The organism is Burkholderia sp. BCC1996 (assembly GCF_905339955.1).
Lineage (GTDB): Bacteria > Pseudomonadota > Gammaproteobacteria > Burkholderiales > Burkholderiaceae > Burkholderia.
The window spans coordinates 343454-400774 of the sequence record NZ_CAJPHM010000006.1 but is presented as its reverse complement, the minus strand read 5'-3'; the positions used below and the strand labels follow the sequence as shown (position 1 = coordinate 400774).

53 protein-coding genes (1 of these 53 running past the window's edge) are annotated in these 57321 nt (G+C 64.6%); 15 read left to right on the top strand and 38 right to left on the bottom strand.

From position 1 onward, the window contains the following. The 5 genes in view from U4Z64_RS11800 to U4Z64_RS11780 are tightly spaced (at most 43 nt apart) and all read left to right on the top strand, a layout consistent with a single transcriptional unit that may run on beyond the window. Nucleotides 1–384: the end of an oligosaccharide flippase family protein gene (locus tag U4Z64_RS11800; RefSeq protein ID WP_321820043.1), read on the top strand. The gene continues 873 nt to the left of window position 1, outside the view; only the last 384 of its 1257 coding nucleotides appear in the window; its start codon lies off the left edge, out of view; the stop codon is at nt 382–384. After that, on the top strand, nt 381–1205 hold the full coding sequence (locus U4Z64_RS11795) for a glycosyltransferase (protein ID WP_044846274.1): 825 nt from the start codon (nt 381–383) through the stop codon (nt 1203–1205). The genes U4Z64_RS11800 and U4Z64_RS11795 overlap by 4 nt, the downstream gene beginning before the upstream one ends. Before the next feature lie 43 nt (nt 1206–1248). After that, nucleotides 1249–2385, top strand: a complete 1137-nt coding sequence (locus U4Z64_RS11790) for a glycosyltransferase family 4 protein (protein WP_321820042.1) — start codon at nt 1249–1251, stop codon at nt 2383–2385. 14 nt (nt 2386–2399) lie between these two features. Next, nucleotides 2400–3422 carry a UDP-glucose 4-epimerase GalE gene (galE, locus tag U4Z64_RS11785; RefSeq protein ID WP_321820041.1) on the top strand — a complete coding sequence of 341 codons (1023 nt, stop codon included), beginning with the start codon at nt 2400–2402 and terminating at the stop codon, nt 3420–3422. Between the two features lie 27 nt (nt 3423–3449). After that, the gene (locus U4Z64_RS11780; RefSeq protein WP_044846277.1) at nt 3450–4556 is read left to right on the top strand and encodes an MraY family glycosyltransferase; all 1107 of its coding nucleotides are present in this window, start codon (nt 3450–3452) and stop codon (nt 4554–4556) included. A gap of 82 nt (nt 4557–4638) precedes the next feature. On the opposite strand, the gene U4Z64_RS11775 is transcribed toward U4Z64_RS11780, so the two are convergent. From U4Z64_RS11775 to U4Z64_RS11755, 5 genes are all read right to left on the bottom strand, one after another. Then, complete coding sequence (locus tag U4Z64_RS11775; RefSeq protein ID WP_321820040.1) at nt 4639–6522, bottom strand: nucleoside-diphosphate sugar epimerase/dehydratase; 1884 nt, start codon at nt 6520–6522, stop codon at nt 4639–4641. Nucleotides 6523–6534: 12 nt separating this feature from the next. After that, nucleotides 6535–7551, bottom strand: a complete 1017-nt coding sequence (locus U4Z64_RS11770) for a glycosyltransferase family 4 protein (RefSeq protein WP_321820039.1) — start codon at nt 7549–7551, stop codon at nt 6535–6537. Nucleotides 7552–7556: 5 nt separating this feature from the next. Beyond that, entirely contained in the window at nt 7557–8522 is a 966-nt protein-coding gene (locus tag U4Z64_RS11765; RefSeq protein ID WP_321820038.1) for an SDR family oxidoreductase, read from the bottom strand. Next, nucleotides 8519–9352: a glycosyltransferase family 2 protein gene (locus U4Z64_RS11760; RefSeq protein WP_415750566.1), complete on the bottom strand. Its 834-nt coding sequence runs from the start codon at nt 9350–9352 to the stop codon at nt 8519–8521. The genes U4Z64_RS11765 and U4Z64_RS11760 overlap by 4 nt, the downstream gene beginning before the upstream one ends. Before the next feature lie 813 nt (nt 9353–10165). Then, nucleotides 10166–10450 carry a hypothetical protein gene (locus U4Z64_RS11755; protein WP_321820036.1) on the bottom strand — a complete coding sequence of 95 codons (285 nt, stop codon included), beginning with the start codon at nt 10448–10450 and terminating at the stop codon, nt 10166–10168. Nucleotides 10451–10900: 450 nt separating this feature from the next. Between U4Z64_RS11755 and U4Z64_RS11750 the strand changes: the two genes are divergently transcribed. The 3 genes from U4Z64_RS11750 to U4Z64_RS11740 all read left to right on the top strand — a co-directional run bounded on the left by U4Z64_RS11750 (nt 10901) and on the right by U4Z64_RS11740 (nt 15790). After that, nucleotides 10901–12031 carry a hypothetical protein gene (locus tag U4Z64_RS11750; RefSeq protein WP_321820035.1) on the top strand — a complete coding sequence of 377 codons (1131 nt, stop codon included), beginning with the start codon at nt 10901–10903 and terminating at the stop codon, nt 12029–12031. A gap of 358 nt (nt 12032–12389) precedes the next feature. Continuing rightward, nucleotides 12390–14816 carry a glycosyltransferase family protein gene (locus U4Z64_RS11745; RefSeq protein WP_321820034.1) on the top strand — a complete coding sequence of 809 codons (2427 nt, stop codon included), beginning with the start codon at nt 12390–12392 and terminating at the stop codon, nt 14814–14816. Continuing rightward, nucleotides 14813–15790 carry a glycosyltransferase family protein gene (locus U4Z64_RS11740; RefSeq protein ID WP_321820033.1) on the top strand — a complete coding sequence of 326 codons (978 nt, stop codon included), beginning with the start codon at nt 14813–14815 and terminating at the stop codon, nt 15788–15790. The genes U4Z64_RS11745 and U4Z64_RS11740 overlap by 4 nt, the downstream gene beginning before the upstream one ends. Before the next feature lie 139 nt (nt 15791–15929). On the opposite strand, the gene U4Z64_RS11735 is transcribed toward U4Z64_RS11740, so the two are convergent. The 13 genes from U4Z64_RS11735 to rfbB all read right to left on the bottom strand — a co-directional run bounded on the left by U4Z64_RS11735 (nt 15930) and on the right by rfbB (nt 29460). After that, nucleotides 15930–16907 carry a hypothetical protein gene (locus U4Z64_RS11735; protein WP_321820032.1) on the bottom strand — a complete coding sequence of 326 codons (978 nt, stop codon included), beginning with the start codon at nt 16905–16907 and terminating at the stop codon, nt 15930–15932. 7 nt (nt 16908–16914) lie between these two features. Next, the gene (locus U4Z64_RS11730; protein ID WP_321820031.1) at nt 16915–19110 is read right to left on the bottom strand and encodes an FkbM family methyltransferase; all 2196 of its coding nucleotides are present in this window, start codon (nt 19108–19110) and stop codon (nt 16915–16917) included. After that, nucleotides 19107–19964 carry a rhamnan synthesis F family protein gene (locus U4Z64_RS11725; RefSeq protein WP_321820030.1) on the bottom strand — a complete coding sequence of 286 codons (858 nt, stop codon included), beginning with the start codon at nt 19962–19964 and terminating at the stop codon, nt 19107–19109. Before U4Z64_RS11725 ends, U4Z64_RS11730 begins: the two co-directional genes overlap by 4 nt. Next, a complete protein-coding gene (locus U4Z64_RS11720; RefSeq protein WP_321820029.1) occupies nt 19961–21247 on the bottom strand; it encodes an ATP-grasp domain-containing protein in 1287 nt (428 codons plus the stop codon). The genes U4Z64_RS11725 and U4Z64_RS11720 overlap by 4 nt, the downstream gene beginning before the upstream one ends. A 2-nt stretch (nt 21248–21249) precedes the next feature. Further along, nucleotides 21250–21945: a WbqC family protein gene (locus U4Z64_RS11715; protein WP_321820028.1), complete on the bottom strand. Its 696-nt coding sequence runs from the start codon at nt 21943–21945 to the stop codon at nt 21250–21252. After that, nucleotides 21942–23033, bottom strand: a complete 1092-nt coding sequence (locus U4Z64_RS11710; protein WP_321820027.1) for a DegT/DnrJ/EryC1/StrS family aminotransferase — start codon at nt 23031–23033, stop codon at nt 21942–21944. The genes U4Z64_RS11715 and U4Z64_RS11710 overlap by 4 nt, the downstream gene beginning before the upstream one ends. 529 nt (nt 23034–23562) lie before the next feature. After that, entirely contained in the window at nt 23563–24315 is a 753-nt protein-coding gene (locus tag U4Z64_RS11705) for an ABC transporter ATP-binding protein (RefSeq protein ID WP_321820026.1), read from the bottom strand. 10 nt (nt 24316–24325) lie between these two features. Further along, entirely contained in the window at nt 24326–25108 is a 783-nt protein-coding gene (locus U4Z64_RS11700) for an ABC transporter permease (protein ID WP_321820025.1), read from the bottom strand. 53 nt (nt 25109–25161) lie between these two features. Continuing rightward, nucleotides 25162–26070, bottom strand: a complete 909-nt coding sequence (locus U4Z64_RS11695) for a glycosyltransferase family 2 protein (RefSeq protein WP_321820024.1) — start codon at nt 26068–26070, stop codon at nt 25162–25164. After that, nucleotides 26063–26947 carry a dTDP-4-dehydrorhamnose reductase gene (rfbD, locus tag U4Z64_RS11690; RefSeq protein WP_321820023.1) on the bottom strand — a complete coding sequence of 295 codons (885 nt, stop codon included), beginning with the start codon at nt 26945–26947 and terminating at the stop codon, nt 26063–26065. Before rfbD ends, U4Z64_RS11695 begins: the two co-directional genes overlap by 8 nt. A gap of 10 nt (nt 26948–26957) precedes the next feature. After that, nucleotides 26958–27509, bottom strand: coding sequence for a dTDP-4-dehydrorhamnose 3,5-epimerase (gene rfbC, locus U4Z64_RS11685; protein WP_321820022.1), 552 nt, complete (start codon nt 27507–27509; stop codon nt 26958–26960). Further along, the gene (gene rfbA, locus U4Z64_RS11680; protein ID WP_321820021.1) at nt 27494–28387 is read right to left on the bottom strand and encodes a glucose-1-phosphate thymidylyltransferase RfbA; all 894 of its coding nucleotides are present in this window, start codon (nt 28385–28387) and stop codon (nt 27494–27496) included. The genes rfbC and rfbA overlap by 16 nt, the downstream gene beginning before the upstream one ends. 11 nt (nt 28388–28398) lie before the next feature. After that, the gene (gene rfbB / locus U4Z64_RS11675; RefSeq protein ID WP_321820020.1) at nt 28399–29460 is read right to left on the bottom strand and encodes a dTDP-glucose 4,6-dehydratase; all 1062 of its coding nucleotides are present in this window, start codon (nt 29458–29460) and stop codon (nt 28399–28401) included. 342 nt (nt 29461–29802) lie between these two features. Here rfbB and U4Z64_RS11670 point away from each other — a divergent pair, with 342 nt between their 5' ends. Beyond that, nucleotides 29803–30642, top strand: a complete 840-nt coding sequence (locus U4Z64_RS11670; protein ID WP_044846289.1) for a symmetrical bis(5'-nucleosyl)-tetraphosphatase — start codon at nt 29803–29805, stop codon at nt 30640–30642. Between the two features lie 51 nt (nt 30643–30693). Here the strand turns inward: U4Z64_RS11670 and U4Z64_RS11665 are convergent, their stop codons facing one another. The 8 genes from U4Z64_RS11665 to U4Z64_RS11630 form a co-directional block, all read right to left on the bottom strand. Then, complete coding sequence (locus U4Z64_RS11665; RefSeq protein ID WP_321820019.1) at nt 30694–31551, bottom strand: lysophospholipid acyltransferase family protein; 858 nt, start codon at nt 31549–31551, stop codon at nt 30694–30696. Between the two features lie 19 nt (nt 31552–31570). After that, nucleotides 31571–32857: a dihydroorotase gene (locus U4Z64_RS11660; RefSeq protein ID WP_321820018.1), complete on the bottom strand. Its 1287-nt coding sequence runs from the start codon at nt 32855–32857 to the stop codon at nt 31571–31573. Nucleotides 32858–32909: 52 nt separating this feature from the next. Continuing rightward, nucleotides 32910–33941 carry an aspartate carbamoyltransferase catalytic subunit gene (locus U4Z64_RS11655; protein ID WP_044846292.1) on the bottom strand — a complete coding sequence of 344 codons (1032 nt, stop codon included), beginning with the start codon at nt 33939–33941 and terminating at the stop codon, nt 32910–32912. A gap of 74 nt (nt 33942–34015) precedes the next feature. Next, nucleotides 34016–34531: a bifunctional pyr operon transcriptional regulator/uracil phosphoribosyltransferase PyrR gene (gene pyrR, locus U4Z64_RS11650; RefSeq protein WP_059538920.1), complete on the bottom strand. Its 516-nt coding sequence runs from the start codon at nt 34529–34531 to the stop codon at nt 34016–34018. After that, nucleotides 34518–34967: a Holliday junction resolvase RuvX gene (ruvX, locus tag U4Z64_RS11645; RefSeq protein ID WP_059820149.1), complete on the bottom strand. Its 450-nt coding sequence runs from the start codon at nt 34965–34967 to the stop codon at nt 34518–34520. The genes pyrR and ruvX overlap by 14 nt, the downstream gene beginning before the upstream one ends. Further along, nucleotides 34964–35542: a YqgE/AlgH family protein gene (locus U4Z64_RS11640; protein WP_044846295.1), complete on the bottom strand. Its 579-nt coding sequence runs from the start codon at nt 35540–35542 to the stop codon at nt 34964–34966. Before U4Z64_RS11640 ends, ruvX begins: the two co-directional genes overlap by 4 nt. 182 nt (nt 35543–35724) lie before the next feature. After that, entirely contained in the window at nt 35725–37026 is a 1302-nt protein-coding gene (locus U4Z64_RS11635; protein WP_321820017.1) for a hypothetical protein, read from the bottom strand. A gap of 104 nt (nt 37027–37130) precedes the next feature. Further along, complete coding sequence (locus U4Z64_RS11630) at nt 37131–37301, bottom strand: rubredoxin (protein ID WP_004186709.1); 171 nt, start codon at nt 37299–37301, stop codon at nt 37131–37133. Between the two features lie 254 nt (nt 37302–37555). Between U4Z64_RS11630 and U4Z64_RS11625 the strand changes: the two genes are divergently transcribed. Then, nucleotides 37556–38422 carry a hydroxymethylpyrimidine/phosphomethylpyrimidine kinase gene (locus tag U4Z64_RS11625; RefSeq protein ID WP_044846297.1) on the top strand — a complete coding sequence of 289 codons (867 nt, stop codon included), beginning with the start codon at nt 37556–37558 and terminating at the stop codon, nt 38420–38422. 174 nt (nt 38423–38596) lie between these two features. Here U4Z64_RS11625 and U4Z64_RS11620 read toward each other — a convergent pair whose 3' ends face one another. The 12 genes from U4Z64_RS11620 to U4Z64_RS11565 all read right to left on the bottom strand — a co-directional run bounded on the left by U4Z64_RS11620 (nt 38597) and on the right by U4Z64_RS11565 (nt 51226). Then, nucleotides 38597–40054: an IS1182 family transposase gene (locus U4Z64_RS11620; RefSeq protein WP_321820016.1), complete on the bottom strand. Its 1458-nt coding sequence runs from the start codon at nt 40052–40054 to the stop codon at nt 38597–38599. Nucleotides 40055–40188: 134 nt separating this feature from the next. Continuing rightward, complete coding sequence (groL, locus tag U4Z64_RS11615; protein WP_044846298.1) at nt 40189–41829, bottom strand: chaperonin GroEL; 1641 nt, start codon at nt 41827–41829, stop codon at nt 40189–40191. Between the two features lie 46 nt (nt 41830–41875). After that, entirely contained in the window at nt 41876–42169 is a 294-nt protein-coding gene (gene groES, locus U4Z64_RS11610; RefSeq protein ID WP_014897904.1) for a co-chaperone GroES, read from the bottom strand. A gap of 372 nt (nt 42170–42541) precedes the next feature. Further along, nucleotides 42542–43051: an SRPBCC family protein gene (locus U4Z64_RS11605; protein ID WP_321820015.1), complete on the bottom strand. Its 510-nt coding sequence runs from the start codon at nt 43049–43051 to the stop codon at nt 42542–42544. Nucleotides 43052–43084: 33 nt separating this feature from the next. After that, nucleotides 43085–43717 (bottom strand): LolA family protein, encoded by a 633-nt coding sequence (locus U4Z64_RS11600; protein ID WP_124522837.1) that lies wholly within the window; start codon nt 43715–43717, stop codon nt 43085–43087. Then, entirely contained in the window at nt 43714–44127 is a 414-nt protein-coding gene (locus U4Z64_RS11595; RefSeq protein WP_321820014.1) for a quinol oxidase, read from the bottom strand. The genes U4Z64_RS11600 and U4Z64_RS11595 overlap by 4 nt, the downstream gene beginning before the upstream one ends. Before the next feature lie 28 nt (nt 44128–44155). Next, the gene (locus U4Z64_RS11590) at nt 44156–44941 is read right to left on the bottom strand and encodes an anti-sigma factor family protein (protein ID WP_415750564.1); all 786 of its coding nucleotides are present in this window, start codon (nt 44939–44941) and stop codon (nt 44156–44158) included. Beyond that, nucleotides 44941–45456 (bottom strand): sigma-70 family RNA polymerase sigma factor, encoded by a 516-nt coding sequence (locus U4Z64_RS11585; protein WP_044846302.1) that lies wholly within the window; start codon nt 45454–45456, stop codon nt 44941–44943. Before U4Z64_RS11585 ends, U4Z64_RS11590 begins: the two co-directional genes overlap by 1 nt. Before the next feature lie 46 nt (nt 45457–45502). Further along, nucleotides 45503–45862, bottom strand: coding sequence for a hypothetical protein (locus tag U4Z64_RS11580; protein ID WP_321805309.1), 360 nt, complete (start codon nt 45860–45862; stop codon nt 45503–45505). A 276-nt stretch (nt 45863–46138) separates the two neighbouring features. After that, nucleotides 46139–48655 carry a hypothetical protein gene (locus tag U4Z64_RS11575; protein WP_321820012.1) on the bottom strand — a complete coding sequence of 839 codons (2517 nt, stop codon included), beginning with the start codon at nt 48653–48655 and terminating at the stop codon, nt 46139–46141. Between the two features lie 479 nt (nt 48656–49134). Further along, a complete protein-coding gene (locus tag U4Z64_RS11570) occupies nt 49135–50379 on the bottom strand; it encodes an FAD-binding oxidoreductase (RefSeq protein WP_321820011.1) in 1245 nt (414 codons plus the stop codon). 67 nt (nt 50380–50446) lie between these two features. After that, the gene (locus tag U4Z64_RS11565) at nt 50447–51226 is read right to left on the bottom strand and encodes an ABC transporter substrate-binding protein (protein ID WP_321820010.1); all 780 of its coding nucleotides are present in this window, start codon (nt 51224–51226) and stop codon (nt 50447–50449) included. 387 nt (nt 51227–51613) lie between these two features. On the opposite strand from U4Z64_RS11565, the gene U4Z64_RS11560 reads away from it, so the two are divergent. The 5 genes from U4Z64_RS11560 to U4Z64_RS11540 all read left to right on the top strand — a co-directional run bounded on the left by U4Z64_RS11560 (nt 51614) and on the right by U4Z64_RS11540 (nt 56989). Then, nucleotides 51614–52576, top strand: a complete 963-nt coding sequence (locus U4Z64_RS11560) for an ornithine cyclodeaminase family protein (RefSeq protein WP_321820009.1) — start codon at nt 51614–51616, stop codon at nt 52574–52576. Further along, on the top strand, nt 52573–53367 hold the full coding sequence (locus U4Z64_RS11555; protein ID WP_124488731.1) for a transcriptional regulator: 795 nt from the start codon (nt 52573–52575) through the stop codon (nt 53365–53367). Before U4Z64_RS11560 ends, U4Z64_RS11555 begins: the two co-directional genes overlap by 4 nt. A 248-nt stretch (nt 53368–53615) precedes the next feature. After that, entirely contained in the window at nt 53616–54350 is a 735-nt protein-coding gene (locus U4Z64_RS11550; protein ID WP_321820008.1) for a DsbA family oxidoreductase, read from the top strand. A gap of 127 nt (nt 54351–54477) precedes the next feature. After that, nucleotides 54478–55917: a DHA2 family efflux MFS transporter permease subunit gene (locus tag U4Z64_RS11545; protein ID WP_321820007.1), complete on the top strand. Its 1440-nt coding sequence runs from the start codon at nt 54478–54480 to the stop codon at nt 55915–55917. 283 nt (nt 55918–56200) lie between these two features. Continuing rightward, nucleotides 56201–56989 (top strand): sulfite exporter TauE/SafE family protein, encoded by a 789-nt coding sequence (locus U4Z64_RS11540; protein ID WP_321820006.1) that lies wholly within the window; start codon nt 56201–56203, stop codon nt 56987–56989. The last annotated feature ends 332 nt before the right edge of the window (nt 56990–57321 follow it).

Here is a 57321-nt window from a genome sequence, read left to right as displayed (position 1 = left end):
CTGCGCCGCAACATCGTCCGGCTGATCGCGATGACCGCCGGCCTGATGACGGCCGGCGCGCTGGTGCTGGACGCGGCCGCGCCGCTCATCGTCGGCAAGGTGTTCGGCCGCGGTTACGAGGCGTCGGTCGACATCTTCCGCTGGGCCGTCTGGCTGTCCGTGCCGGCCGGCATCGAGGCGATAGGCAATCTTATCGTTCTCAAATATCAAGCAAAATTCGTGTTGCTGGCGAAATGGGTGCTCGCGCTCGCGATCGCCGCGCTCGTCAACGTGTTCGCCATCCCCCGGCTCGGCCTGTACGGCGCGCTCGTCGGGCTGGCGGCCGGCTATCTCGCCGCCGCCGCCGTTAATTTTTATTACATTCGTTTCAAGCTGCGCCCATGACGTCTCCCGATTGCCCGCCCCCGCTCGACGACGTGGCCGTGCTGATGCCGGCCTACAACGGCCACGACGACGTCGTGCGCACCCTCGCGTCGTTTCGCGAGGACGCGCCGGTGCACGTGCTGATCGTCGACGACGGCAGCACGCCGCCGATCGTGGCGCCCGACCTGCCCGGCCTTGCGGTCGAGGTGCTGCGCATGCCGCGCAACGGCGGCATCGAGCGCGCGCTCGAGGCCGGCATCGACGCGCTCGCGGCGCGCGGCTTCCGCTTCGCGGCCCGCATCGACGCCGGCGACCTCGCCGCGCCGCGGCGCCTCGCGAAACAGCGCGCGTATCTCGATGCGCACCCGCGCGTGGCCTGCGTCGGCATGTGGACCCAGGTCGTGTCGCGTGCCGGCGAGCCGCGCTTCATGCTGACCCCGCCCGCCGACCCGCGCACGCTGCGCCGCACGCGCTTCCTGCGCTCGCCGCTCGTGCATCCGTCGGTCATGCTGCGCATCGACGCCGTGCGCGAAGTCGGCAATTACCGCGCGAAGTATCGCGCGGCCGAGGATCTCGATCTTTTTTTACGGTTAATGCAACGCTACGATTGCGCGAACCTGCCCGAGCTCGGCCTCTACTACGAGCTCAACGAGGGCGGGATCAGCGCGACCAAGCGCCGCCGCCAGCTGATATCGACGCTATCGCTGCTGCTGCGGCACTTCAACGTGCTGAACCCGTACGACTGGGCCGGCCTCGCCAAGAACCTGCTGCATTTCGTGACGCCGTACCGTACGCTGCAGCGGATCAAGCAGACGCTGTTCGCCGCGCGGCCGTCCGCGTAGCCCGCCTCCGGCATTTTCGACGCTTTATTTTTTTCTTTTTTTCATGTCCGCTACCTCCTCGCTGCGCATCGCGCTCGTCTGCAACACGGCCTGGGCGATCTACACGTACCGCCACGGGCTGATCCGTGCGCTCGTCGCGCGCGGCGCCGAGGTCATCGTGATCGCGCCGCACGACCGCACGGTGCCGTTGCTCGAGCAGATGGGCTGCCGCTACGTCGCGCTCGCCGTCGCGTCGAAAGGCACGAGCCCGCGCGAGGATCTCGGCACGCTTGCCGCGCTGGTGCGCCATTACCGCGCGCTCGAGCCCGATCTCGTGTTCCATTACACGATCAAGCCGAACATCTACGGGTCGATCGCCGCGTGGCTCGCGCGCGTGCCGTCGATCGCGGTCACGACCGGCCTCGGCTACGTGTTCATCCAGAAAAGCCGTGCGGCGAGCGTCGCGAAGCGCCTGTACCGGTTCGCGTTCCGCTTTCCGCGTGAAGTCTGGTTCCTGAACCGCGACGATCTCGCGACCTTCACCGACGAGCAGCTGCTCGCGCACCCCGAGCGCGCGCGGCTGCTGCACGGCGAAGGCGTCGATCTCGACCAGTTCGCGCCGGTGCCGCTGCCCGCCGGCCGTGGCCCCGTGTTCATCCTGATCGGCCGGCTGCTGTGGGACAAGGGCGTGCGCGAATACGTCGAGGCCGCGCGCGTCGTGCGGGATCGCTACCCGGATGCGCGCTTCCAGCTGCTCGGGCCGCTCGGCGTCGACAATCCGAGCGCGATCGGCCGCGCGGACGTCGACGCGTGGGTCGGCGACGGTGTCGTCGAGTATCTCGGCGAGGCGCACGACGTGCGCCCGCACATCGCGGCGGCCGACTGCGTCGTGCTGCCGTCGTACCGCGAGGGCGTGCCGCGCACGCTGATGGAAGCGTCCGCGATGGGCCGCCCGATCGTCGCGACCGACGTGCCGGGTTGCCGCGACGTCGTCGCCGACGGCGAAACCGGCTTCCTGTGCCGCGTGCGCGACAGTGCGAGCCTCGCGGAGCAGCTGATCCGCATGATCGAACTCGGGACCGCCGGACGCGACGCGATGGGCGCGCGCGGCCGCCGCAAGGTGAGCGCGGAATTCGACGAGCAGCAAGTCGTCGAACGCTACCGGCAGACCATTCATACATTGACCGGCATCACACTCTGAAGGAGCGCATCAGCATGACCGCTAAAGGCACCATCCTCGTTACCGGCGGAGCGGGCTATATCGGCTCGCACACGGCCGTCGAGCTGCTCGACAACGGCTACGATGTCGTGATCGTCGACAACCTCGTCAACAGCAAGGCCGAGTCCGTCCGGCGCATCGAGCGGATTACCGGCAGGACGCCCGCGTTCCACCAGGTCGACGTGTGCGACGAAGCCGCGCTCGCGAAGGTGTTCGACGCGCATCCGATCACGGGCACGATCCATTTCGCGGCGCTCAAGGCGGTCGGCGAATCGGTCGCGAAGCCGCTCGAGTATTACCAGAACAACCTTGGCGGGCTGCTCTCGGTGCTCAAGATCATGCGCGAGCGCAACGTCCGGCAGTTCGTGTTCAGCTCGTCGGCGACCGTGTACGGCGTGCCGGAGCGCTCGCCGATCGACGAATCGTTCCCGTTGTCGGCCACCAACCCGTACGGCCAGTCGAAGCTGATCGCCGAGCAGGTCCTGCGCGATCTCGAGGTATCGGACCCGTCGTGGCGCATCGCGACGCTGCGCTACTTCAACCCGGTCGGCGCGCATGCGAGCGGGCTGATCGGCGAGGATCCGGCCGGCATCCCGAACAACCTGATGCCGTACGTCGCGCAGGTCGCGGTCGGCAAGCTCGAGAAGCTGCGCGTGTTCGGCTCCGACTACCCGACGCCGGACGGCACCGGCGTGCGCGACTACATCCACGTCGTCGATCTCGCGAAGGGGCACATCGCCGCGCTCGACGCGCTCGCGAAGCGCGATGCGAGCTTCGTCGTGAACCTCGGCACGGGCCAGGGCTACAGCGTGCTGCAAGTCGTGCGCGCGTTCGAGAAGGCGTCGGGCCGCCCGGTGCCGTACGAACTCGTCGCGCGCCGCCCGGGCGACATCGCCGAGTGCTATGCGAATCCGCAGGCCGCGGCCGACCTCATCGGCTGGCGCGCGACGCTCGGGATCGACGAGATGTGCGCCGACCACTGGAAATGGCAGGAGGGGAACCCCCGCGGTTTTGTATAATCCGCTGTCCATTTTTCGAGCGATCCCATGCTCAGCTTCGCGTCCGGCTTCATCGTCTCCCTGCTCGTCACGTTGTTCATCGTGCGCTATGCGCATCTGCACGAGAAATTCTCGGTCGACAGCGACCTGGCCGGCGTGCAGAAATTCCACGTACGGCCGGTGCCGCGTGTCGGGGGCATCGGGATCCTCGCCGGGGTCGTCATTGCCGCGCTGCTCGTGTCGCGGCGCTATCCGACGATCGCCGGCAGCATTCTCGGGATCGTCGCGTGCGGGATGCCGGCGTTCCTGTCGGGCCTCGTCGAGGACCTGACCAAGCGCGTGTCGCCGCGCGCGCGGCTGCTCTGCACGATGGGCGCGGCCGCGCTGGCGTTCTGGCTGCTGGGCATCGCGGTCAAGCGGATCAGCGTGCCGCCGCTCGACTTCCTGCTCGGCTACGTGGCCATTTCGGCGTTCATCACGGTGCTCGCGGTCGCGGCGCTGGCCAACGCGATCAACATCATCGACGGCTTCAACGGCCTCGCGTCGATGGTCAGCTTCATGATGTTCGCGTCGCTTGCGTATGTTGCGTTCCACGTCAACGACCCGGTCGTGATGTCGGCGTCGATCATCATGATGGGCGCCGTGCTCGGCTTCTTCCTGTGGAATTTCCCCGCGGGGCTGATCTTCCTCGGCGACGGCGGCGCGTATTTCATCGGCTTCATGCTCGCCGAACTCGCGATCATGCTCGTGATGCGCAATCGCGAAGTGTCGGCGTGGTATCCGGTGCTGCTGTTCATGTATCCGATCTTCGAGACGTGTTTCTCGATCTACCGGAAGAAGTTCATCCGCGGGATGTCGCCGGGGATTCCGGACGGCGTGCATCTTCATATGCTCGTGTACAAGCGGCTGATGCGCTGGGCCGTCGGGACGAAGCATGCGCACGACCTCACGCGGCGCAATTCGCTGACGTCGCCTTATCTTTGGCTGCTGTGCCTCGTTGCGGTGATTCCGGCGACGCTGTTCTGGCGGCACACGGTGCATCTGTTCGTTTTTGTCGTGCTGTTCGCGCTGACGTATGTGTGGCTTTATCTCAGCATCGTCAGGTTCAAGGTGCCGCGGTGGATGGTGGTGAGAAAGGAAAGACGCGGGCAGTGAGTCCAGCACCCAAAACGAAAAAAGCGCCTCGCGGGGCGCTTTTTTCATGCTCGGGGCCAACGTGGGCGGCGTCCGCGAGCGCTCATTCGTTCGATACGGCTCGCACCATCGGCACGCTCTGCAGCACCGGGGCGACGGTCGTCTGATATTCCGGCACCCAGCGCCGCAGATCCCGACGCACCTCGTCGTCGCTCAGCACGCGGTGCTGCATCAGCCACGGCAACAGCTCGTCGAGCAGATGGTCCGGCACTTCCCGCGCACGTGCGATCCGCAGCTTCGGATGCGGCGTGCGCGTGGTCGTCTCGTCGTCCGCGAGCAGTTCCTCGTAGAGTTTCTCGCCCGGACGCAGCCCCGTGAATTCGATCCGGATCTGCCCTTCCGAGAAGCCGTAGAGACGGATCAGATCGCGTGCGAGATCCACGATCTTGACCGGCTCGCCCATGTCGAGAATGAAAATCTCGCCGCCGTGCCCCATGCTCGACGCCTGCAGCACGAGTTGCGACGCTTCCGGAATCGTCATGAAGAACCGCGTGATCTCGGGATGCGTGACCGTCACCGGGCCGCCTTTCGCGATCTGCTGCTGGAACTTCGGGATCACGCTGCCGGCGCTGCCGAGCACGTTGCCGAAACGCACCGTCTCGAACTGCGTGCCTTCGCTCGTCTGCTGCAACGCCTGGCACGCCATCTCGGCGAGCCGCTTGCTCGCGCCCATCACATTGGTCGGATTGACGGCCTTGTCGGTCGAAATCAGCACGAAATGGCGCACGTTGTGGCGGATCGCCGAGCGGGCGACGCGATAGGTGCCCAGCACGTTGTTGCGCAGCGCCTGCCACGCGTTGTGCTCCTCCATCAGCGGCACGTGCTTGTACGCGGCCGCGTGGAAAACGATATGCGGCGCATAGCGCGACATCACCTGGTCGAGCAGCAGCGAATCCTTCGCGTCGCCGATGATCGGTACGACGGGCTGGTCGGGGAAGCGCTCGCGCAGTTCCTCGGTGAGCCGGTACATCGCATATTCGGAGAGATCGAACGCGACCAGTTGCGCCGGCTTGAAGCGTAGGATCTGCCGGCACAGCTCGGAACCGATCGAACCGCCCGCGCCGGTTACCATCACGACGCGGCCGCGCAGCAGCGCCTCGACGTGCGGCGTGTCGATCGTGACGGCATCGCGTCCGAGCAAGTCCTCGAGATCGATATTGCGCACCTGCGACAGGAACCCCTGCCCCGGCATCAGCGCGGTCAGCGACGGCAGCACCATCGCCTTCACGCCGGCGCGCACGCACAGCGTCGCGACGCGGCGCTGTGTTTCGACGGATGCCGACGGAATCGCGATGATCGCGTATTCGACCTTCATCGCATCGGTCCAGTGCTTCAGGTCGTTGAACGAGCCGAGCACCTTGTAGCCGTAGATCTCGCGCCCCTGCTTGGTCGGATCGTCGTCGAGGAGGCCCACCAGACGCCATTCCCCCGAACGCGACAGTTCGCGCGCGAGGCTCGCGCCGGCCGTGCCGGCGCCGAGCACGAGCACCGGCTTGCCCTGCCCGACCAGCCCGCCGTACAGGTAGAACTCCTTCGTTGCGCGGTACAGCGCACGAGCGCCGCCCATCGCGAGGAACAGCATCAGCGGCGACACGAGCAACACCGAGCGCGGGATGATCGGCGACGGCTGGAACATCACGGCGCCGATCATCACGATCACGCCGCCGCCAATCACCGCCTTCGAAATCCGAACCAGGTCCGGAAGGCTCGCGAACACCCACAGGCCGCGATACAGGCCGAACACGTGGAACATCAGCGCGTAGACCGGCAGCACCCAGACGAGCGCCGTCAGCGCGCCGCCCATGAAATCGGACGGAACGCTGCCGTTGAATCGGACAAGATAGGCGAACAACCACGCGGCGGTGACCGCCGTCAGGTCAAACAGGAAAGCGCTCAGCGAAAGCCATGATGCTTTGGATCGCAACATCGGCAGGAAACCTCAAGAGTTATTTTCGGCGGCCGACTGAAACCGGCGCCAGCGCATGTCGATTACCAGTCCGATACATGCCAGGACGCCGTACCACGCGAAGAACGACAGCCACTGCTGCAGTTCCGGGCGGCCCTTTGCCCACACGGCGACGATTATGCCTGCGAGCATGATGAGGTACCAATAAAGAGCGGTCCGGCGGTGACCTACGCCCGCTCGGACCATTCTTTGATAATAATGCTCCCGGTGCGCTTGCCAGAACTTTTCGCCACGTAACAGTCGTCTCAAAAGTGTTACAGATGCGTCGGCGATAAAGGGAGCGAACACCAGCGCCGGGAACCAGATCGGCCAGACGCCGGCCCGCCAGCCCCAATAGCCGAGCGCACCGGCCAGGAATCCGAGCGGAATCGAGCCAGCATCGCCGAGAAAGAGTCTGGCCGGGTGGAAATTCAGCAGCAGAAAGCCGAGCGCGGCGCCGGCGACGGCCGAGCCGGCCACGGCCAGATCCGGTGACGGCATCGGGCCAGTCAGCGCCGCGACCGCATATGCGCCGAAGCCGAACAGCGCCATGCCGCCCGCGAGGCCGTCGGCGCCGTCCATGAAGTTGTACAGGTTCGTCAGCCAGACCATCGCGAAACCGATGCCGGCCAGCAGCCACCACGGTGCGTCGGCCGGGAACACGGCGATCAGCGCGACGACCGCCGCGAGATGCGCCGAGAACCGCACGCGGGCGGGCAGCCCGCGCCGGTCGTCGATCTGCGACACCGCGGCGAGTCCGGCGGCGGCGATGGCGATCAGCCACAAGTGCGGCGCCAGCGCGAGCAGCGCAACGACGCAAACCGGGACGATGCCCCATCCGCCGACGCGTGGCGTCGGCAATGTATGGAGCGAACGGTCGTTCGGAATGTCGGTGGCAAGGCGCCACGCGAGGCCGGTCGCGAGCAGCATGCGCAGGATGGCCGTGGACGCGATGGCTGCGGCCAGCGCCACCGCGGCCGCTTCGGGCCACGTGGATATCGGGAGAAACATGGCGATTATTGTTGTGTGTCGCGCGAACGATACCATGCGGCCGTCGCTTCGAGGCCTTGTCTTGTCGTATAAGGCGGATGCCAGTCGAGCACGCGCGTGATCCGACCCGTATCGAGCTGGAGGCTGCCGGTCAGGCGGTCGATCGCCGCGCGGCGGCCGGTCAGTGCGCCGAGCGCCCGCAGCACGGCGGACGGGACGGCAATCAGCCGCGCCGGCTTGCCGAGCGCGTCGCCGACCAGGCGCAACAGGCCCGTGACCGACGGCGCGTCGTCGTCGGCGACGTGGAAGCATTCTCCGGCCGCGCGCGGATCGATCGCGCATCGCAGCAGTGCGTCGGCCAGGTTGTCGACGTAGACGATGCTGCGGCGTGCCGGGATGGAACCGAGCGGCAGCGGCATCCCGCGCGCAACCGCGTCCATCATGCGCAGGAAGTTCGCACGCACCGCCGGACCGTAAACCAGCGGCGGCCGAACGACCACGACGTCGAGCCCGTTCGACGCACCGAACTGTGCCAGCTGCCGCTCCGCGCGCAGCTTCGAGCGGCCGTAGGCATCCTGCGGGTCGGGACTCGCCGCTTCCGACAGCGGTACCCCGCCGTCGCTCTCGCCGACCGCCTTGATGCTGCTCGCGTAAACGATGCGGCGCACGCCATGCTGGCGCGCGGCTTTAGCGAGACGCAAGGTACCGGCGACGTTGGTCGCGTCGAATGCGGCGTCGGGGTCTGGCGACTCGTCGCGCATCACGTGCACGCGTGCCGCGAGATGAATGACGCAGTCGGCGGCAAGATCCGTTGGCCATCCCTCGTCGAGGCCATCGAAATCGGTTGCGTCGTGCACCCATTCACGCACGCCTTCGATGGTTGCGCCCGGACGCCTCACCAGGGCGGTCACGGTATGTCCGGCCTCCAGCGCGCGGCGGCATACCGCACGGCCGACGAAGCCGTTCGCACCGGTCACGACGAGATGACTCACCACAGCCTCCAGCCGAAACGGTTGTAGAACTTGAACGCGGATGCCGCGAACATGCGGATGTGCGCGAAGCCCTTGCGGGACGCGCCCCCCCCGTGATGGATCACGCGGACCGACGGCACATACGCGACGCGCGCGACATCGTGCGTGCGCAGGCTGAGATCGTAGTCCTCGAAGTAGAGGAAATAGCGCGGGTCGAAACCGCCCAGTTTCTTCAGCACTTCCGTGCGGAACAGCATGAAGCAGCCGCTGACGATGGGTGGATCCCAGACGATGTCGTGATCGTTGATCACGTCGCGCATTTCGTAGTGGGCGAGGCGGCCGGAAAACCACCGGCGCAAGCGCGCGGGCAGGAAGCCGCGAACGAGCAGATCGAACAGCGCAGGAAAACGTCGGCAAAGATACTGGACATCACCGAGATCGTCACCGATCCACGGTGTCAGCAACCCAACTGCCGGATGCTTGTCCATAAAATCGAGTGCTCGATCGAGCGCGTCAGGCGCTGCGTCGATATCGGGATTGAGTATCAGGTGAAAGTCGCCCTGTGCCGTTTCGATCGACAAATTATGACCACGTGCGTAGCCGACATTGCCATGACCGGTCAACACGGTACATTCGACGTCCGCTCTGTCAAATGCATTCCAGGCCGCCGCCAATTTCACCGCTTCATTTCCGTTGTCGACGAGACAAACCTTCACGACCAGTCCGGGGCGGGATTCTCGCAGCCTTCGACAGGCAGCAAGCAGGCTCGAGAAAGTCTGTGCAAGCATTGCCTCATCAGAGCGATAAGTTACGACAGAAACCGAAAGTACTGCGTCTGCAGACGTCGACAAATAGCTGGGACGAGGCTTAGGGAAAGGAGATACCACGTTTTCACGAAATCAAGGAAGGCATCGTCAAGTGTGCCACATTCCTCCGCACCCGCGACCAGACTTGTGTCATTTTCACGATTGTGTCGCCCCGGACGCGTAACGAGCTAGCTGGTATGTCGGCAGCGCTCGCCCCACCGCCTCACACTTAGACGTCACCACGGAATATCGTGACGTCCGAATGTGAACCGACGGATCGCTCCGACCTGAACTTCCTGGTCTTGCGAACCGATTCGTCCAGCGGCTTGCAAAAGTAGACCATCAAGTTCGCGGCCCGGCCTTCATAGGCGCTACCATAGCCAGAAACTAGCAATGTACGCTCGGTGTACTGACCAGGAACCGAACCAGCGCTTGATAATCCGCCTGGCTACACCGATGAATCAATACCTTGAAACACAGCACTGCTTCCCGACAAAACGATGGTTCACGCCGACGCATCCGGCCGACATACCGGAATCTCCAATCCGGACGCACTCCTCTCGCGATCTCGATCACGTGCCGAGACGTATCGAGGCCCAGGTACCGATTCAGGCTCAGCGGCTTGACCACCTTGAAATCACCATATCCGACGTCCAGCACACTACTTGCCGGCGTCTCGGCGCCCTGCTCGACAGGCAGTACAAGCTTGTATTCACGTTTCTCGCCTCTCGATCCGATCCCCGCTCCGGGAAGCGGCTATATCGCAATTTCCAGAACATCGTGCTTTCGAAACCTTGCCCGACCTACCTGCCAGCTCGACGGCCCGGATTCGGCGATCGCCAAGGAGGTGCCGACGGATCAAGCTTGTCCACCTCGTTGAGGTTGGAATCGTGATAGCGCAACAGCACGACGTCCTTCGCAGCATCGAGGTAGCGACGGCCGCCATTCGAAATGGATGTAGCAGTTGACGCTCGACACATCATAACGATAAGGAATATCGGCCATGTTGACTGCAAGCCACATGGATGCCTGGTCGGCATGAATCTTCTTGTCGACCTGCTCCGACAGATGCTTCGGAATGCCGAAGAAGAAGCCATTGAAGGTTCCGGCAAGCGTCAGATCCCTCGATGCGTCGACACGCATAGACTACGGCAGCGACTTCATGCCGGCCGCACCAGCGCCCCTCGAGCATCGTGACCGGCGGATTGGGAAGATCGACAGACTTCGCAATAACATGAATCGCACTCAGGAACTGGCGGACGTCGCCTAGCGCGGACTGGTAACACATCGTAATGAACTGTCGATCAACTCGTCGAGTTCCAATACATTCATCAATCGCCTGTTTATACAATGGCCCTTTGTCAGGTAATCCGGACCACGCATCCTGTCAGAACGTCGCTGCATATCTCGCATGACCGAACTGCCTGCCTCCGGGCAACGTCGGCACGCTCAACGGAAAAAGTAGCACTCACACCCTATTTAAACCCGATTTCCCCCATGCCCAATACTGCGTCAATCGGCTCATCCGTCCCACCTACCTTGATCGTGGTGCTTGGCATGCATCGGAGCGGAACAAGTGTGTTGACGCGAGCGATGGAAACGCTCGGCGCCGCTCTCGGCTCGAAACTGTTACCGGCAGAAACGGGTAATAACGACAAGGGATTCTTCGAGGACGTCGATATCAATCGGATCAACATTGAGGTCATGCACGCCGCAGGCTTCGATTGGGACGCTATGACCCCGATCGACCTGAGCCGCATCGACGAGCATCACCTGGACGAACTTCGGCTCAGGGCAGCTACCGTGCTGCGCGAGAAATGCGACAGCAAGATCTTCGCGTTGAAAGATCCGCGCATTTCCCGCCTGCTGCCGTTCTGGCAGCCGATTTTCGCCAGCCTGCAGTCCCGTGTCGTCTACGCAATCGCCGTGCGCAATCCGATCAGCGTCGCACGCTCGTTGGCCAAGCGCAACGGCTTCGCCGAGGAAAAAGCCCATACGCTCTGGCTTGCCCACACGGTCTCCGCGCTCGAAGCAACCGTTGGCCTCACGCGCACCCTTGTCAGCTACGATTTACTGATGAACGCACCTCGCCCGGAGCTGGAACGCGTTTCGTCGGAACTCGGTCTGCCACTAATCGATTCCGAGGTCGAGTCGTTCGAACGGACGTTTCTCGACGACAACCTACGACACACGCGATTCGACCCTCAGGATCTCCACCCTCTTCAGACGCTGCCACGGCAAGCGAAAGCGCTGTTTTCCGCGCTCGACGAAGCAGTTCGCAACAGGCTCCCGCCCGAAAACGTGACGCTCGGCACCGCGATCGCCAACGCGCGTACCTACCTCGACGACATCGAGCCACTCCTGCGATACGAATGGCAACTCGACCGACGCGCACACTCCGCACAGCAATCGGCCCGCGCGTGTAACGAAGCCCTCCAGGAGCAGATCCGTGCCACCGAGTCGCTCGCGTCAACTATCGAATCGCTCAGCAGCGCAATTCGCGCCGGCGAACAACAACAACAGACATTATCGGAAACGTTGCAAAGCATCCGGACACAATTCGAGGTCGCCCGTCAGACATTGGCGGCTTCGGAGATAGAAACGGCGACATTGCGCGCCAAATTCGAAAGCCTGCTCAAGTCGCAGGCGGAAATACTGACGTCAACCAGTTGGCGCGTGACATCGCCCTTGCGTGCAGTCAGACGCTTGCTGACGCGAATCTGATAGGCACGCGACGTCAGGCAGGCGGGGAGCGACTCAGTCGGGGACGCAGACAACGCGCCGATACCGGAACACGCGCGCGCGGACTGGCCGACAAGACCATTTGCGAATCGTTACGCAACTAGCATCGCTGTCACAATTGCCGCACGATCGCGCCTGCGTCCTCGCGGGGAATCGCGAATGTCAGGCCAGGCCGGCCTCCGCGCCCGGAATTTTCGTGATGGCCATCCGTCCCTCGCGAGGAACACGATAAAAGGCGTAAGGTAAAATACGGCTCTTCACCGATGTGCGTCATCCGGTGGACGATCCCGCCCCACGGAAGTACTAGGCGTTACCTAACGCTACCGCCTGAGAGTATCGAATGAATCCGGCCATGTTCCGCATCCTCCTGCTTGACACGAAATATCGCAACCCGAACCATTACATCTGCCTTGCGGTGCTCGGTGCACTCAAGCGCCATCCGGAAGTGGAATTCGTTGCAAAGGCCGATCCCATTGACGCCATGTCGATCGCCCATGCAAATCGCTGCAACCTGTTCATTGCGTTCGATGGCGAGGAACTGAACGCAACGCTGTGCGCGCAGCTCGCGCGCGCATGCGGGCGGGCCGTGCTGTGGGTGACAGAAGATCCTTACGAGATCAACGTCAACGTCCGGAACGCGGAGATCTTCCATCTCGTGTTCACCAACGACTCGTCGAGCGTCAACGCGTACGGTACCAAAGGCAACCATCTGCCGCTCGCAGGCTCAACGGAATTTCATTCGCTCCCCGTCTGCCCGGAAGATCAGCCGCTGCGATACGAGCTATTTTTCGCGGGTACGGCCTGGCCGAATCGAAGCGCCTTTCTCAGGTCTGTCCTCAAGCGCTTTCCGTCCGACTGGAAGTGCAAGATCGCATTGCCGACCAACCAGTTCCTGCCGCCGCACGGCGTCGATATGCCGGAAAGTGCGCTGTCGTGGCGTACATCTCCGGTCGATTTCGCGAGATTCGTCAATCGCAGCGCGATCACGCTCATGCTGCCCCGCGTTTTCTCCGCATCGGGCGGTCGAGAGTTTGCCGAAACACCGCCGCCCCGGCTGTTCGAGGCCGCGTTGGCCGGTGGCGCCCAGATGATTCACGAATCTCTGGCGGAGGTCGATCGGTCGTTCGTACCCAATGACGAAGTCATTATGTTTTCGTCGGAACAAGACTTCCTGGAAAAAGCGACACGACTCATCAACGATCGACCGTATCGCAACGCGATCGCCGAGGCGGCCAGAAAGCGAGCCCTTGAGCAACATACGTACGACTGCCGAATCCGCAAGCTTCTCGATCGCACAGCCAGCCTCCCGGCCGCGCAGATCGAACCCATACGCGAAAAGACGCGCACATTGCTGTTTGTCACGCACAATCTGATGAGTCGCGGCAACTTCGGCGGAGTGGAAGTCTATCTCGACCGCCTGAGACAAGCGCTGGGCAGTGAGTGGAAAATCCTGTTCTATGCACCCGACATGAAGGGGCAGAAATCGACTCACGTGCTGTCGGAGAACCACGACGAGATTGCGCATTTCGAGTTCGCGAGCGGCTATTCGCCCGCGCTGCTGACTTGCGGCGAACGTGAACGCGCGTTCCGCGAAGTGCTTCAGCGACACGGTGTCGACCTCGTCCACTTTCACCACTTCATCGGCCACGTGCCGTCGCTGGTTCATGTGGCGAAAGAGTTCGGCGTGCCGACCGCCTTTACCGCACACGACTATTTCGGCGCCTGCCACGAATTCAACCTGCTTTCGCATCAGGGTAGGTACTGCGGCGCACCGGATATCTCGATCTCGCAGTGCGACGTGTGTCTCTGGCACAAGCAGCACATCGTCAGCGGATCGCAGGCGACCCGTCGCGCGTTCTGGAACGATGTCCTTCGTCACCTGGACATGATCGTCTTCAATACCGCTTTCAGCCGGAACGTGTTCGAGCGGATCTATCCGTCCGTGCGCCAGCACCCGCACGTCCGCGTTCTGCCGGTGCCGGTCCCGGATGGGGAGGTCGCCCGCCGGCAATCCATGACGAAACCCCTGAAAGTCGCTTTTCTCGGCAACGTGACGACGCAGAAAGGAGGCGACGTGCTCGCACGTTCGCTGCCGCTGTTAGCGAATGCGCCTGTCGAGTTTCACATTTTCGGCAGAATCGATCCAAAGTATGCGTGGCTGTCAAAACGGGACAAGCATCCGAACATCGTCGTTCACGGCCCTTACACACCGGACCAATTGCCAGACGAGCTTCGTCAGTGTCAAGTGTCGCTGCACATCTCTATCTGGCCGGAGACGTATTGCCTGACGCTGTCCGAAGCATGGCAACTCGGGCTCGTGCCGATCGTCACGGATATCGGCGCACTGGGTGAGCGCGTCGCGCATGGAGTGAACGGCCTGAAGATTCCACCCGACAGCGAAGGTGCGCTCATCGATACGATCCATATGCTCGTCGATGCACCTGACGTGCTCGAAACGTTGCGGACCGGCGTAACGGAGCAGGCGTATGCGCAGGTGACGGAGCATGCCGACCGACTCCGCAGCGAATATGCGTCCCTGCTGTCCGATACGTCGCGCCGTATTGACCCCGACCTGAAGCTGACCCACACACCGATTCAGGAACTCGGCGTCGTTCTTTCCTCTCCGAGCTGGCAAATCGGCACGGAGCAACCGATCATCGGCCATTCGTATGTCGCCAAGGCCAAACGTCTGCGTCGCTTCTACCAAGCAAACGGACTTCGGTCGACGCTACACATCCTTGCCAACCGCATCAGAGCAGCGCGATGAACCACGCAATCAATGTACTCGTATCCGGCGCATCGCCCGATTCGATCAACAATAACGCCACGCTGCGCAACTATGTGTGCAACGGATTCAAGGCGCTGGACTCCGTCGGACGAGTTCGTGAATGCTCGCTGGAAAGTGCGGCGGCCGTCGCCCGCACCGAATCGTCCGATCTGATCGTCGTGTTCGGATCAGCCATGCCTTCGGTCAGCTACTACCTGGACCTCAAGGAAGCAGCACTCGACTCTGGCGCATGCGTCGTCTTCTGGCTACATGACGACCCTTACGAATTCGACTACTCGCAGAAGATCATTCCGCTCGCCGACATCATCTTCTCGAATGATCGATGGAGCGCCACGCACTACAATCATCCGAACGTACATCATTTGCCGCTAGCCGCCGATCCGGATGCGCACTTTCATACGCGTGCCCAGTCGATGGCCCGAGACGTGTTCTTCTGCGGCGTCGGCTTCCCGAACCGGATCCAGCTGCTGCGCGACTGCGCCAGTTCACTGCAGGGATTCAAGGTGGAAGTAACGGGGGCCGAATGGCCCGGCGACCTGCCGTTCGCAACGAACCGGCGCATTCCCAACAGCGAGCTCCCCGCTCTCTATTCGAGTTCGCTGATCACGCTGAACATGGGGCGCCGCCTCGACCTCGGCAACGAGCGCTTCAAACTCGATGCATCGACCCCTGGGCCTCGCACGTTCGAGGCCGCCGCTGCCGGCACCGTGCAATGTATGTTCGTGGAAGGGTTGGAAATCGACGACTACTACAGTGAAGCGAAAGGGGAAATACTGCTTTTCGACACACCCGCCGAGCTGCGCCAGCACATAGAAATGCTGCGGGATGACGGGAAACGCGCGACGGAGATGGCGCTCGCTGCTCAACGACGTACCCGCAACGATCACACGTACAGGAACCGGGCCGAACGCATCTTGGCCTGCGTAAGCGAGCTTGACAGATCTCGCGGCTAGCCGACATCGGGCGCATAAACGCAAATGCCGCCCCGCTCGACTAATTTGCGCTTCCCCGCCATTGTAGAGTCGGATATCGATCCTTTGGGCGTCCAGTCGCGCCGCGGTAGCAGTCAACGCACCGCGGTTCGCAGCGGCTTCAAGCGATTTTGATTCGAGCGACGATTTCATCCATGTCTGCACGGCCGTATCGATGATCGATCGGCAGATGCAAGCAGTTTTTCGCAAGGTGCCGCTCGAAAGGCGTCGCCCGCGAATCGTCCGAAATCCCGGCCCAATACCGAGGCACAAAGACTCCCTCCGCAATGAGGAAGCTCCGGACACGCTCCCCGTCCTCGCGCAAATGCGGGTAGCACAGCGGCACGAAATGCTTGTCAGAAAGCGCCTGATCGATTACCGGCGCCAGTTCGTTCGCGGCGCCGATCGCGTCATGCAGGTATTCAAAGTTCTCCCGCCGCTGCCGCGCGAAACCCTCGTAATCCAGACCGCCCAGCAGCGCCTGCGAAAGCGCCGACATGCCGCGCACGGGCGAACCCGAGAGCGCATGCTCGGCACGCTGAAACCCTGCATACCCCGCAGGAGCGCCGACATCGAGTCGCTGCAGCAGGTAGGCGCTTTCCTCCCACGATACGTATGCTGGCGGTACCTCGAGAGCAAGATCACTGTACAGGTACGCGCCGTCAGGCACCCCGAAAAACTTCCGGGCGCTGTACAGGGTATGCATGCCGTCGACCGCGGGACTGAAGAACGCGTGAACGTTATCGACGATCGAGTTTTCGGGAAGCCGGGCCGCCGACGCCGACTTCAAGCCAAACAGGTTGATGAAGTAATAGATCGAGTCGGCCGTATCGACCTCCGGAAGAATCGGCTCGAGATTCCCGTCGATTCCATAGAAGCGCATCTCAACATCGGTATGCACCTCCAGTGCCTCGGCCACATCCGGACAATTGAAGCGCGGCAGCAACAGCGTCAACGGTCGGTCAACGGCCTCCCGCAACGCCTTGCAGACACTGATAAGCGCACTGCGCGCCGTGTTGTACCGGCGCCCTTCCTCATGAAAGTGGCGCCCTTGCCGTACATCAAGTCCAAGGTAACCGCCGATCTCTAGCTTTTTCACGATCGAGTCAAGCCTGCTGTTCAGAAGGCGGCGAGCCGGCGTTGGAGTCCCGACGATTCGCCGTAATCGTATATACCTGGTTGGCCGCAGAATCGAGCCGCGCATTTACCGAGAAACCAGCCCCTTGCAACGACGCGATCAGTTGCGCCGGATCGCGGAAATGGCTTTCCACAATAAACTGATCGATTTTCGACAGCAGGCCCGCGGCTTCCAGATTCTCGACAATCGCAAATTCGGAGCCCTGCGTATCGCATTTGACGAGAATCTTCTTGCCCGGATTTTCCTCCAGGATAGTGGCCAGTTCCGTCGACGCCGGCACCACCTCGACTTCGATCTTGTCGTGCGTGCGACGCCCGAGGCTCGTCGACTGACGCAGGTACGGAAGCAGGACCTCGTTATCGGTCGAGAACGCCGTCGACCAGTCCGGGATGAATTCCAGCGTCTTGAGATCGAAGCTGTCGGACAACCCGATCTGTTTCAGGACGATCGGCGTGGCCGATACGTTGTACTCGAAGTTTTTCCGCGCAAGCCGCGCTGTCGGATTGGCCGGCTCAAACGCATACGACTTCACGATATTGCCGAATCGTTTCGTCAGGTAGATGCTGACCAGACCGAAGTTGCAGCCGACATCGACCAGGACGTATTCGCTCGCCGGATCAATATCGAAGTCGTAGTCGCGGCGAACATAGACCTCATACAGCACACTGTAGAACTCTCCGCCAAGGTGTCTGAGGAACGCACCGTCCGGCGTAATCACCCCTCTCGCATCCGCTTCGAGATCCAAGAAACGGAAGTCATGACGGAGCTCGAGCTCGCGCTTGATATTCAGATCGTTTTCAGCCACATCAAGGACGGAGCCAGGTCGATAATCGACCTCACCGTCGAACAGGCTCGAGAGTTCGCCGAGACTCCGTTGATTCGAGTATTCGCTTGCCACGAGCGAATGCAGTTCCGCCGCCTGGGTCGCGTACGCATCCGGCGACGCAGCCAGTTCGCGAATGGCTGCCGGCAGTTGCTCGAGCAACTCGGTCCACCCGAGATAGAGCGTTTTCGCTCCATGAAAGCGCTCGGGGAAGAACGTCGAGTTATAGATGGCGAACGAAACGCCGCCACCCAGTACCGGTTCGATGAAATAACCGTCCAGCCCTTCGCCGAAGGTTAGCGAGAACATCGCGCGCGAAGCCAGGTCGAGATACTGGTCCACCGACATGTTCTGCACGGTCACGAACTTGAACTCCGGCAACGCGGCTTCGAGCGTCTTGACGACCTGTTCACGCGTGATTCCATACGGATCACCTTCGATCGGATCGGGTGACAGCATGATCAGGCGTTCCTTCTCTTGCTGTGCCTTTACTGCGACCGGCGGCAGGAACGGCGTCAACTGCTTGAACGGCACGCCGTAACGCGACGACGAACGCTGCGTGCAATATCGCGTATGTGCCGTTGTCACGATGACATTCGGCGACAGCGGGAAGAGCGCACCCTGAAGATCACTCGGGCTCGGCATCAGATCGTCGTTCTGGTTCATAACGACGATCGTCAGCTTCCGTCGCGTGAGCAGCCATTCACGCTCGGCGGCGGTCAGCTTCGCTGCGAATTCGATGCTGAAGACCTCGGGCAGGAAGAGCCATACGTTCTCTGCCTTCGACGCTTCCAGGATGTATGGGAATTCGATCTGTGGAGCGGCTGCCTGGAAAAACGAATGCTTCACTGCGTCGATGCCAAGCGGAACGCCCGACACCACCACCCGGGTCGTATCCGAATCCGCAAAGAGCGCACGAGCATTCGCGACGAACCGATTGATCGACAGCATGCCGCCACCGACAACATCCCGGGCGACGTTGAAAAATACGATCAGGCGCTCGGCCGGTGCGACCGCGGCGGAGAGTTCGCGCTGCCGGCGATCGTATTCGATGAACGTCTGCGGACTTTGCGAGAAGCGATCAGCGAACACATCCAGAGTATGGACATCCGCCAGCTCGACATGCCGCGCCCGCAGCCGGTCGAGAGTGAAGCTCCTGCTGGGCGCCCGCCCTTCGGCCCAACCATATCGAATGAAATGCGTGAAGGGGTCGATCTTCGCCACCCGAACATCAGCATTCTGCTCGAGATACCATTGCTCGTCGAAAATATCGCGCAATGCTTCGTAACGGCGCGCATTGACGGTAGTCTTTAGTTTCGAAATGACGTGATTCAGCTTCATTGCGCGCCCCTGGTCACCCGATCCTTGCCAATCCGCGTCTTCAACAGCGATGCAACCGCGGGAGACATATTCTTGATCAGCCGATTTATTCTCGCATCCAAAAAATCGATCTGATAATAGAACTGGGAAAACAATTTCTTCTTGATATAGGGCAACCCAAGGTCGACCAATTCAAACGCGTCCATCGTGTAAATCGATGAATGCTTGAATACCTTGTCAATGAACACCTGATACTCGACCGCATGCCGAAAGACCGATCGACTGAAGCCACGTTCGTATCGATAGCAAACCTGCAGCCGGTCCGCCTCAGGCTTCACGGTTTCGAAAAGATTCTGAACGAAGGGCTGAAGGAAGAGCTCCCGTCGGAAGATCCAGAAAGAGCTCGGAAACATCGCCGACTCAACCTGCACGTCCTGATTGACCAGATAATCCGACAGTTGGACAACTGGACCGTTGTAGTGCTCGTCCAGAAGCAGCATCGCCCCGAAACGCGCGCGCGACCGCTCGAAGGCGGCAAAATACGGTTCGAGATCTCCGACCAGGATCGACGAGTTGTTCACGATGACGATCTCGTCATAGCACGACAGTTCGTCCAGCCCCACCTTCGAGATCAAGCGTTTCCAGGAACCGAAATCATATTCCTCGTGCTTCTCGAAACCGGCAAACCGGACGTGCGGCCGCACGCGGGCAAGCTCTGTCTCAGGGAAGTCTGCTGCATCGACGAAGTAGAAAACGTCTCCCAACGCCGCCAGCTTCTGCAGGTGATATAGATCGAAGTCGTCGACCTTGTTATCCGGGTAATACGCCGCAAACAGGAAACAGCGGCTCGACCTTTCTGCAACTACGTCGTTCATTTGATCCATTTCTGAAGCACTTCTGTCGTGTCGACATCGAATACCGGAATGCCGTGCGCAGCCTGAACGGCACACCGCTCGGCATACGCATTGTCGATAAAGACGGCTCGCCCCGGCCGGATGAAATCAGCCTTCGGTTCGCCATTCTTCAGGTGCACAATCTCCGCAAACAGGTCCTCGGAGATGGCATTGTTCTTGAGCGATGTCTCCAGATCGTATTCGTGCCGTGTCATCAAGACGATCTTCTTACCATCGTTCCTCATCTGATACAGCAGCCGGACGATGTCGACATTCACGCCGCTCGGGCACGTGATCGTGTCGTCGTAGTCGACATAGGCCGTGTCGTACTCGTAATTGATGTCGTACCGGTTGGTGAGCGTGCGATCCATGCGCACGCGATACGGATTTTCCTGAACCGCCACATCCCGCCCCATCGCGGCGTAGACGCTCAGCAGCGGCAGGTTCACGCCACGCGCCCGCGTCAGGTTCTGCGAACCCGCACATCGAGCCGAAATCTCGAGAAGTTTCCATTCACCCGATACGCTCCGCTTCAACTGGAGATACCACATCCCGAGAAACTCAAGGCGATCGTTAATGGTCGACGCGATCTTCATGATCTCGTCGCTGGCCTCGATTGCCGTACCTGCAATCGAAATGCCACCGAGCGTACGCTCGCGCGTTCTCGGAAAAACACCGAGCAGCCGGCGGTGTCGGTCGGTAAAGCAATCGACCGTCAGTTCGTCGCCCGGCAAATACTCGCAGACGACTTCGTTGTCCCAGTGGATCCGTGCCACCGCCGCTTCGCCCGCCTTGATCAACCGGGCACCGACAGACCCTTGGCCACGCGCGGGCTTGACGAAGACGGGAGCATCCCCGACATCGCCCAGACTTTCGAACACGCGCGGTGTAAACGTGCAATCGGCAAAAAGCAAATACGCGACCTTCTTGTCCCTGCATGCGGCAGCCGTGTTTTCGCTCGGGATCAGGCACTTCCGAGCGATCTGCCCCCGCATCTGAACCATGTATTCGACGACGGTGTCGTGGGTCGGGATGATCAGATCTATGTCCCACGCTTCGAGCAACGCATTGAATTTGGGCAGAAACTCTGCAGCCCCGATATTCGGCAGCGTGTTGTTGTAGTTGGAAAAAATGTGATGACCGAAACGCTCGACCGAGCAGGCCCCGAACAATTTGATGTTCACCTGCGAGGAAAGCGCCGCGTGCACCTCCGCGGAGTTGATCTCCCCTGCCGGGAAAACCAAGACGTTATAAGGCCGGGACATAGTTATGCTCTGCGCGAAATAAGGTACGAACAAATGCTCTGCGGTGCACACCACATCAGAACATCGATGATCGAAAGACTCGGAACGAAATCGAACCCGGATACCGGGTAGGTCAGATCCAATACAGGCGTAAAGCTCAGCTCAAGGCCCTGCCGAGAAAACACCTCGGGGTCGTAGAGTTCGCGCCCCCCCGGAAGATTCACATACTGCGTGGCCCCGACCGCCTTGCAGACGCCGATGACCTTCTGAACCGCGTCCTGATCGCGCGCGTACTCGAGCTCGCTCGATCGAGTAAAGCGGCAGTCGAGTCCGAGGTAGGCTGCCGAGCGCTTGATTGAATTCGCGGCGGCGTTTGCCAGATGATCGTCACTCGACTCGAACGTTTCGTTTACCAGAGCAACGACATCCTTGTAGTAGGGAGCACGTCGATACGCCTGCAGTAAGCTGTTCGTCCTGGCGAGATCTCCGGCCTTGTTACTCAGCCTGATTTCCTTGACAGGCGTTCCCAGCGGAGCGCCCTGCACGGATACTCGAACGTACTCCCACTCCTTGTTCGGTGCCAGAATCCGGTTCCGGTTGTACCAAGAGTTCTTCGAGAAAGCCGCATCGTCGTAGAACACGAAAAGATCCGACGACACGACAAGGTCAAAGTAACCGAGGTACGGAAAGAAATACGGCTGCATCAAGGCTGTTTTCACGACTGCTTTGCCCGCGCTTCTTTCAGGAGTTGGACGATACATTGTGCGATACGTGTCGCATCGTGACTGTACAGTTCGCCGTAGAACGGCAAGCACAGGACTTCCTGCGCAGCCTGGACTGCATTCGGCAACTCGCGGCTATCGTGTGCGTCCCGATAGCATTCGAAATCGGTCACCAAGGGATAAAAATACTTGCGCGCGAAGATGTGCTCCATCTTCAGGCCTTCGTAGACCAAATCCCGGAAACCGCGAATCCTGACTGGAAAATACTGGTAGGAGCCGACCACGTTGTCCGGCAACGGCACGATCTCGATTTCGGGCTCATCGCCCAAAATCTCATGGTAGATTGCCGCTACCTTCTTGCGCGCGGCAATCTGCTCGTCGACCAGTCGAAGATTGAGGTCGCCGAAGAGCGCGTGCAGTTCGCTCATCTTGCCGTTCATCCCGACCGCGGCAACGACCTCTTCGCTTCTGATTCCGAAATTTCGGAAATCCTTGGCGGCCTGCGCAAGCTCGGCGTTCGCCAGGGATAGCGCTCCGCCTTCGATCGAATTGAACAGCTTCGTTGCATGGAATGAATAGGCCGTCACATCGCCGAAGCTGCCGATGTCACGACCATCAACTTTCACGCCGAACGCGTGCGCGGCATCATAGACCAGCTTCAGGTCGTGCGTCTTTGCGAGTTTCTCGAGTGCGTAGACATCGCACGGGTAGCCGTACACATGGACGGCAAGCACGCAACGCGTCTTCTCGGTGATCTTCGCCTCGATCGCGTTGACGTCGATAGTCATGTACGTCGGATCGATATCGACGAATACGGGTACGAGACCCATCAGCGAAATAACGTGGCTGGTCGCCGCGAATGTGAAGGGTGTCGTAATGACCTCGGCCCCCTTCGGCAAATCTAGACTTGCCAGCGCAGCCAGCAGCGCGGAGGTACCGTTGTTGAACAGCACGAACTCGGCGCCACCCAGACGGGCATGCAGGTCCTTCTCCAGCCGCTGATGCAGCGGCCCGGCGTTCGTTACCACCCCTCGCTCGTAAATTTCCTTGATTCCGGAAATCAACTGATCAATGTCAGGCAACATTGGCTTGGTTACATAGATATTATTCGACGTCATATCCTGGCAAATAATACGTGTTGTTTCGTGATGCTTCCATGTAAGCCAGCGAACGTTCGGTATGCCGATCTCTTGCTTGCGGCTCGGAAGAGTGAGTGAATATGCTCGATCGCGCCCCACACTCCAAGCGTGCTTGACGGAGACGGGGATCGCCCCCGGGTTCTGGGGATCTGAACGACATGAGGTGTCGGGAGAGCGTCAGAATTTTGGAAATATTTCGTAATACTGCCAACTTTACTTGGCAAAGTCTGCCGTAAACGAAGTGCTGACGCCATATCTTTCGCAAATTTCTCCTGTTCAGGCAAGATCCGGAAACATTGCTTGCGCATCGCGCTCCATTCGATCGCAATCTGCGAGAACAACGCAAAGTTGGCACGCTCGGCCGGCCTCTTCAGGTAAGCCGGGAAAGAATCTCGGTAGCCGCTCCTCAATCCGGAAACCTCCGAGAATCTTTCGCCATTCATCAGTCTTGCGATCCAACCGCGCCGGCCCACGACTATCCGGCGACTTTCTTCTCGTACGCGGAAACCACCTCTTCGACGGGGCCAAACGCCTGCACCCGTCCGCGCTCCATCCAGAGCGCCTTATTGCAGACCTTGCGAATTTCCGCGTTCGAGTGCATTGCAAGCACAACGATTTCAGCCCGGCTGTGCAGATCGGCCAATCGGGTTTCGGCTTTGTGCATGAACGATGAGTCTCCAACTCCCATCACTTCGTCGAGCAACAGAATCTCGGCATCGACTGCGGTCGACACGGCGAATGCGAGCCGCACTCGCATCCCGTTGGAGTACGTACGAATCGGCAGGTCAAGATAATCGCCCAACTCGCAAAATTCGGCGATTTCCCGCTCCTTCGCTCGAATTTCCTCGTCCGACATCCCGAGCAGCAAGCCACGCAACCGGATGTTCTGCATTCCGGTCGAGTTCTCGTCCATGCCCAAGCTGATATCCAGCAGCGGCACCACCTTTCCTACACGTGTCAGCGCGCCAGCCGTGGGAGGATAGATGCCGGCCATTGCACGGAGCAGTGTCGACTTTCCTGCGCCGTTGTGGCCGATCAGCCCGACCCGGTCGCCGCGTTCGAAACGCACATTCACGTCGTCGAGCGCACGCACGACAATCACGCCGTCGCTACCTTCAGCGATTCGGTTGCGCCGGCCCATGCGAAGCACCTGCTTCTTCAGGGAGCGCCCCTGGACGTCGTAAATCGGCAGGTCGAGGGTTACGTTCTTCAGTTCGATGTATGCCATATCCTGTTCCTCACACCCAGTACGGAATACGCTTCAGGAAGCGTCCGGTCAGCAGCAGCGCGAGCGGCCATCCGATGACTGCCATGCCGATCGCGACTGTCCAGGTCAGCGTGCTCGGCATCTGTCCGATCAGCGGACCGCGCACGACAGCGATCAGATAGGTGAGCGGGTTCCATTCGACGATGAACGAAAAACGGTTCAGAGACTCCGGACGGAAAATGATCGGGGTGACGTAGAACGCGACTTGGAGCAACGCTGCGATGATCTGCGGCAGATCACGGAAGCGAGCGGACAACAACCCGGCAAGCATCCCGATCCACAATGCGTTCAGTATGTAGATCAACAGGCCGGGGATGAAGAGAGGCAGGATCTCCCATTCCTTCACGCCAAAGATCGCCAGCAACACAATGATGATGACGAAGTTATGTGCGAGCACGATCAGATTTCGCCACACTACCTGCAGCATGTAGATCAGTTTCGGCGTGGCCATCTGGCGGATGTACGACGCGCTATTGATGTACGCAATGCTTCCTTCCTGGATGATCTGTGAAAACAAGCCCCAAAGAACGATGCTGGATGCCAGGAAAGGCAGGTATTCGTTCAGCTTCTGCCCGAACAGCGTGCCGTATACGACACCCAGCGACGTGATCATCACGCCCATGCTGATCGTGAGCCAGAACGGTCCCAAACGCGAACGCGCATACCGTTGCCGGATTTCGAGCCAGCCGAGCAGTGTCCACAATCGCCACGACGCGATGCTTTGTTTGAGGTCAGCGAGTGATTGAGTCAACATGCAAGCCTTCAAGTATGAATAAATGCAATTCGAGAAGCGACGGCGGCACGGTATCAAAGCGCCCCGGTACGACCAATGAACCCGTGCCAGATGCCCAGAAACGACAACCGCAGATGCATCAAGCGGGGACGCATGAACAGGCCGTAGATCGCGAGCCGGAACGGCATTTTCACGAGCTCCGTCGATTTCCAGCTCCAGGGCACGTAATCCCGTTTGATCAGCGCTACAGCGTTGCGAAACAGATAGTAGTGACGCACCGGGCCGTGCCCCGGATAATTCCTGCCAAATACGCGCACAGGTTCGCCGCCGAGTTCATGCGCCAGCCTCAGAGCCGGTGCGCCCAATACCGCATACCCCTTCGCGCGCGCACGAACGCACCACTCCAGATCTACGAAGTCGATAAACAACGACTCATCCATCGGGCCGACGTCATGCCAGACGGCGAGATTCACGCATGAACCCGACGTGATCAGAAAGTCGACACCGATCGATTGCGTACCGGTCGGTTCGATCCGCTTCAACTTCAGAAATCCGAAACGGACAAAAGGTGCGACACCGCCCAGACGGCCATCTTCATATGCGGGCCCGACAACTGCCACGCGTGCATTACGGGCACGCTCGGCCGCGAGCGTTCGCGGAAGCTCCGTCAACAACTGCGCAGCAGGCCGGCTATCCTGATCGAGCAGGATCGCGCTTGTGCAACCCGCTTCGACCAGACGCCCGATGCCTTGGTTGAGCGCTGTCGCGATACCCAGGTTGGCGCCGTTCGCCACATAATCGACCTGCGGGTCGAGACCCAACGTCGCTGCACCAGATACTTGCTCTGTATTATCAACGACCACGCACGGCCACACCTGCGCAAGCCGGTTCGCGTGCAACACGCACGCGCGGTCAGGACGGTAGAAGACGACGACGATGCCCGCTCGTTCTCCGGTTGCGGCATGTCCGATGGCGTTACTCACTCAGACAAAGCCGCAGCGCATCATCCCAGGCGGGCATCCGCAAACCGAACGTCTTGGTCAGCTTGTCGAGCGCCATTCGCGAATTGGACGGGCGCTTCGCAGGCACCGGATAGTCACTCGCCGGAATCGGCACGACCTTCGGCGCTTTCTCGCCCATCGCGGCCGCAAAAATGGCTTCAGCGAAACCATGCCACGAGGTCGCACCGGCCGCCGTAAGGTGGTAGACGCCGGAGCGCTTCGCCCACCATTCAGAATCCTGGGCTGCCAAGCCCTGAGCCACAAGATGTGACGTAGCCGCGGCAATCGTCCTGGACCAAGTAGGTGCACCGACCTGATCCGCCACGACGCGCAGTTCCGGCCGCTCGCAGCCAAGCTTAAGCATCGTCAGTAGAAAATTCTTGCCACGCCGGCCGTATACCCAGCTCGTGCGCAGGATCAGATGCGCGCACCCGGTCGCGGCAATCGCCTGCTCGCCCTCGAGCTTCGTCAGCCCGTACACATTCTGAGGATTCGTCGGGTCGGCCTCCACATACGCGTCCGCCTTGGTGCCATCGAACACGTAGTCGGTCGAATAGTGAATCAGCGTCGCACCGCTGCGCGCCGCCTCTTCCGCAAAGACTCGCGGGACGTCGGCATTCAGCCTGCGTGCCGCCGCAACGTCGGATTCCGCCTTGTCGACGGCCGTATAGGCGGCCGGATTCACGATGATCGACGGCTTCAGTTCCCGCACCAGCGTACGCAGGCGATCGAGATCGGACAGATCGAGCATCGACCGGTCGCACGACACGACACGGCCGAGGCCCTGCAGTGCGCCCAGCAGCTCGAATCCGACCTGGCCATTGACACCCGTGACGAGGATCGTTGGTTCCTGATTCATGTTGGCGGTTTCAGGCATAAACGTCGGCGTCGCTCAATCGCTTGCCCGCGGCATCCTTCGCGGCCAGCAGCGGCTCGAAATCGATTGGCCATTCAATGCCGATCTCCGGATCGTTCCAGACGATGCTCCGCTCATACTCCGGGAACCAATAATCGGTGGTCTTGTAGAGAAACTGCGCCGACTCCGACAACACGACAAACCCATGCGCGAAGCCGGGGGGCACCCACACCTGCCGATGGTTGTCGGCCGACAGATGGACACCGACCCACTTTCCGAAATTGGGAGAGCTCTTGCGAATATCGACCGCGACGTCGAAGACTTCGCCTTCGACTACGCGCACCAGCTTGCCCTGGGCATGCTGGATTTGATAGTGCAGACCGCGCATCACACCCTTCGACGAACGCGAGTGATTGTCCTGCACGAACTCAACACCCGGCTCCACTTGCTCGGCAAACTCCCGTGCATTGAAGGTCTCGAGGAAAAACCCGCGCGCGTCGCCGAACACTTTCGGCTCGATGATCTTGACTTCGGGCAGCGCCGTCGCCGTTACTTGGATGGCCATGCGACTTGATCCGTGAGAATGTTCTTGAGGTACTGCCCGTACGCGTTTTTCGAGAGCGGCTGTGCCAGCTTCAGCACTTGCTCCGCGTCGATCCAGTTGCGGCGGTAGGCAATCTCTTCCGGGCACGCGACCACGAGACCCTGCCGCTTCTGCAGCGTCGCGATGAAGCTGGCCGCCTCGATCAGCGAATCGTGCGTGCCGGTATCGAGCCACGCATAGCCGCGCCCCATGATCTCGACGTTGAGCGCACCGTCCTTCAGATACCGCGAATTGACATCGGTGATTTCCAGCTCGCCACGCGGCGACGGCTTGATGTCGGCCGCGATGTCGCACACCCGGTTGTCGTAGAAGTACAGGCCGGTCACCGCGTAGTTCGAACGCGGCTGCGCCGGTTTCTCTTCGATCGACAGCGCGCGGAACGACTTGTCGAACTCGACGACACCATAACGCTCTGGATCGTGCACGTGATACGCGAACACAGTCGCGCCGGCTTCCTGCGCGTTCGCACGCTCGAGCTGCTTCGCGAGATCGTGGCCGTAGAAGATGTTGTCGCCGAGAATCAGCGCCGACGGATCGTTGCCGACGAATTCCTTGCCGATGATGAACGCCTGCGCGAGGCCATCGGGCGACGGCTGCACCGCATACTGGATGTTCATCCCCCACTGGCTGCCGTCGCCGAGCATCGACTCGAAGCGCGGCGTGTCCTGCGGCGTCGAGATGATCAGCACATCGCGAATGCCGGCGACCATCAACGTCGACAGCGGGTAGTAGATCATCGGCTTGTCGTACACCGGCAGCAGTTGCTTCGAGACGACGTGCGTGATCGGATACAGCCGCGTGCCCGAACCGCCCGCGAGGATGATGCCTTTACGTGCCATCGCGTGTCTCCTCAAGCGCGCTTCGCGTAGTTGGTTTCGACCCACTTGCGGTACTCGCCCGACGCGACTTCGTCGACCCACACCTGGTTGTCGAGATACCAGTCGACAGTCTTTGCCAAGCCCGTTTCGAACGTTTCCGCCGGCTTCCAGCCAAGTTCACGCTCGAGCTTGCGCGCATCGATCGCATAGCGGCGATCGTGGCCCGGGCGATCCGTCACGTAAGTAATCTGGTCGCGATACGAACCGGCCGCCTTCGGGCGCGCCTTGTCGAGCAGATCGCACAGCGTATGCACGACCTCGAGGTTCTTCTTCTCGTTCCAGCCGCCGACGTTGTACGTCTCGCCCGGCACGCCGCGCGCCAGCACTTCGCGGATCGCGCTGCAGTGGTCGCCCACATAGAGCCAGTCGCGCACGTTCTGGCCGTCGCCGTACACGGGCAGCGGCTTGCCGGCGAGCGCGTTCGCGATCATCAGCGGGATCAGCTTCTCGGGGAACTGGTACGGGCCGTAGTTGTTCGAACAGTTGGTCGTCAACGTCGGCAGGCCGTACGTGTGGTGGTAAGCGCGCACCAGATGATCCGAGCCGGCCTTGGTCGCGGAATACGGGCTGTTCGGTGCGTACGGCGTCGTCTCGGAGAATTGCGGGTCGGTCGCGGACAGCGAGCCGAACACTTCGTCGGTCGATACGTGCAGGAAGCGGAACGCCGCCTTGTCAGCGTCGTTCAGGCCGTTCCAGTATTGGCGGGCGGCTTCCAGCAGCGTGAACGTGCCAACGACGTTGGTCTGTACGAAATCGGCCGGGCCGTGGATCGAGCGGTCGACGTGGCTTTCTGCGGCGAAGTGCAGCACGGCGCGCGGCTTGTGCTCGGCGAACAGTGCGTCGAGCGCGGTACGATCGCAGATGTCGACGCGTGCGAACACATGTTTCGGATTGCCGTCCAGTGACTGCAGCGTACGGAGGTTGCCGGCATAGGTCAGCTTGTCGACATTGAGCACGGCCTCGTCGGAATCGCGCAGCCAGTCGAGTACAAAGTTGGCACCGATAAAGCCCGCGCCGCCCGTAACCAGAATCATGAGACTCCCTCAGTAGTAATGCGCGGCGGACGCCTCCAGGCGGTCGCCACGTCAAAATTCGAAGCACTTGGCGATGGTCGCCAGATCAGACCGGGGAATTTTAACCGGTCGACATGTCCGCCAAAGTCATGAAATGCTAATTTTGTTCGGGAAAACGACAATTATAGGGAGCCGCGCGGCGCAAAAGCCATGCTGCTAACAACTTGATACAGCGCTTCGCACCCTTGCCGGCAACGGAATTTCCCACCAAATCAAGCGCATTTCCGAGAACATTGACCAAAAAATCACGCTGAATTCCGATTACTTTTCTTTTTTCCGGGAAACCCGCAGGATCCGCCTCTCATGACCCGCACCCCCATCGCCATCGGCGACATCCAAGGCTGTCATTCAGCTTTCCAGTCGCTGTCCGAAAAGCTTTCAGCCCCCGCCGACACCCCGCTCTGGATCGCCGGCGACATCGTCAACCGCGGCCCCGACTCCCTCGCCGCGCTGCGCGCGCTGGTCGACCTCGGCCCGCGCGCGACCGTCGTGCTCGGCAACCACGACCTCCATCTGCTGGCGGTGTCAGCCGGCATCCGCACCGAACGCCCGGGCGACACGATCGGCGAAATCCTCGACGCCCCCGACGCCGACGCACTGCTGGACTGGGTCCGCCACCGCCCATTCGCGCACTTCGAAAACGACATGCTGCTCGTGCACGCGGGCGTACTGCCGCAATGGGACACATCGCTCGCGCTCGAACTCGCTGACGAACTCCAGCGCGCACTGCGCGCCCCCGACTGGCGCGACACGCTTCAAGGCCTGTACGGCAACGAACCGAATCAATGGAGTCCGAACCTGAAAAAACGCGACCGCATGCGCGTCGCGTTCAACGCGTTCACGCGCTTGCGGTTCTGCACGCCCGATGGCGCGATGGAGTTCAAGACGAACGGCGGCCCCGACAGCGCGCCACCGGGCTACCTGCCGTGGTTCGACGTGCCGGCGCGCCGCACCGAAAACGTAACGGTGGTGTTCGGTCACTGGGCCGCGCTCGGCCTGATGCTGCGCGACAACGTCGTCGCGCTCGATTCGGGGTGCGTATGGGGAAATCAGCTGTCGGCCGTGCGACTGACGGCCGACCCGGCACAGCGTACGGTCACGCAGGTGCAGTGCGACGCGTGCCGCACGCCGGGCGGCGAGTGACACGCTGACAAACCGGCACGCGCGGCACTGCGCGCGAACGCATCCGCGCGCTCAGCCTTCGCGCCCCGGCACCGGCTCCTCGGCCGCCGCCTCACCCGCCGCACCGCCACCGAGCTCGGTCGCCGGATACGCATGCTTCTGCAGTTCCGCGAGCGACTCGGCTGACGGCTTGCCGACCTTCTCCTGCAACGTCGCCAGCGCGGCGGCGATCGCATCGCGGGCCGCCGCCGACGTCGTGCGCCGATCACCGCCCGGCGCGATCGGCTCGCACACGTAGAGATGCGCGACGAGCGGGCCGCCGCGCAACACCATGTCGAGCGACATCCCGAGCGACAGTTCGCCCGTGTAGGCCGGCGCGACCGACTGCCGCCGCTGCGCGTCCTCGTACATCAGGCAGACCGGCTGCACCGCGCAGCCGGCCGACACCGCGGCCTGGAACAGGTTCGCATGGAACGGCAGCAGCGCCTGCCCGTCCGACGTGGTGCCTTCCGGAAACACGCACATCAGCCCGCCGCCGCGCAGGCGCTCGGCCATCTCGTGCATGATCCGCATCGCCTCGGTACGCTTCTCGCGCTGCAGGAACACGGTATCGAGCTTCTCGGCGAGCCAGCCGACGACCGGCCACTGCCGCACCTCGGCCTTCGACACGAACGGCGTCGGCCGCCATGCGTTGATCGCGTAGATGTCGAGCCACGACACGTGATTGCCGACCACGAGCGCGCTCGCGTCGAGCCGCGCGCCGTCGTTGTGGACGACGAGGCGCATCCCGCAGATCCGCAGCATCTTGAGCGACCAGCGGCGCGTCATTTCGGCGCGGCGCGCGGGCGTGACATGCGAAAAGCGCAGCGCGACGATCGCCATGCCGCGCAGCAGGTGAAAGACGAGACGCAGCTTGCGAAAAGCGGTCATGGCGAAGATCCGGCTGGGTTCAGTGACGCTCGAACGCGACCTGCCCCGCCACGAGCGTCGCACGCACGCAGGCCGGCAGTTCGTAGCCGAGGAACGGCGAGTTGTGGCCCTGGCTCTTCAGCACGCGCGGCTCGACGCGCCAGTGCGCGCGCGGGTCGAACACGCACAGGTCGGCCGCGCCGCCTTCGGCCAGGCGGCCCGCCGGCAACTGCAGCACGTCGGCCGGCGCGGCCGTGATGCGGCGCAGCGCCTGCGCGAGCGGCGTGCCGGTTTCATCGGCCCACTTCACCGTCAGCGACAACAACAGTTCGAGCCCCGTCGCTCCGGGTGTCGCCTCGGCGAACGGCAGCAACTTCTCGTCGTCGTCGACCGGCGTGTGATCGGAGCAGATCGCATCGATCGTGCCGTCGGCGAGCGCCGCGCGGATCGCTTCGCGATCGCGCTCGCCGCGCAGTGGCGGGTCCAGCCGGAACTGCGAATCGAAGTAGCCGATGTCGACGTCGATCAGGTGCAGGTGGTTCACGCCGACGTCGCACGTCACGGGCAGCCCCTCGGCCTTCGCTTCACGCACGAGCGCAAGGCCGGCCGCCGACGACAGGCGCGCAAGGTGCACGCGCGCGCCCGTCACGCGCATCAGTTCGAAGATCGTGTGCAGCGCGATCGTCTCGGCCGCGACCGGCACGCCGGCCAGCCCGAGCCGCGACGCGAGCGCGCCGCTCGCGGCGACGCCGCCGCGGCCGATGAACGCGTCGAGCGGACGCAGCCACGTCGTGTAACCGTAGGTGCTCGCGTATTGCAGCGCGCGCAGCAGCACCTGCGTGTCGCGCACCGGCACGTTCGCATGCGTGAAGCCGACGCAGCCCGATTCGGTCAGCGCGACCATCTCGGTGATCACTTCGCCCTTGAGGCCGACGGTGAGCGCGCCGAGCGGATGGACGTTCGCCTGGTGCAGGTTGCGGGCACGGAACTTGAGCATCTCGACGAGGCCCGGCTCGTCGAGCACGGGGTCGGTGTCCGGCGGGCACACGAGGGTCGTCACGCCGCCCGCGACGGCCGCGGCCATCTCGGACGCGAGCGTCGCCTTGTGCTCGTAGCCGGGCTCGCGCAGCCGCGCGCACAGGTCGACGAGACCGGGCGCGACGATCAGGCCCGACGCGTCGATCGTCTTGTCCGCGTCGAAACCGGCCGGCGCCGTACCTGCTGCCGCGAGCGCGGCGATCTTGCCGTCCGCGACGAATACGTCGGCCTGCCGCTCGGTGCCGGCGACCGGGTCGATCAGCGTGCCGCCTTTGATATGAATCTTCATGCGCTGTCTGTAAATGCGTTGATTGCGTGAATAAGGATGCGCGAAAGCGGGCTCAGTCGCTGTTGCCGGCGACGATGCCCATCACCGCCATCCGCACGGCGATGCCGAACGTGACCTGGTTGAGGATCACCGACTGCGGGCCGTCGGCGACCTGCGAGTCGATCTCGACGCCGCGGTTCATCGGGCCCGGGTGCATCACGATCGCGTCGGGCGCGGCGAGCGCGAGGCGCTCGGGCGTCAGGCCCCAGGTCTTGAAATATTCCTGCGCGGACGGCAGCAACGCGCCGCTCATCCGCTCGTTCTGCAGGCGCAGCATGATGATCACGTCGACGCCCTTCAGGCCTTCGTCGAGGTTGTGGAACACCTTCACGCCCATTTGCTCGAGGCCGCCCGGCAGCAGCGTGCGCGGGCCGATCGCGCGCACTTCCGGCACGCCGAGCGTAGTGAGCGCGTGGATGTCCGAGCGCGCGACGCGCGAATGCAGGATGTCGCCGACGATCGCCACGCGCAGCTTCGTGAAGTCGCGCTTGTAGTGACGGATCGTGTACATGTCGAGCAGGCCCTGCGTCGGGTGCGCGTGCCGGCCGTCGCCCGCGTTGATCACGTGCACGTGCGGCGCGCAGTGCTCGGCGATCAGGTACGGCGCGCCGCTCGACGCATGGCGCACGACGAACAGGTCGGCATGCATCGCCGACAGGTTGTTGATCGTGTCGAGCAGCGACTCGCCCTTGCTCGTCGACGACGCGTTGATGTTCAGGTTCAGCACGTCGGCCGACAGGCGCGTCGCGGCGATCTCGAAGGTCGTGCGCGTGCGCGTCGAGTTCTCGAAGAACAGGTTGAACACCGACTTGCCGCGCAGGAGCGGCACCTTCTTCACCTCGCGGTCCGTCACGCTGACGAACTGCTCGGCCGTGTCGAGGATGTGGTTGACGATCGAGCGCGGCAGGCCCTCGATCGACAGCAGGTGTTTCAACTCGCCGTTTTTCGTGAGCTGCGGGTTGCCCTTCAGGAAACCGTAGCGGAACCGCTCGGGGCTCGCGGCCGCGGCGGGATTGCCGGTGCGGCCAGTGGTGTCGGTGGTCATGGTGTGCGTGATTCCAACTATGCAAACGGGCCGCGGTACGAACCGGCGGCCCGGGATACGGTTGCGCGGTTCGCTCAGGCGCCGTGCGCCTCGATGCGCAGCGTGAGCTGCGCGGCTTCGTCGCGCGCGAGCACGAGCGTCGCATCGGCCGGCACATCGAGGGTGCCGCCCGCGAAACGCGCGGCGACCGGCAGTTCGCGGCCGCCGCGATCGGCGAGCACCGCAAGCTCGACCGCGGCCGGACGGCCGTAGTCGAACAGTTCGTTGAGCGCGGCGCGCACGGTGCGGCCGGTGTACAGCACGTCGTCGACGAGCACGATGCGCGCGCCGTCGACCTCGAACGGCAGCGACGTGGGGCTCGCCTGGCTGTGCAGCCCCTTCTTCGCGTAGTCGTCGCGATGCAGCGCGACGTTCACGACGCCGAATCCCGGCGCGCCGAGATCGCGCGCGAGGCGCTCGGCGAGCCAGGCGCCGCCGCTGTGAATGCCGGCGAGCCGCGGGCCGCCCGGCTCGGCGAAGGCCGTGCCGTATGCGTCGCGGATCTGGTCGAGCAGGACGCGGTAGAGCGCGTCGGCATCAATGGTGCTCATGGTCGGACAATTGATCGAGATACTGTTGAAGGATCACGCGCGCGGCCTCGGCATCGAGCATCTCGGCGCGTGCGCGCCCGCGCACGTTGCGCTCGCGGAGCCCGGCCTCGGCCTCGACCGACGAATAGCGTTCGTCGACCCACGTGACGGGCAGCCCGAAGCGGCCGTTCAGCTGGTTGCCGAAACGCTTCGCCTGCTGCGTCATGTCGTGCGGCGTGCCGTCCGGATGCATCGGCAGGCCGACGACGAGCGCGTCCGGCCGCCATTCGGCCAGCAGTTCGCCGACCGCCTTGAAGCGGTGCTCGCGGTTCAGGTTGGGAATCACGACGAGGGCGCGAGCCGAGCGCGTCAGCGCATTGCCGATCGCGACGCCGATCCGCTTCTCGCCGTAATCGAACGCCAGGAGCGTCGCATCGCGCGCGCTCGCGCCGCTCATGCGTGCCCTGCTTCGCCGGACAGCATCGACGAGCTGACGCCGAGCAGGCCAAGTGCGGCTTCGAAACGCTCCTCGGCCGGCGTGTCGAACACGATGCGCGGATCGGCGGCGACCGTCAGCCAGCCGTTGCGGGAAATTTCTTCCTCGAGCTGCCCGGCGCCCCAGCCGGCGTGGCCGAGCGTCAGCAGGAAGCGCTTCGGGCCGGTGCCCGTCGCGACCGCCTCGAGCACGTCCTTCGACGTCGTCATCTCGAGCCCGCCCTCGACCGACATGGACGAGTTGTAGTTCGCGCCCTCGACCGGCTCGTGCAGCACGAAGCCGCGCTCGGTCTGGACCGGGCCGCCGAAGTACACGGGAATGTGCAGCAGCGGCTCGATGTCGAGCTTCAGGTCGATGCGGCTGAACAGCGATTCGAGGTCGATGTCGGTGGGCCGATTGATGACGAGGCCGAGCGCACCGCGCTCGCTGTGATCGCAAAGATAGACCACCGTTCCCGAAAACGTCGGATCCGCCATGTTCGGCATGGCGATCAGGAACTGGTTGGTGAGATTGATGCGATCGGAAGGCTTTGACATGGTTTGAATTTTAGCAAAGACGCCGCGGCCTGACCGGGCCGCGATCAACAAGCAACGCCGCACGACGCTGGCAACGACGCGCGCGGATCACATGGCACTCTAACACGCGCGCGGGCGCTGTCGGCAGCGTGTTGCCGGCCCGCGCGGCAAGGGCTGCCGCCGCGGTCGCGCCCCGTTGCGCATCAGGTCCGGGCGAGCGCCGCGCCGAGCGCCTCGGACGCCGCGGTCAGGTCCGGCGGCGCCACCCCCGCGGCGATCTTCAGCAGCGCGCCGCGCAGCAGGTCGGATGCCCGGCCGTGCGCGTCGAGCCCGCCGTCGGCGAGCGGCAGGCCGTGTGCGGCACGGCGCCACGCGAGCCCGAGCGTGTCGGCCAGCAGCGCCGCGTGACCAAGCCCGAGCGCGCATGCGGCCGTACCGACCCGGTAGGCGGCCGCGGATGCGCGCCATGCGGCCCCCGCATCGGCCGCACCTGCATCAACGGCCAGATCGGCCATCGACGCGTCGGCCGTCTGCAGGAAATCCTCATACGCGTGCGCATTGACGGTCACGACGCCGAGCATGCGGGTGGGCGCCGCCGCGACTGCCTCATGCTCGGCCTGCGCCGCGCCGGCTTCCCACAGCGCCTCGGACGCGGGCGTGCCGGCGACGTGCCAGTCGACGGTCAGTCCATAGTCGTGCAGCACGTCGACGAGCGCGACGTCTTCCGCGGCCGCGCCGAACAGCGCGAAATCGCGCCACAGCAACGCAACCGTCTCGCGCACGAGCGCCGGCGGCGCGCTGCGCCTGCCCTGCGCGTGCTCGCCGAGCAGCAGGTTGGTCCGTGCGAGGAAACGCTTCAGTTCGGGCGCGGCACACGCGCGCAGCGCGCGCAGGCATGCGGCGGCGAGCCGCCAGAAGTCGTACGGCGCGTCGTCGGCCAGCGCGGTCAGGGTCGTGTCGAGCTCGTCGAGCGCCGCGTCCGGCGTGCCGTGCGGCGCGCGCAGCACGCCGAGCAGCGCCTGCTCGTAACGGGCCCGCGCGCGGCTCGCGAATGCGTCGGGCAACGCGCGCAGCGTCGCCGGCGGCGTCGCGCGCCCGACGAGTGCCAGCGCGTCGAGCGGCACGCTCGCGTGGAGGTCCGTCGAGCCTTGCGCACGCAGCGCACGGAAATGGTCGAACAGGACTGGCGAGCAGGCCAGCTCGCGCAGATTGTGGCGCCCGACCGCCGCGCTGAAATCGCGCAACGCGAGGCGCCAGGCGGCGCAAGCCGGCTCAGCGGCGACGAGCGGCGCCGCGGCGGCGAGTTGCCCCGCGAATCGGGCGGCCGGCAGCCAGCCGGCCTCCGCCAGCACGGCGGCAGCGGCCGACAGCGGCGCGGCCGCGTCGTCGCGACGCTCGAATGCGTCGGCGGCCGCCGCGAGCCACGCGTCGGCCGCGCGCACGGCCCCGCCGCGCGGGTTGGGTAATGCGTCAGGGTGGGGAACGTTCGCCGGATCGGCCGTCATGGACACGCGCGCCTGTCATCGTCAAGTCGCTCGCGCCGGCCTCGGCGCGCAAGCACCGGGCAACCGCGAGGCCGCAGCCGGGTGTCCGTTGGCCAAGGGTCCGGTCAGATCTGGACCATCTCGAAGTCTTCCTTGCGAGCGCCGCATTCGGGGCACGTCCAGTTGATCGGGACGTCTTCCCAGCGCGTGCCCGGGGCGATGCCCTCTTCGGGCAGCCCGGCTTCTTCGTCATAAATCCAGCCACAAATCAGGCACATCCAGCTCTTGTATTCCATCTTAAGCCGCGTCGGGAAAAGTCGGTAAATTCGGGAGCCATGATGGTACCGTGTCGGGGCCGGACTGCCTAGCAATCGCGCTGGAGTACGGCGACTACGTTGCGCTGCGCTAAAAAATCCGTCGTGCGGGCCGGATTCCGCCGCATAATGGCTGGAAAGTGCGGCCTGCCGGGCAACACAGGGCCCAAACGCCCACTTCGCCTCGCCGTCCGCAGTTCCGTCGCTTCCCCGTTTTTTTCTTGCCCCATTTTTACATGTCCAGCAACGCCCCTCCGATCGTCCTCACCTTCGGCCTGTCCGATCCCACCGGCGGCTCCGGCCTCCAAGCCGATCTGATGACCCTGGCGAGCATGGGCTGCCACGGCGTGTCCGTCCTGACGGGCTATACCGTGCGCGACTCGGCCGCCTGCGACGAAGTGACCGGTCTCGATCCCGATGTCGTCGCCGCCCAGGCGCGCATGCTGCTCGAGGACATGCCGGTCGCCGCGTTCAAGATCGGCGCGGCGACGCGCGCGGAAGTCGTGAGCGCGATCGCCGAAGTGGTCGCCGACTACGACGGCGTGCCGCTCGTGCTCGCGCCGGACTTTACGCTCGACGACGAGCACGTGCTCGCCGCCGACGACCTGCGCGAATCGATCGCCGACCTGCTCGCGCCGCAGACGACGCTGCTGGTCGCCGACCACGCGACGCTGATCGCGCTCGCGCAGCCGGACGGCGATGCCGAGGCGCCGAATCTCGACGCGGCCGTGTCGCACCTGCTGTCGCAGGGCTGCGAGTACATCCTGTCGTCGGAGACGGGCTCGCACCGGCTCGTCAACACGCTGTACGGCGAGGAAGGCCAGCTTCGCGAAGACATGTGGGATCGCTCGCCGCACCGGTTGATGGGCATCACCGATACGCTCGGCGCGGCGATCGCGGCACTGCTCGCGAATGGCCAGGAGCCGCCCGAAGCGGTGCGCGAGGCGCAGGAATACCTGTACCAGGCCGTGCGCGACGCGTTCCGGCCCGGCATGGGCGCGTACCTGCCCGACCGGTTCTTCTGGGCACGCAGCAACGATGAGGAAGGCGGGCGCCCGGTGACGGAAAGCAGCAAAACCTCGCCGCGGATCGCCCGGCATTGAACCCGCACGGCGGCCCTGCGCCGCCGTTGCACGCGGCTCACCCTCGCGCCGGGGCGGCATGTCCGCCCCTTTTTACGCGCACATAAAAAAAGACCCGCATCGCTGCGGGTCTTCAGACTGCTGACGAACCCCACGTTTTTCGGAGCGCGGGGTTTTGTCTTTCTGGGATCAGGATTACGGGCTCGCCGCGAGCGGGCAGTCGAAGCTGCAGCGCAAACCGCTCACCAGACGCAGCAGCATGCGCACGAAGTGCCAATCGGGACCCGCTGGCCCCTTTTTCCGCTTCCGCGCCAGCAGCATCGCAATCTTCTTGATGTTCTGTGCCGCCGCGGCCAGCAAGCACTGCTCGGCCACCTTGCGTAGCCCACGCATACGGGCATAACGGTGCCCATGCAGTTGCTTGGCATCGGCGAAGCTACGCTCCACCGTCTCCTTGCGCCGCGCGTAAATGCGTTGGCCCCATTCGGTCAAGCGCCGCGCGTCCACCTTCTCCTTGGCGCGCTCCCACACGTGGCGCGTCACCACCTTCACCGCGTTCGCACTGTTCGTGCACTGCGCCCGTACCGGGCAGCGCCCGCAGATCTGCGCATTGGATTTGTATTCCCGATAGCCGACCCGATTGGTCGTGCTGTACGGCAGCGCCTGTCCTTGCGGGCATACGTATTCGTTGCGATACGCGTCGTACTTGAACTGCCGTTTGTAGAACATACCCGGCTTGTGGTTCGGCGTGCGATAGCCCATCACCCCGGCAATCCCTCGCTCCTCCAGCCCCTGGCATACCGCCGGCGTGAAGTAGCCCGCATCCAGCCCCACCGCCTCGACCTTGAACTCAAAGCGCTCGCGCTGGCGATCCAGCCGATCCAGATACGGCTGGCTGTCGTGCACCGAGGCCGGCGTCACATGCGTATCGGTGATGATCGCGTGCCGGGCATCCACCGTGCGGTGGTCCAGATAGAAGAACCCTTTGGGCTTGTCGTCCCGCACCATGTAACCGCTGTTCGGATCGGTTCGGCTGATCTTGGTGTCCTTGCTCGGTGGCGGTTCGTCGTCGTCGCGATTCAGCGGCTTCTTGCCATGCGCGGCCCGGTCCGCGTCCACCGCCGCATTCAGCGCCTCCGTGTACGCCGCAGGCGTCTGCTCCAGCTTCACGACATCGAACTTGCCCTTGTTCGCGTTCGCCTTCAGGTGCGTACTGTCCGTGTACAGCACTCGACCATCGACCAACCCGCGCTTCATCGCCTGCCGCACAATCTCGTCGAAGATCTCCTGATACACCGCCGTGTCCGTGAAGCGTCGGCGGCGATTCTGCGAGAACGTTGACGCATCCGGCACCTTGTCGGTCAACCGAAACCGGGCGAACCAGCGGTAGGCAACGTTGACCTGAACCTCGCGCATCAGTTGCCGCTCGCTGCGCACCCCGAACAGGTAGCCAATGAACAGCAGCTTGAACATCACCACGGGATCGAGCGCCGGCCGCCCGTTGTCCGCGCAATACAGATGCGCCACCTTCGCGCGGATGAACTCGAAATCCACCGCCGCGTCAATCTGGCGCAGCAGGTGGTCCTTCGGCACGAGTTCCTCGAGCGTCACCATCTCGAGTTCGTGCTGCGTGGGCATGGGCGTCTTCAGCATCACGTCATTAAAAAACAAACCCCCGCACTTGGCGAGGGTTTGTCAGCAGTCTGAAGACCCGCATCGCTGCGGGTCTTTTTCTTTGGCTGGAGCGCGCATCGCTGCGCGCCCCGGACACCATCGACCGAAGTCGATTACATGTCCATGCCCATGCCGCCCATGCCGCCCGGCATGCCGCCCGGCATCGGTGCATCTTCCTTCGGCAGTTCTGCGACAGCTGCGTCCGTCGTCAGCAGCAGGCCAGCAACCGAAGCTGCGTTCTGCAGTGCGGTGCGCGTGACCTTGGTCGGGTCGACGACGCCGGCTTCAACCATGTCGACGTACTCGCCCGTTGCTGCGTTGTAGCCGTAGTTGCCCGTGCCTGCAGCCACTGCCGCCACCACGACGCTCGCTTCTTCGCCGCCGTTCGTGACGATCTGGCGCAGCGGCTCTTCCATTGCGCGCAGCACGATCTTGATGCCGGCGTTCTGGTCGGCGTTCGCGCCGGTCAGGCCTGCGATCGCGGTGCGAGCGCGGATCAGCGCAACGCCGCCGCCTGCCACGATGCCTTCTTCCACAGCTGCGCGCGTTGCGTGCAGTGCGTCTTCGACACGTGCCTTCTTTTCCTTCATTTCGACTTCGGTCGCTGCACCGACCTTGATCACTGCCACGCCGCCGGCCAGCTTGGCCACGCGCTCTTGCAGCTTTTCACGGTCGTAGTCCGACGTCGCTTCTTCGATTTGCGTGCGAACTTGCTTGACGCGCGCTTCGATGTTCACGGCTTCGCCTGCGCCGTCGATGATCGTCGTGTTTTCCTTGCCCACTTCGATGCGCTTCGCCTGGCCCAGTTCTGCCAGCGTTGCCTTCTCGAGCGTCAGGCCGGTTTCTTCCGCGACGACTTGACCGCCGGTCAGGATCGCGATGTCTTCCAGCATCGCCTTGCGACGATCGCCGAAGCCCGGCGCCTTGACCGCAACGGTCTTCAGGATGCCGCGGATGTTGTTGACGACCAGCGTTGCGAGCGCTTCGCCTTCGACGTCTTCAGCGATGATCAGCAGCGGACGGCCAGCCTTCGCGACTTGCTCGAGCACCGGCAGCAGATCACGGATGTTCGACACCTTCTTGTCGTGCAGCAGCACGAACGGGTTGTCGAGGACGGCGACTTGCTTGTCCGGGTTGTTGATGAAGTACGGCGACAGGTAGCCGCGGTCGAACTGCATGCCTTCGACGACGTCGAGTTCGTCAGCCAGCGACTTGCCGTCTTCGACGGTGATCACGCCTTCCTTGCCGACCTTGTCCATCGCTTCAGCGATGCGATCGCCGATCGACGTGTCGCTGTTCGCCGAGATCGAGCCGACCTGTGCGATTTCCTTGTTCGTCGTGCACGGCTTGCTGATCTTCTTCAGCTCTTCGACAGCCGCTGCGACTGCCTTGTCGATGCCGCGCTTCAGGTCCATCGGGTTCATGCCCGATGCGACGTACTTCATGCCTTCGCGAACGATCGATTGCGCGAGGACGGTTGCCGTCGTCGTGCCGTCGCCTGCGTTGTCGCTGGTCTTGGAAGCCACTTCCTTGACCATTTGCGCGCCCATGTTCTGGAGCTTGTCCTTCAGCTCGATTTCCTTCGCGACCGACACACCGTCCTTGGTGACCGTCGGGCCGCCGAAGCTGCGCTCGAGCACGACGTTGCGGCCCTTCGGACCCAGCGTGACCTTGACTGCGTTGGCGAGAATGTTCACGCCTTCGACCATCTTCGAACGGGCGGAATCGCCGAATACGACGTCTTTAGCTGCCATCTTCTAACTCCTTGAATTCTTGGGAATATGTACCGTCGGTGGACGCTTACTGCGCGTTGACCACGGCCATGATGTCTTCTTCGCGCATGACCAGCAGTTCCTGGCCGTCGACCTTGACGGTCTGACCAGCGTACTTGCCGAACAGCACGCGATCGCCGACCTTCACGTCGAGCGCGATCGCCGCGCCCTTGTCGTCACGCTTGCCCGGGCCGACCGCGAGGATCTCGCCTTGATCCGGCTTCTCAGCAGCAGCTTCGGGGATCACGATGCCCGAGGCGGTCTTGGTTTCCTGATCCAGGCGCTTGACGATCACGCGATCGTGCAAAGGACGAAGGTTCATATTCACTCCTCTCTTGACTGAGATTGAAGAACGCTTAGGGAATCTGCCCGGCGGGTCGCCCGGCAGAGAATTGTTAGCACTCTCGTGCAGCGAGTGCTAATTATATGGACGGGTTTTGACAAATTCAAGAAGGGGAGCCGGAGGTTTTTTCGTGCGGGGCGGAACGGCGGAAAAACGGGGATAAATCAAAAAAAGCCATTCAAAACAGTCACATACACATCAACCTCGCACACCGGGAGCGGACGGGATACGGGATATCCCGACCATCGCCCCAATTTGACACGGGGCAGGCACCGAGTTCCCGCGGTCGTCCGGTATCGCATGAAAAGGGCCGCTCGGACGCCAACGAGGCCGGGACAGAACGCGAGATCGTCACATGTCCGGACAGCCGGCGACCGGCTGGAACGTCCGGCCGTCGGTCTCGACCGTCGCGCCCAGCCGGCGCGCGAGCCCTTTTGCGCCTTCGCGCATCACGACGTCGTGATTCCAGGCGAACAGCGGGCGCGCGACCGGCTCCAGCCAGTTCATCCAGCGCTCGCGCGTGCGGATGTGCCAGTCGTAGCGCACGACGGTGCGCGTGCCGTCGCCGGCGAACGACCAGCGGCCGTCGCCTTCGATCGCGCCGCTCGCGCGGCCTTCGAGCACATGCAGCCGCTCGACGCGCAGCACGCGCATGTCGAAGGTCAGCCGGTACGGCAACGCGCCTTTCCACGTGTAACGCTGCAGCGCGCCGACGCCGCGCGCATCGCCGGGTTCGATCTCGACGGTCCGCACGGCGCTCTTCCACCAGTCGGGCCAGCGATCGACCTGGTAGATCGCGTCCCAGACCGCCGCGAGCGACGCGTCCACGCGCCACGTCGTCGAAAACCGGTATTCCGCCATGCTGCCTCCGGCAGGAGTCGTCGGGATCAGGAATCAGGGGGAGAAAAAGCGGGCGGGAAACGCGACGTCGATCTCGACGTCGTCGAGCGTGACCGTCTCGAGCGGCGCGCCGTCGTCGTCCGCGAAGCTGACCACCTTCAGCGGAAAGCCGTCCTCGGTGTCCAGCCACAGACGATAGCGATGCACGCCGTCGACCACGTGCGCGGGTGCGCCCGTCACCGACACGCGCAGCGTGGTGCGGCCGCCGACGGTTTCCTGGCCCTCCGTCACCGTCGCACCGCCCTGCTGCAGCGCATGCACGTTGCGCAGCAGCACGCCGACGTCCGACCGGTCGACGCGATGGCCGCTGCGATTGCGCAGGAGCGGATTGGACGGCGACAGCGTCAGCGCGGGCAGCGCATGCTCGCCGAACGGGCGCAGCCGGACCTTGCCGTCGCCGGGATCGTACGCGAGAACCGCGCCGTGATGCGGCGACACGAAGTCCATCCGGACGAAGCCGGGTTTCAGGTACGCATAGTGGAATTCGGCGTGCTCGCCGCTTCGCGCCGACGAGCGGATCGTCGCGCGGTACGAGTGGACCTGGTCGAAATGCGTCTGCGCGACGGTCACGGGGTCGGCTGTCATGCTCGCTCCTATCAGGCTCGCGGCCAGCAACGCGGCGATCATGGCGCCGCCTCGACGTCGAGCACACCTTCCATTCCGCGCTCGCGATGGCTGCGCAAGAACAGCAGCCGATGCGTGCAATAGTAGGCGAAGCGGCCGGGCGCCGTCGGCGTGAAGCGCAACGTGCGCGGCGTCGTGCCGAGTTCGGTGCGCACCGCGATGCCGGCCTGCGGCGCGTCGATCGCGAAACTGTGCGGCACGACGCCCGGTTCGGCCGATACGGTCAGTTCCACCGGCACGTGCGCGCGGACAATCACGTGGTTCGGGCGAAAGAAATAGCTGCCGCCGACGATCGCCACCCGCTGCACGCCGTCGGCGTCGACCGGCACGCGCACCGGGGCATCGCCGTCCGCCCGCGCGAGCCCGGCGCATGCCGCGAGCGCCACCGCCACCATCGCCACCTTCGCGTTCATCATTGGCTCCCTGCGGATGCCGCGTGCATCACCCCTTCCACGCGTCGGTCGGCCCGCCGAGCGCGCCGCATGCGTCGATCGCGAGTTCGCGCAGGCGTCGTTCGTCGGCGCGCCCGGAGAGCGCAAAACCCATGCCGCGATCCGACCAGAAATACGTATGGCGGCCGTCGGCCGACATCGCCTGGGGCGCGAAACGCCGCGCGTCGTAGGCCGTCATGTAGAGCGTCACGCGCTTGCCGTCCGCGCGCTGGTACATGAATTGCGCCGCCGGCCCCGCGTCGCCCGGCAGCAGCCGGCCGCCCAGCAATGCATAGCCGTATTCGTCGAGCGACGGCGCGCGCACGGGCCGCCCGAGACGCGCAGACAGCCACGCGGCAAGGCGCGCCGGATCGCGTGCGTCGACCTCGACCGGGTGCTCCCGCTCGGCCGCGTACACGGCGTAAGCGACGTCCGCGCGTGCGGCGAATGCCGGCTCGGCGCCGAACGTCGTCCAGCCCGCGTGCAGCGCGATGCCGATCACCAGCCCGGCCGCCAGCCCCGCGAACGCATAGGCAAGGCCACGCCAGCGCGGCGCGCGCCGCTGCACGAACAGCGCGGGTGCGGCAGCCGGCAGCGGGAACAGCGCGTGCAACGCATCGCGCTGCGCGCCGTAATGCGCGAACCGGTCGGCCTCCCGCGGATCGGACCGCAGCCGCTCGAGCACCTCGCGGCGCTCCTGCCCGGACAGCTCGCCGTCGAGCAGCGCCGACAGCAGCTGGGCCGACACTGCATCGTCCCGATCGTTCGAAGGTTTGCGCGGATCGTCGTCGTCCATCATGTCTTCCCGATCACCCGTAACGCGGCCGCGCCGTGCGCCGGCGGCTCGCCGGACAACAGCGCACGCATCTGTTCACGCGCCCGTGACAGCCGCGACATCACCGTCCCCACCGGCACGCCGAGCACCTGTGCGGCGTCGCGGTAACTCAGCTCCTCGAGCGCGACCAGCAGCAGCACCTCGCGCTGCTCGACCGGCAGCCGGTACAGCGCGCGCTGCACGTCGCGCAGCAGCAGGCCGCCGATCTCGTCGTTCGGCGCGGCCATCGTCTGCCATGGCGCGGTCGCATCGTCGACCGCGATCTCGCGCCGCGCGCGCAACTGGTCGATGAAGCGGTGGCGCAACAGCGTCAGCAGCCACGCGCGCAGGTTGCCGCCGTCACGCGGCGGCCGGTTCAGCGCGCGCTCGAGCGTGTCCTGCACGAGATCGTCCGCCCAGGCCCGATCGCCCGTCAGCGCGCGCGCATACCGGGTGAGATGCGGCAGCCACACCAGCAGGTCCGATTCGTAGCTCATCCGGATGCCTTGCGCGTCGCCGCGCCGTCAGTCCGTCAGTCCGTTCTCAGGGGCGCGCAACGTGCCACATGCCGCCGACGCCGTCGCCGCCCGCGTCACCGGCCTTGCGGTCCATCTTCCAGCGGTATAGCGGACGGCCGCGGTACGCCCATTGCTTCTTGCCGTCGTCGCGCGTGACGAGGCTCAGTGCGCCCGACGCCTTGTCGTATCCGTCGGCGAGCGCCGGCGGCCAGTTGGCCGCGCAGGTGCCGGTGCACGTGCTCTTGCCCGGCGCGTCGTGATCGAACACGTACAGCGTCATGTGATCTTCGTCGACCAGTTTCCCGTCGCCGGCCTGCGGCGGCTCGGCGGCCGCGGGCCGCGCGATCGCGGCGGTCAGCGCGATGGCGAACAGCATCGTCTTCATTCCCGTTCTCCTTGGCATGGCATCGCGGCACGGCGGCGCCGGACGGGACGTCGACTACGTCATGACCATTATCCCGCTGTCCGGCTGCGCCGCGACTCGGTAAGTAAACGGACGAATCCGGCCGGTTATTCCATTCCGCCCCGCAATTCAGTGCCATTCCTCCCGTGAGACAGACCGGGAACCCCAAAAAAACGCGGCATGACATTGCTGTCATGCCGCGTTGTGCGACCCGTTGCGCGCGGCAGGCGATGAACCGTCGCCGCGCGCGCCGGCCGGTTACCTCGGCAATGCGCCCGTCACCGCCTGCAGCAGCGTCGACACCGGTGCGAGCGGGTTGTTCGCCGAGTTGTTGCCCGAGTGCGGAGTGACCGACAGGCTCGGCGTGGAACCCAGCGCCGTGCCCAGCGTCGTGCCGGCCGCATTGACGACCGTCGCCGTCGCGTTGCCGCCCGTCGACAGCAGCGAACCGGCTGCCCCCGCCGTGCTGCCCGCCGCGCTCGCGCCCGAGCCGAGCAGGCTGCCGCCCGCTGCAGCCGTCGAACCGGCCGCGCCCGACAACGCGCCGGCCGCCTGCCCGAGGGCCGCCGGACCGTTCGCCAGGGCCCCCGTCACCGAACCGAGCGCACCGGTCAGCGCGGCGGCCGGGTTGCTGCCGCCGGTCAGGCCGCTGACGAGGTTCGTGATCGGCGCGATCGGGCTGCTGCCGCCTGCGCCCGACAGCGTGCCGACGACCTGGTTCACGACGCCCTGCACCGGCGCCAGCGGGTTCGTGCCGCCGAGGCTGCCGAGTGCGCCCGTCACCGAACTGACCGCGTTGCTCAGTGCGCCGGCCGGGTTGCTGCCGCCGAGCGTACCGACCACCTGGTTCACGACGCCCTGTACCGGGGCCAGCGGGTTCGTGCCGCCGAGGTTGCCGAGTGCGCCCGTGACCGAGCTGACCGCGTTGCTCAGTGCGCCGGCCGGGTTGCTGCCGCCGAGCGTGCCGACGACCTGGTTCACGACGCCCTGTACCGGCGCCAGCGGGTTCGTGCCGCCGAGGTTGCCGAGTGCGCCCGTGACCGAGTTGACCGCGTTGCCCAGTGCGCCGGCCGGGTTGCCGCCCGTCGGCAGCGCGTTTTGCAGGCCGCTGACGAGGTTCGTGATCGGCGCGATCGGGCTGCCGCCGCCGGCGCCCGATAGCGTGCCGACGACCTGGTTCACGACGCCTTGTACCGGAGCCAGCGGGTTCGTGCCGCCAAGGCTGCCGAGCGCGCCCGTCACCGAGTTCACAGCGTCCGTCAGTGCGCTGGCCGGGTTGCCATTGCCGAGCGTGCCGGCGAGTTGCGTGACGGCGCCTTGCACCGGTGCCAGCGGGCTCGACGCGCCACCGATGTTGCCGAGCGTACCCGCAATCGTATTGACCGCGTTGCTCAGCGCACCAGCCGGATTGCCGCTGCCCAGCGTGCCCGTGACCTGGTCGACGACGTTCTGGATCGGCGCCAGCGGGTTCGTGCCGCCGACGTTGCCGAGCGCACCCGTCACCGTGCCGAGGGCGCCGGTCAGTGCGCCGGCCGGGTTGCCGCCGCCGACGTTGCCGAGCGCACCCGTCACCGTGCCGAGAGCGCCGGTCAGTGCGCCGGCCGGGTTGCCGCCGCCGACGTTGCCGAGTGCACCCGTCACCGTGCCGAGAGCGCCGGTCAGTGCGCCGGCCGGGTTGCCGCCGCCGACGCTGCCGAGCGCACCTGTCACCGTGCCGAGAGCGCCGGTCAGTGCGCCGGCCGGGTTGCCGCCGCCGACGTTGCCGAGCGCACCCGTCACCGTGCCGAGAGCGCCGGTCAGTGAGCCGGCCGGGTTGCCGCCGCCAAGCGCACCCGTTACTTGATTCACCACGCCCTGAACCGGCGCCAGCGGATTCGCGCCGCCGCCGACGTTGCCCAGTGCGCCCGTCACCGTACCGATTCCGTTACTCAGCGTACCCGTCGCCGTATTGAGCGCGCCGGTCAGTGCAGCAGCGGGGTTGCCGCCACCGAGCGCTCCCGTCACTTGATTGACGACACCTTGAACCGGCGCCAGTGGGTTCGACCCACCACCGACGTTACCCAACGCACCCGTGACCGTACCGAGGGCGCCGGTCAGCGCGCCGGCCGGGTTGCCACCACCGAGCGCCCCCGTCACTTGATTGACGACACCTTGAACCGGTGCCAGCGGATTCGACCCGCCACCGACGTTACCCAACGCACCCGTGACCGTACCGAGGGCGCCGGTCAGCGCGCCGGCCGGGTTGCCACCACCGAGCGCCCCCGTCACTTGATTGACGACACCTTGAACCGGCGCCAGTGGGTTCGCACCGCCGCCAATGTTACCCAGCCCGCCCGTCACCGTGCCGACCGCATTGCTCAACGTCCCCGTCGCCGTATTCAGCGCGCCGCTCAACGCACCGGCCGGGTTGCCGCCACCGAGCGCTCCCGTCACCTGGTTCACCACGCCTTGTACCGGCGCGAGGGGCGTCACCGCGCCGCCACCGCCGCCGAGCGCGCCCTGCAGCGCGTTCACCGCGCCCGACAGCGCCTGCGCCGGGTTGCCCAGCGACGTCTGAATCGCGCCGGCCCCACCCGTCGCAACGGTGACCGAACCCAGCGGCGACGTGCCGGTCGCGGCCAACCCGATCGATACGCTGTTGGTCGGCGGATTCACGACGACTTGCGGAATCGGCAGCGCATCGAGCGGCCCGGCGACAGCCGAACCGGAAACCAGTACCCCGAACACCGTCGTGACCGACAGCGCCACACCCGTCAATTTAAAGTTTTGTCTCATCCTTACCCCATCTCGTTGGCACTACGTTGATAAAGCATGGGGATGGATTGCACGAAGTGTGCCATCCAGATAAAACGGATTGATTCGTTGGCCTATTGCAAGCCAATAACGGTTTTATATGGATTTCCGGGTAAATAAACGGGTCGCGCAGCCGCAATCATCTGACGATAAATGTGTCGGGCGCTCGGATGTAACGTAACGTTTGCGAGGCCGGAAGTAACGTGTTCCGGTACATCCCGGGTCACATCGGAACGTCCGTTGCGAAACGTCGCCGGATGGCCCGGACGGACCGCCTGCTTCGCATTTCATCTTCATGAAAATGTATTAATAAATCGCGTGTTTTCTGCTTTGCTTATTTCGCGATTTCTTTCCGGTCAATTGCGCAGATCATTTCCGGCTGCAAGACTTCACACAATACGGACAGCCGAATGAAAAACTGTGACGGCCGCACACGCGGCGGCCGTCGTATCGCAACGGGTTCAGCCGAAGCGCGCGGGCCGGTACGGATGGGGATCGATGAAGGTCGGCGCGCCCGTCATCATCTCGGCGAGCAGACGCCCGGTCGCGGGGCCGAGCGTGAGCCCGTGGTGACAGTGGCCGAACGCGAACCACAGATGACGATGGCGCGGCGCAGGCCCGATCACGGGCCGCATGTCGGGCGTGCACGGCCGCATCCCGAGCCACGGCGCCGGATCGAGCCGCTCGCCGATGCCGAACGCGTCGCGCGCCAGCGGCTCGGCACGCGCGAGCTGCACGCCGGTCGGCGGCGCGCCGCGCAACGCGATCTCGACGCCGGTCGTGAGCCGCAGGCGGCCGCCTTCCATCGGCGCGACGACGAAACCCTCCTCGGTATCGCACACGGGCACGTTCAGCGGCACGCGGGTCGGCCGGTAATGCATGTGATAGCCGCGCTTCGCGCGCAGCGGAATCCGGTAGCCGAGCGGCGCGAACACGTGATCGGACCACGGCCCGAGCGCAACCACGGCCGAACGGGCCGCAATCGGCCCATGCTCGGTATCGACCTGCCAGCCGTCGCGCACCTGCGCGAGCGTCGTCGCGTCGCCGCGCACGAACGTGCCGCCGTCGCGCTCGAACAGCCGCGCGTACGCCTTCGTGAGGCCGCCGGGGCTCGACACCGTCTTCGGGTCCTGCCAGTGGAATGCGCCGCAGAACGCGTCGCCGATGCCGGGCTCGCGTTCGCGCAACGCGCGCGCGTCGAGCACACTCATCCGCAACCCGTGCGCGTCGGCCACCCGCTGCTGCGCGCGCGTTTCCGCGTCGAACAGCGCGGGCGAACGGAACGCCTCGATCCACCCGCCGTCATGCACGAGCGGCTGCGCGTCGGTGCGCGCGATCAGCGCGTCGTGCTCGACGACGCTCGCCGCGACGAGCGGCAGCATGTCGCGTGCGGCGGCCGCGAGCCGCTGCGGCGACGATTCGCGCCAGAAACGCGCAAGCCAGCCCGCATACGCAGGCAATGCTTTGTAGTCCCAATAGAGATCGACCGAGCGGTTGCGTGCGTAGCGCAGCAGCGTGCCGAGCCGGCGCGGGAACGCGTACGGCACGACCGACGAGCGCTCGATCAGCCCCGCATTGCCGTGGCTTGTTTCCTCGCCGGGCGCGCGCCGGTCGACGAGCGCGACACGCAGCCCGCGATCCTGCAGATGCAGCGCCGACGACACGCCGACGATGCCGGCCCCCAGAACGATGACGTCGAAATCCATGCTTCCCCGTACTGCGTCGAGATTCGGTGCGACGCGCGCCGGCACCGCGGCCGGCGCGCGGCCTGGCTTACTTCGCGACGATGTCGCGCTTGAAATACTTCTGCGACAGCGCGCTCAGCGTGCCGTCCTTCTTCAGCGCGTCGAGCGCGCCGACGATCTTCGCCTGCAGCGCCTTGTCGCCCTTGCGCAACCCGAAGCCGGTGCCTTCGCCGAGCGTCGCGGGATCCTTCAGCGGGTCGCCGACGATCTGGTAGTCGCGGCCGGCCGGCTTGTCGAGGAAACCGTCCTGCGCGGTCTGCGCTTCCTGCACGGCCGCGTCGAGACGTCCGGCGACGAGATCGGCATAGATCTGGTCCTGGTCCTGATACGACACGACGTCCACGCCCGCATTGGCCCAGTGCGCCTTCAGGAAATCCTCCTGCGACGAGCCCTGCAGCACGCCGACGTGCTTGCCGCGCAGGCTCGCTGCATCAGGCCGCAGCGGCGAGCCGCGGTGCGCGACCATCACGATCGGCACCACGTAGATCGCCGGCGTGAAATCGATGCTCTGCTTGCGCTTCGCGGTGATGTTCATCGCCGAATTGATCGCGTCGAACTTGCGCGCCTGCAGCGCCGGGATCAGCCCGTCGAACGCATTCTCGACCCACACGCACTTCATGTTCAGCTTCGCGCAGACCGCGTTGCCGACGTCGACGTCGAAACCCTGCAGCTGGCCGGCCGGCGTCTTGCTCTCGAACGGCGGATAGGCGGCTTCGATCCCGAAGCGCAGCGTGGTCTGTTCCGCGTGGGCGGTGACGGCCGCGCACGCAAGCGCCGCGACGGCGCAGAGGGAAAGCTTCCAGTTCATGACGATGTCCTTCGATTCCAGATTGAGGCGATGAAGACCGTTCGCGCGACGCCGTCGCCGGGCGCCGGGCGCCGGATCGGCATGCGATGCATGCCGGCCACCGGGCGGCAACGTGTCGGTCTGCATCCGAAATATAGACTCTTAGTCTACTATAGACTATAGGGGATACGATAATCGCGACCTCGCTGCTGCCCACCGAGATTCCGTCGATTACGCAAAATGCCGTTGATTCATCGATGTTTTTTCGACTGACAGCCGCCCGGGCCAGCTCCGAAAAGAAAAATCCACCCGACTTCTTTTGTCTATATTAGACTTTTAATCCATCACGAACACCGCCGGACGCCCGCTTTCGAGACTGTCCTGTCCGGCCCCGACCGGAGAAGTTCCATGACGCAACCCGCCCCGACCCTGCCGCTGACCGTCGACGAAGCCGCGGTGCGCGCGGCGCTGCCGTCGCTCGACGTGCTCGGCACGCTGCGCCGCATGTTCGCGTCGCTCGCATCGGCCCGCGCGGTGCAGCCGCCGCAAACCCTCACGCTGTTCCCCGAGCAGGCCGGCGATTTCATCACGTATCTCGGCGCGCTCGCCGACGAGCAAGTGTTCGGCGCGAAGCTGTCGCCATACGTCGTGACGGGCGGCAAACCGATCGTCACGGCGTGGACCGCGCTGATGTCGATGCGCACCGGCCAGCCGCTGATGTGGTGCGACGCGGGGCTGCTGACGGTCGAGCGCACGGCCGGCACGACGGCGCTCGCGGTCGACTGCCTCGCGCCGCGCGATGCGCGCCGGCTCGCCGTGATCGGCGCGGGCGCGGTGGGCCTCGCACATCTGCGCCATACGGCGGCATTGCGCGACTGGGCATCGATCAGCGTCCATTCGCCCGCGCTCGCCGGCGACCCGGCGCTGCAGGCGACGCTCGCGCGGATCGATTCGCGCGCCCGTGCGGCCGCCAGCGTCGAGGCGTGCGTGCGCGACGCGGACGTCGTGATGCTGTGCACGTCGTCGGGCACGCCGGTGCTCGCCGACGGCATGCTCACGCGCCCTGCGCTCGTCACCTCGATCAGCACCAACGTCGCGCGCGCGCACGAGATCCCGCCGGCATGGTTGCCCGACATGGACGTGTACTGCGACTACCGGCACACGACGCCCGCGAGCGCGGGCGAGATGCAGATCGCGGCGGCCGGGCACGGCTGGACGCCCGAGCAGATCGTCGGCGACCTGCCCGCGCTCGTCGCAGGCACCTGCGCCCCACCGTCGCGCACGCGTCACGCGTTCTTCCGCTCGATCGGCCTCGGGCTCGAGGACATCGCGATCGCGCACGCGCTGTACATGCATCTGACGCGCGCATGAGCGGCACGCGCACGCGGGGCCGATACAATGGCGCAACCGCCGCGGCGGCAGCGCGGGGGCGCACGGGCGAGCCGGTGGACGGCACGCCGGCGCGCCGTGCCGACGCACCGCCCGGCTCCCGCTCACCCGAGATGGCGATTCCGATGCGCAAGAAGCAATCCCCCGTCAAAGACCTGCTGCTCACCCGCTACGCACCGATCGCCGACGGCATCGCGGCGCTGTTCTTCCCGTACGCGGAAGTCGTGATCCACGACCTGCACGACCAGACCGTGCTGTACCTCGCGAACAACCTGTCGAAGCGCGAGGTCGGCGACGATTCGGCGCTCGAGGAAATCGATCATTCGGCGCGCGAGCGCGTGATCGGCCCGTACGAGAAACTGAACTGGGACGGCCGGCGCATGCGTTGCGTGAGCAACGTGCTGTTCGACGACGAAGGCCGGCCGGCCGGGATGATGTGCATCAACTTCAACATCGCGGTGTTCGACGACGTCCGCGCGACGCTCGACGTGTTCATCAAGGGCGCGGGCATCGTCGCGCAACCGGACGAGCTGTTCCGCGACGACTGGCAGGAGCGCATCAACACGTTCCTGCACGGCTGGCTGCGCGAGCGGCAGGTCGGCCTGAACGGCCTCACGCGCGAGCACCGGCGCGAGCTCGTCGAGGCGCTGTATGCGGAAGGCGCGTTCCGCGGCAAGAGCGCCGCGAACTACGTCGCGAACGTGCTCGGGATGGGGCGCGCGACCGTCTACAAGCACCTGAAGCATCTGAAGGAAACGCAGGGCGACGTGTGAGCGACGTGAGCGGCGAGCCTGGTCGCCTGGTCGCCTGGTCGCCTGGTCGCCAAGCTTGCGGCCTTCACCGCTCCCCGCTCCCCGTTCACCATCACCGACATCGGCCCCGCTACCGGTTCGCGCGGTCCGTGACTATGCTTCGTGATACGTCAGGGCCGGCCCGTTCCACGCGGGCCAGCCCACGGCGAAGCGTCGAAGCACAAAATGCTATAGTCCCGGTTACATTTATTTGCCGCCCCGGACCGCCCATGACGACCACCCCCGCCCCGACTGCCCGCCCGATCCTGACCGTCGAAATCTGGTCCGACCTGATCTGCCCGTGGTGCTGGATCGGCAAGCGCCGCTTCGACGAGGCGCTCGCCGCATTCGCGCACGCGGAGCACGTCGACGTCGCGTTGCGTGCGTACCGGCTGATGCCGGGCCAGCCGGTCGAACCGGTGGAGGCGATGCTCGCGGGCAAGTACCGGATGTCGCCCGCGCAGGTCGACCAGATGTTGCGCCAGGTGACCGACGCGGCAGCGAGCGTCGGGCTGAGCTACGACCTGCCCGGCACGTTCGTCGGCGACACGCTCGACGGCCATCGGCTCGTGAAGCTCGCGGAAGCCACCGGCCGCGCACATGCGCTGACCGAGCGCCTGTACCGCGCTTATTTCTGCGAGCACGGCTCGCTGTTCGACCATGCGGCGCTGATCGACTTCGCGGTCGAAGCGGGGCTCGAGCGCTCGGCCGTCGAAGCCGTGCTGCGCAGCGATGCATACCGTGACGAAGTCGAGGCCGACATCGCGCGCGCCGCGCAGATCGGCGGACGCGGCGTGCCGCTGTTCGTGTTCGGCGGCCGCTACGCGGTATCGGGCGCGCAGCCGGCCGACGTGTTCGCGCAGGCGCTCGGGCAGGCATGGCGCGACGGCGCCATCGTCGAATTCGCCGGCGACGACGCCGCCGCATGCGGCCCCGACGGCTGCGAACTCCCGCCGCGCGAATAACGCCCGGCGCCGCGCGACACGCGCCGCCGCTACGCGTCGCTCCTGCCACAAACCGGCAGGAAGCGCACGCGAACGACGTCTACAATTCAGCCTTTCAAATAACGATCTGAGAGAAGGCTGCCAGCCCATGACCCACGGGATCCACGGCGAGAAGCGCTGGTACGCGCTGATCGTCCTCTGCCTCGGCGTGCTGATGATCGTGCTCGACAGCACGATCGTAAACGTTGCACTGCCGTCGATCAGCACCGACCTCCATTTCACCGAGACGGCCCTCGTGTGGGTCGTCAACGCCTACCTGCTGACGTTCGGCGGCTGCCTGCTGCTCGGCGGCCGGCTCGGCGACCTGTACGGCCAGCGGCGCATGTTCCTCGCGGGCCTCGTCGTGTTCACGCTCGCGTCGCTCGCCTGCGGCCTCGCGCAAACGCAGACGATGCTGATCGCCGCGCGCGCGGTGCAGGGCTTCGGCGGCGCGATCGTGTCGGCCGTGTCGCTGTCGCTGATCATGAACCTGTTCACCGAGCCGGGCGAACGGGCGCGCGCGATGGGCGTCTACGGTTTCGTCTGCGCGGGCGGCGGCAGCATCGGCGTACTGCTCGGCGGGCTCTTGACGAGCACGCTGTCATGGCACTGGATCTTCCTGGTCAACCTGCCGATCGGCATCGCCGTCTATGCGATGTGCGTCGCGCTGCTGCCGCGCCTGCGCGCGCCGGCCGGCGCCGCGCGGCTCGACGTCGCGGGCGCGATCACCGTGACCGCGTCGCTGATGCTCGCGGTCTACGGGATCGTCGGCGGCAACGAGGCCGGCTGGCTGTCTACGCAAACCGTCGTGCTGATCGGCGCGGCCGTCGTACTGCTCGCGCTGTTCGTCGCGATCGAGGCGCGCGTCGCGCATCCGCTGATGCCGCTCACGCTGTTCGCCGCGCGCAACGTCGCGCTCGCGAACGTGATCGGCGTGCTGTGGGCGGCCGCGATGTTCGCGTGGTTCTTCCTGTCCGCGCTCTACATGCAGCGCGTGCTCGGCTACGGACCGCTGCAGGTCGGGCTCGCGTTCCTGCCGGCGAACCTGATCATGGCCGCGTTCTCGCTCGGGCTGTCGGCGCGGATCGTGATGCGTTTCGGCATCCGCGGCCCGATCGCCGCCGGCCTGCTGATCGCGGCGTGCGGCCTTGCGCTGTTCGCGCGCGCGCCGGCCGACGGCAGCTTCGTCTGGCACGTGCTGCCGGGCATGACGCTGCTCGGCATCGGCGCGGGCGTCGCGTTCAATCCGGTGCTGCTCGCCGCGATGAGCGACGTCGATCCGGCCGATTCCGGGCTCGCGTCGGGCATCGTCAACACCGCGTTCATGATGGGCGGTGCGCTCGGCCTCGCCGTGCTCGCGAGCCTCGCGGCCGCGCGCACCGATGCGCTCGCGGCGGCACACGCCGCACCGCTCGACGCGCTGAACGGCGGCTACCACGCCGCGTTCGCGGTCGGCGCCGCATTTGCGGCCGCGGCCGGGCTGCTCGGCCTCGCGCTGCGCATCCGCCGCCAGGACGCCGTTGCGGGCGCCGGCCCCGCGATGCATTGACGGCCGGCGGGCCTGAATCGGGACGAGCTCCGCCCCGCCGCACCCGATGGCCCGACATCGGCGTCGCAACCCGGCAACGCCGGCACGCCACCCCGCCCGGCCCGGTCCCGCGCCTGTTCAAACGTTCGTTTGACCCGCCGCGAACGGCCCGTCCGGCGGGCCTTCCCGGCCGATTTTTAACGTAGTCGTACACCGAAGCGCCACTTTTGCGACAATGGCAGACTTTGATGCGCGCGCCGCGGCCGCGCGCCGCCGCCGAACGCCGCATAACCGCCTGCTTCCGATGTCGCTTCCCCATATCGATCTGCTGTACTCCCTGTCCGGCCTGTTCGTCGGCGTTCTCGTCGGCCTGACGGGCGTCGGCGGCGGTTCGCTGATGACGCCGATCCTCGTGCTGCTGTTCGGCGTCCACCCCGCGACGGCGGTCGGCACCGACCTGCTGTACGCGGCCGCGACCAAGGCCACCGGCACCCTCGTCCACGGACTGAAGGGGTCGATCGACTGGCGCATCACCGGCCGGCTCGCGGCCGGCAGCGTCCCGGCCGCGGCCGTCACGCTGTGGGTGCTGCACACGCACGGGATGAACTCGCCCGGCACCGCGCGAATGATCCAGCTGGTGCTCGGCATCGCGCTGCTGCTCACGTCGCTCGCACTGATCTTCCGCCCGCAGTTGACCGCGCTCGCCGCGCGCAACCCGCTCCCGCCGAATCCCGCGCGCACGTTCTGGTCGACCGTGCTGACGGGCGCCGTGCTCGGCGCGCTCGTGTCGATGACGTCGGTCGGCGCCGGCGCGATCGGCGTCACCGTGCTGTTGCTGCTGTACCCGCTGCTCGCGACCACGCGCATCGTCGGCTCCGACATCGCGCACGCGGTGCCGCTCACGCTCGTCGCCGGCATCGGCCACTGGCTGCTCGGCTCCGTCGACTGGTCGATGCTGCTGTCGCTGCTGCTCGGCTCGCTGCCCGGCATCGTGCTCGGCAGCCTGCTGTCGGCGCGCGCGCCCGAGCGGCTGCTGCGCAACCTGCTCGCCTCGACGCTCGTCGCGGTCGGCGTGCGGCTCGTGCTCGCGTAAGCGGCGCGGCTGCCGCCCGCCACGGCAGACATCGCCGACTTCCCGCCCCTGACGAAACAGATCGGCACGATTTGTCGGTGGAGAATTTCCCTCGATACAGGGACATGCATTCCCCTTTCGAGGATCAAGCCGCGGCGAATCTCACGCGGACCCGACAACGCCCCGTCGGTCGACGACTCTCGGCCACCGTGGAAGATCACAGCATCGCGAGCCACATGCGCGATGTGATGCATGACAGGCCAGCACGCGACGCCGGCACCCCGCCGCAAAAAACAGCCCGACCGGCCTGCGCCGATCGGGCTGTCGTCCATCCGGGGCCTCGCGAACTCGGG

Bases quoted from the DNA above. Each gene is read 5' to 3' on its own strand.
- U4Z64_RS11795 (WP_044846274.1), top strand. From the start codon at position 381: ATGACGTCTCCCGATTGCCCGCCCCCGCTCGACGACGTGGCCGTGCTG.
- U4Z64_RS11790 (WP_321820042.1), top strand. From the start codon at position 1,249: ATGTCCGCTACCTCCTCGCTGCGCATCGCGCTCGTCTGCAACACGGCC.
- galE (WP_321820041.1), top strand. From the start codon at position 2,400: ATGACCGCTAAAGGCACCATCCTCGTTACCGGCGGAGCGGGCTATATC.
- U4Z64_RS11780 (WP_044846277.1), top strand. From the start codon at position 3,450: ATGCTCAGCTTCGCGTCCGGCTTCATCGTCTCCCTGCTCGTCACGTTG.
- U4Z64_RS11775 (WP_321820040.1), bottom strand. From the start codon at position 6,522: ATGTTGCGATCCAAAGCATCATGGCTTTCGCTGAGCGCTTTCCTGTTT.
- U4Z64_RS11770 (WP_321820039.1), bottom strand. From the start codon at position 7,551: ATGTTTCTCCCGATATCCACGTGGCCCGAAGCGGCCGCGGTGGCGCTG.
- U4Z64_RS11755 (WP_321820036.1), bottom strand. From the start codon at position 10,450: ATGCGTGTCGACGCATCGAGGGATCTGACGCTTGCCGGAACCTTCAAT.
- U4Z64_RS11750 (WP_321820035.1), top strand. From the start codon at position 10,901: ATGGAAACGCTCGGCGCCGCTCTCGGCTCGAAACTGTTACCGGCAGAA.
- U4Z64_RS11745 (WP_321820034.1), top strand. From the start codon at position 12,390: ATGAATCCGGCCATGTTCCGCATCCTCCTGCTTGACACGAAATATCGC.
- U4Z64_RS11740 (WP_321820033.1), top strand. From the start codon at position 14,813: ATGAACCACGCAATCAATGTACTCGTATCCGGCGCATCGCCCGATTCG.
- U4Z64_RS11730 (WP_321820031.1), bottom strand. From the start codon at position 19,110: ATGAAGCTGAATCACGTCATTTCGAAACTAAAGACTACCGTCAATGCG.
- U4Z64_RS11725 (WP_321820030.1), bottom strand. From the start codon at position 19,964: ATGAACGACGTAGTTGCAGAAAGGTCGAGCCGCTGTTTCCTGTTTGCG.
- U4Z64_RS11720 (WP_321820029.1), bottom strand. From the start codon at position 21,247: ATGTCCCGGCCTTATAACGTCTTGGTTTTCCCGGCAGGGGAGATCAAC.
- U4Z64_RS11710 (WP_321820027.1), bottom strand. From the start codon at position 23,033: ATGTTGCCTGACATTGATCAGTTGATTTCCGGAATCAAGGAAATTTAC.
- U4Z64_RS11705 (WP_321820026.1), bottom strand. From the start codon at position 24,315: ATGGCATACATCGAACTGAAGAACGTAACCCTCGACCTGCCGATTTAC.
- U4Z64_RS11700 (WP_321820025.1), bottom strand. From the start codon at position 25,108: ATGTTGACTCAATCACTCGCTGACCTCAAACAAAGCATCGCGTCGTGG.
- rfbD (WP_321820023.1), bottom strand. From the start codon at position 26,947: ATGAATCAGGAACCAACGATCCTCGTCACGGGTGTCAATGGCCAGGTC.
- rfbC (WP_321820022.1), bottom strand. From the start codon at position 27,509: ATGGCCATCCAAGTAACGGCGACGGCGCTGCCCGAAGTCAAGATCATC.
- rfbA (WP_321820021.1), bottom strand. From the start codon at position 28,387: ATGGCACGTAAAGGCATCATCCTCGCGGGCGGTTCGGGCACGCGGCTG.
- rfbB (WP_321820020.1), bottom strand. From the start codon at position 29,460: ATGATTCTGGTTACGGGCGGCGCGGGCTTTATCGGTGCCAACTTTGTA.
- U4Z64_RS11670 (WP_044846289.1), top strand. From the start codon at position 29,803: ATGACCCGCACCCCCATCGCCATCGGCGACATCCAAGGCTGTCATTCA.
- U4Z64_RS11665 (WP_321820019.1), bottom strand. From the start codon at position 31,551: ATGACCGCTTTTCGCAAGCTGCGTCTCGTCTTTCACCTGCTGCGCGGC.
- U4Z64_RS11660 (WP_321820018.1), bottom strand. From the start codon at position 32,857: ATGAAGATTCATATCAAAGGCGGCACGCTGATCGACCCGGTCGCCGGC.
- U4Z64_RS11655 (WP_044846292.1), bottom strand. From the start codon at position 33,941: ATGACCACCGACACCACTGGCCGCACCGGCAATCCCGCCGCGGCCGCG.
- pyrR (WP_059538920.1), bottom strand. From the start codon at position 34,531: ATGAGCACCATTGATGCCGACGCGCTCTACCGCGTCCTGCTCGACCAG.
- ruvX (WP_059820149.1), bottom strand. From the start codon at position 34,967: ATGAGCGGCGCGAGCGCGCGCGATGCGACGCTCCTGGCGTTCGATTAC.
- U4Z64_RS11640 (WP_044846295.1), bottom strand. From the start codon at position 35,542: ATGTCAAAGCCTTCCGATCGCATCAATCTCACCAACCAGTTCCTGATC.
- U4Z64_RS11635 (WP_321820017.1), bottom strand. From the start codon at position 37,026: ATGACGGCCGATCCGGCGAACGTTCCCCACCCTGACGCATTACCCAAC.
- U4Z64_RS11630 (WP_004186709.1), bottom strand. From the start codon at position 37,301: ATGGAATACAAGAGCTGGATGTGCCTGATTTGTGGCTGGATTTATGAC.
- U4Z64_RS11625 (WP_044846297.1), top strand. From the start codon at position 37,556: ATGTCCAGCAACGCCCCTCCGATCGTCCTCACCTTCGGCCTGTCCGAT.
- U4Z64_RS11620 (WP_321820016.1), bottom strand. From the start codon at position 40,054: ATGCTGAAGACGCCCATGCCCACGCAGCACGAACTCGAGATGGTGACG.
- groL (WP_044846298.1), bottom strand. From the start codon at position 41,829: ATGGCAGCTAAAGACGTCGTATTCGGCGATTCCGCCCGTTCGAAGATG.
- groES (WP_014897904.1), bottom strand. From the start codon at position 42,169: ATGAACCTTCGTCCTTTGCACGATCGCGTGATCGTCAAGCGCCTGGAT.
- U4Z64_RS11605 (WP_321820015.1), bottom strand. From the start codon at position 43,051: ATGGCGGAATACCGGTTTTCGACGACGTGGCGCGTGGACGCGTCGCTC.
- U4Z64_RS11600 (WP_124522837.1), bottom strand. From the start codon at position 43,717: ATGATCGCCGCGTTGCTGGCCGCGAGCCTGATAGGAGCGAGCATGACA.
- U4Z64_RS11595 (WP_321820014.1), bottom strand. From the start codon at position 44,127: ATGAACGCGAAGGTGGCGATGGTGGCGGTGGCGCTCGCGGCATGCGCC.
- U4Z64_RS11590 (WP_415750564.1), bottom strand. From the start codon at position 44,941: ATGGACGACGACGATCCGCGCAAACCTTCGAACGATCGGGACGATGCA.
- U4Z64_RS11585 (WP_044846302.1), bottom strand. From the start codon at position 45,456: ATGAGCTACGAATCGGACCTGCTGGTGTGGCTGCCGCATCTCACCCGG.
- U4Z64_RS11580 (WP_321805309.1), bottom strand. From the start codon at position 45,862: ATGAAGACGATGCTGTTCGCCATCGCGCTGACCGCCGCGATCGCGCGG.
- U4Z64_RS11575 (WP_321820012.1), bottom strand. From the start codon at position 48,655: ATGAGACAAAACTTTAAATTGACGGGTGTGGCGCTGTCGGTCACGACG.
- U4Z64_RS11570 (WP_321820011.1), bottom strand. From the start codon at position 50,379: ATGGATTTCGACGTCATCGTTCTGGGGGCCGGCATCGTCGGCGTGTCG.
- U4Z64_RS11565 (WP_321820010.1), bottom strand. From the start codon at position 51,226: ATGAACTGGAAGCTTTCCCTCTGCGCCGTCGCGGCGCTTGCGTGCGCG.
- U4Z64_RS11560 (WP_321820009.1), top strand. From the start codon at position 51,614: ATGACGCAACCCGCCCCGACCCTGCCGCTGACCGTCGACGAAGCCGCG.
- U4Z64_RS11555 (WP_124488731.1), top strand. From the start codon at position 52,573: ATGAGCGGCACGCGCACGCGGGGCCGATACAATGGCGCAACCGCCGCG.
- U4Z64_RS11550 (WP_321820008.1), top strand. From the start codon at position 53,616: ATGACGACCACCCCCGCCCCGACTGCCCGCCCGATCCTGACCGTCGAA.
- U4Z64_RS11545 (WP_321820007.1), top strand. From the start codon at position 54,478: ATGACCCACGGGATCCACGGCGAGAAGCGCTGGTACGCGCTGATCGTC.
- U4Z64_RS11540 (WP_321820006.1), top strand. From the start codon at position 56,201: ATGTCGCTTCCCCATATCGATCTGCTGTACTCCCTGTCCGGCCTGTTC.